This window comes from Arthrobacter globiformis (assembly GCF_046536215.2).
Classification (GTDB): domain Bacteria; phylum Actinomycetota; class Actinomycetes; order Actinomycetales; family Micrococcaceae; genus Arthrobacter; species Arthrobacter globiformis_E.
In genome coordinates this window covers 1,147,163-1,204,833 of the sequence record NZ_CM143421.1, presented here as the reverse complement: position 1 = coordinate 1,204,833, position 57,671 = coordinate 1,147,163, and the positions used below count along the sequence as shown (strand labels likewise).

Genomic DNA, 57,671 nt, shown 5'->3' with positions numbered 1-57,671 from the left:
GCCGTCCACCCTGCCCACATAGGCGGCGTGTGCCGCAGCTGCAACGGGCTCGTCCTCGACGACGAGGACTCGGATGTCTGTCACGTGTGCTCCTCCGGGAGACTCGATGGGGCCGTTCCCGGCGGGAATGTGCCGGACGGCGATGTACTGAACGGCGGTATATCTAACGGCGGTGGGCTTTGCGGAAAGGTGTCTGCGGGCGATGAGTTGGAAGCCATGCCGGGCGGGAGTGCGATGTGGAAGCGTGCTCCGCCGGTGCTGGAGTTGCTGATGGTCATGGTACCGGCCAGGCGCTGGACGGCCTGTTTCACCAGGGCGAGGCCAAGTCCCCGCCCGAAGGGCCCGGCCGTCTTGGTGCTGAAACCGTAGCGGAACACGTCGTCCACGGCTGACGGGTCGATGCCCTTGCCCGAGTCCTGCACTGTGATGTCCAGGGCGCCGCGCGCTGTGTCCACCAGCAGCTCCACCCGTCTGGGGGCGGGGGCGTCGGCGGCGGCGTCGATGGCATTGTCCAGCAGGTTGCCCAGGACTGTGACGAGGTCCTGCACGGCCAGCTCCCCGCCGAGAGCCGGCCCGGACGCCGAGACCACCAGCTCCACGCCGCGCTCATGGGCCTCGGCCGCCTTGCCCATGACGAGGGCGCTCAGCACCGGTTCATGGACCGAACCGATCACGTCGTCCGTCAGCTGCTGGCTCAGCTCCAGGTCCTTCGTGGCAAAGTCCAGGGCCTCATCAGTCCGGCCCAGCTCCATCAGGGACACGATGGTGTGCAGCCGGTTGGCATGCTCGTGGGTCTGTGCGCGGAGGGCGTCGGAAAGCGTCCGCATGCTCTCCAGCTCAGTGCCCAGGGATTCAATCTCTGTACGGTCGCGGATGGTGGCAACGGTGCCGAACAAGGGTCCGCGGGGCCGTTCGGTGGAAGAGCCCGGCCCCACCGCCGGGCGCTGGTTAACCACCAGCACCCCGTCACGGGTGAGGTGGATTTCGTCGTGGGCGGTGCGCCCCGATTCAAACAGCTCCTTCAGGCTGGGCGCCAGGGGCAGGTCTGCGAGCAGCGGCGTGGCAGCGTGGTCGTCCTCCGCTTCCCGCGGCTCCAGCCCCAGCAGCTCCGCCGCCTGGTCGTTGTAGATGACCACCCTCCCGGCCGGGTCAATGAGGACAACCCCTTCCCGGACCGAGTGGAGCACCGACTCGTAGTAGGCGAAGAGCTGGGCCAGCTGCTCAGGACCCCACCCCCTGGTCACCCGCCGCAGGTAGCGGCCCAGAAACCATGACGCAAGGGACCCGCCCGCCAGCAGGGACCCGGAGACGGCCAGCAGCGCCGGCAGCCTGCCGGACACGGCCACGTCCACGGTATTGACGGTCACGCCGGCCGCCACCAGTGCGCGGACCCCACCGCGGGCATCCTTCACCGGGGCAATCGTCCGCACCGACGGTCCCAGCGTTCCGGCGGTGATTTCGGTGAACACGTGGCCACGAAGTGCCTCATCGATTGAACCGATGTAGGGGCGGCCCAGCTCCTGGTCCAGCGGGTGCGTCCACCGCGTCCGGTCCGGCGCCATGATGGTGATGAAGTCGGCTCCGGAGTCGGCCATGACCTTCAGTGCGTAGGGCTGGAGCTGCGCTGACGGGTTCGCGCTGCCGGCTGCCTGCAGAACCAGGGGATTATCGGCGATGGATGTCGCCAGGGCACCCATCCGGCGGCCGGCCTCCTCGTAGGCGTGGTCCCGGGCGTCCACGAAGACGGCCGTCCCGACGATGGCCGTGAGGGCCAGCATGAACAGCACGTTCGCGACGAACAGCCGCCTCGCGATGCTCCAGCGGTGGATCATCAACACCTCCCATGACCAATATGAACGCAACGGTGAGCCAAGTCACTCCGTGGCCAATGATGGAAGTCACAAAGGACCGACGCGCGGAGCCCAGAGATTGTGCCGAAGCGTCTTCCAGATTATCCATAAGGAGAGACAACATGGCTTCTCAACGAGGAGAGTCGGCAGCGCCGGCTAAAGCCGAGCGTAAGGGACTCGACAAGTCGCATTACCTGTACATCGCGGTTATCGCCGCGGTCATTCTCGGCGCTCTGGTGGGGCTGCTGTTCCCCGAGGTCGGAAAATCACTCAAGCCCCTCGGCGACGGCTTCATCAAGCTGATCAAGATGATGATCGCCCCGGTCATTTTCTGCACCATCGTCCTGGGCATCGGCTCCATCGCCAAGGCCGCCACCGTCGGCAAGGTTGGCGGTCTGGCCCTGGGCTACTTCGTCGTGATGTCCACCTTCGCCCTGGCTATCGGCCTCGTCGTCGGCAACATCATCCACCCGGGTGAGGGGCTGCAGCTCACGCCGTACGACCCCAACAAGAAGGCCGCCACGGACAGCACCGTTGACTTCCTGCTGGGCATTATTCCCGGGGACATTCCGGTGCTTCCCACCCTGCTCGCTGCCATCCTTGTCGGCTTCGCGCTGCAGAAGATGGGCCCGCAGGGCGCACCGATCCTGAAGGCGATCGGCCACGGCCAGGCTCTGGTCTTCCGCATCCTGATCATGATCATGTGGCTTGCTCCGCTGGGTGCCTTCGGTGCCATCGCCGCCGTAGTTGGCGCCACCGGCTTCCAGGCCATCGTGAGCATGTTCACCCTGATGATCGCCTTCTACATCACCTGTGCGCTGTTCATCGTCGTCATCCTCGGCGGCCTGCTGCAGGTCGTCACCGGCGTGAACATCTTCAAGCTGATGAAGTACCTGGCCCGCGAATACCTGCTGATCTTCTCGACCTCCTCCTCCGAAGCCGCCCTGCCGCGCCTCATCGCCAAGATGGAGCACCTGGGTGTCTCCAAGCCCGTTGTCGGCGTAACCGTCCCCACCGGCTACTCCTTCAACCTGGACGGCACGGCCATCTACCTGACCATGGCATCGCTGTTCGTGGCCAACGCCATGGGCACGCCGCTGGACCTCGGCGCGCAGATCTCCCTGCTGGTCTTTATGATCATCGCCTCCAAGGGCGCGGCAGGCGTCACCGGCGCCGGCCTGGCCACGCTGGCTGCCGGCCTGCAGGCCCACCGGCCTGAACTCCTGGGCGGCGTCGGCATGATCGTGGGCATCGACCGCTTCATGTCCGAGGCCCGCGCACTGACCAACTTCACCGGCAACGCCGTCGCCACCCTGCTGGTCGGCACCTGGGTCAAGGAGGTCGACGGCGAACAGGTCAACCGGGTGCTGTCCGGCCAGGAGCCGTTCGACGAGAGCACCATGGTGGCCCACCACCGCGGCCTGGGCGATACCGCCGAGCCCGCCGTTCCGGCGAAGGCCTAAGGGCTAAGCCCCCGGCGCCAGTACAACTACGGCGAAACCGCCCGCACAGGCCCAACCTGTGCGGGCGGTTTTCCTGCTGCCGGGCGGTTTCGTTGCGGCCGGGCCCGGAGAACCTTCGACCTCAGGTACAAGGTAAAGGCTCAAACGCCATCAAAAGTCAAGGTCCACGGAATGCCGTGTCGGGCGCTGTAACCTTGGGGTGGAAGAAGCAGGGGCGCTGGCAGACAGCGGCAGAAAATCACCGTCATCGAAAGTGTGGATTGATACGTGAGCAGCGAACAGGGTTCAGCAACTCTGGAAGGCACGGAACTCGACCTGGAAGACGCCGTCATGGGTCCCACAGGCCGCCCCCACCGCGATTTTCCGGAGCCCGCGCCGCTGTCCTCCCATGGACCGGCCCGCGTCATAGCCATGGTTAACCAGAAGGGCGGGGTGGGTAAGACCACCTCCACCATCAACCTGGCCGCAGCACTCGCCGAGTACGGCCGCCGCGTGCTCTTGGTGGACTTCGACCCGCAGGGCGCACTGTCCGCCGGGCTCGGCGTCAACCCCCACGAACTCGATCTGACCGTCTACAACGTCCTGATGGACCGCAAGATCGACATCCGCGAAGCCATCCACCAGACCGGCGTGGAAAACGTGGACCTGCTGCCCGCCAACATCGACCTCTCCGCGGCCGAAGTCCAACTGGTCAACGAGGTAGCCCGCGAGCAGGTCCTGGACCGTGCGCTGAAGAAGGTCGAGGACGAATACGACGTCGTGCTCATCGACTGCCAGCCTTCCCTTGGCCTGCTCACCGTCAACGCCCTGACCGCGGCCCACGGCGTCATCATCCCGCTGATCTGCGAATTCTTTGCCCTGCGGGCGGTGGCCCTGCTGGTCGAAACCATCGACAAGGTCCAGGACCGCCTCAACCCGCGCCTGCAGGTGGACGGCGTGCTGGCCACGATGTACGACGCCCGCACGCTGCACAGCCGCGAAGTCATCAGCCGCCTCGTGGAAGCTTTCGGCGACAAAGTCTTCGAAACCGTCATCAAGCGTTCCATCAAGTTCGCCGACGCCACCGTGGCCGCCGAGCCCATCACGAGCTACGCCGGAAACCACGTGGGTGCCGACGCCTACCGCCGCCTGGCCAAGGAACTCATTTCGCGCGGCGGCGCGCCCTAGCCCGGATGACTGCAGAGCCGGCATCGCCCCCCGCCGAGGCCAGGCGGTCCGGCTTCGAAGTACGCCTGGCTAACTTCAGCGGACCCTTCGACCTCCTGCTGGGGCTGATCACCAAACACCAGCTGGACATCACCGAGGTGGCGCTTGCCACGGTCACCGACGAGTTCATCCGTTACATCCGGAACCTCCAGGAACTGGGGGAGGAGTGGGCACTTGACGAGGCCAGTGAGTTCCTCGTCATCGCGGCCACGCTGCTCGACCTGAAGGCAGCGCGCCTGCTGCCCGCAGGCGAGGTGGAGGACGACGACGACATCGCCCTCCTCGAGGCACGTGACCTTCTCTTTGCCCGGCTGCTGCAGTATAAAGCCTTCAAGCAGGTCGCCGCGCTGATGGACGCCACACTGGAACTGGAGGCCCGGCGGTATCCGCGGCAGGTCGCCCTCGAGGAACACTTTGCCGCCATGCTGCCGGAGCTCGTCTGGAAGCACAGCCCCGCACAGTTCGCCGCGCTGGCCGAGGCCGCGCTCAAGCCCAAGGACCCACCACCGACGGAGGTGGGTGTGGCCCACCTGCACGGGAGCGCGGTAAGCGTCCGCGAGCAGGCGGAGCTGATCGGCCTGCGGCTGCAGGCCGGCCGGCCCCTGACGTTCCGTGCCCTCATAGCCGACGCCGAATCCACCCTCGTTGTGGTGGCGCGATTCCTGGCTCTGCTGGAGCTGTTCAGGGACCAGGTGGTTGCCTTCGACCAGGTGGCGCCGCTGGGAGACCTGACAGTGCGATGGACCGCGGCCGGCACAGGCTGGACCGCGGAGCACCTGAGCGAGGAATACGAGGAGCAGAAATGACGGATCCAATGGCGGGCCGGGAACGCGCCGCGCTGGAGGCGGTGCTGATGGTGCTGGATGAGCCCGCCTCTGCCACCGACCTCGCCGCCGGACTCAACCTGACGGTGGCCGCCGTCGAGGCGCTATTGCTGGACCTGCAGCGCGACTATGACGGCTATACTGTTAAAGCCCCGGATATGGAAACTGGCAGTAATGGACCTAAGCCTGATGCCGCTTCCAGCCCCCGGGGTTTTGAATTGCGGAATGTCGCCGGCGGCTGGCGCATCTACTCGCGGGCTGAATTCGCCGACGTCGTCGGCGGTTTCGTCCTGGAGGGGCAGACAGCCAGACTGACCCAGGCGGCGCTTGAGACACTCGCCGTCATCGCGTACCGGCAGCCGGTATCCCGGGCAAGGGTGTCTGCAATTCGTGGAGTCAATGTTGACTCGGTTGTGCGGACGCTGACCCAGCGGGGACTGATCGAGGACGCCGGAACGGATCCGGAGTCGGGCGCTGTCCTGTACCGCACGACGTCGTATTTCCTTGAACGCATGGGAATCGGCTCGGTGGCTGAGTTGCCTCAACTTTCACCGCACCTTCCGGGGCTTGAAGGAATTGAAGAGTTCTACGACGCCGGAAGAATGTAGGCGGCATGCCTGCGACGCAGTTTTTACCAGGGCAGATTTAATCTGCACGGCTGGCTAGTGTTGTCTTTGGACAACCTTTGCCGGTCAAAATCACAGAGGACGGGTCATGACACAGGCGGGACGCCAGGGTTCACCACGTAACAGCTCCGGACGCAAGGGTCCGGACCGCAGCGCCGCGCGCGGCGCGGCACAAGGCCGCGGGGCAGTACAGGGCCGCGGCGCAGGCGCAGGGAAGCGGGACTTCCCCAAGGGCGGCGGCGACCGCACCTACAAGGCCAAGCCCCGCGAGGAGCGCTTCGTCGATCCCGACGAGGCTCCTGCCGGCCGCCGGCCTGCAGGCGACTGGAAGCCGGGCGCCAAGGCTCCCGCGCCCAGGACGGGTGCTCCCAAGGCCGGCGCACGCAACGCGGCCGCTGCCCGGAAGCCCGGTGCCAACAGGGCCCCCGGCACTCCGGGCGCGCTGAAGCCCAAGTCGGGCGCCCCTAAGGCAGCGGGTTCGCGCGCCTTCGGCAGCGAACGCTTCGGCCAGAACCTGGGGCCGGTCCGCCGGCCCTCCCGCACACGCGGTCCCCGCGCCGAGGTGCCGCAGTCCGAAGTCCACGACGCCGACGGCGTCCGCCTGCAGAAGGTTATGGCTTCCGCCGGCGTCGCTTCGCGCCGCGTCTGCGAAGAGATGATCGCCGAGGGCCGCGTGGAGGTCGACGGCAAGGTCGTCACTGAGCTCGGCGTCCGCGTCGATCCCAAGACCGCCGTCATCCACGTGGACGGCCTGCGCATCCAGCTCGACGACACGCTCGTCTACATGGTGTTCAACAAGCCCAAGGGCGTGGTGTCCACCATGGAGGACCCCGAGGGCCGGCCGTGCATCAGCGACTACATCCGCAACAACCAGGGTGAACGGCTCTTCCACGTCGGCCGCCTTGACGTCGCCACCGAAGGCCTGCTGCTGCTGACCAACGACGGCGAGCTGGCCAACCGGCTGACCCACCCGTCCTACGAGGTCCCCAAGACCTACCTGGTCCAGGTCCGCGGGCCTTTCCCGCAGGGCATCGGCACGCAGCTAAAAGATGGCATTGAACTCGAGGACGGCTTCGCGTCCGTCGACTCCTTCCGCCTGGTCGACTCAACCCCGGGTCACGTGCTGATCGAAGTGGTGCTGCATTCCGGCAAGAACCGCATCGTCCGGCGACTGTTCGACGCCGTCGGTTTCCCGGTGCTGCGCCTGGTGCGCGTCAAGGTCGGCCCCATCGGCCTGGGCGACCAGCGCCAGGGAAGCATCCGCAACCTCGGCAAGCAGGAAGTCGGCCACCTGCTGGCATCCGTGGGGCTGTAGGGGATGTCGGCTTTCCGAACGCACGGCCGCGGACACCTGAACGGGCCGGTCGTTGTTATTGGCACCGGCCTGCTCGGCACCAGCATCGGCCTCGGCCTGCGCGGCCGGGGCGTTGCCGTCTACCTGTCGGATCCCTCGCCCACCAACCAGGCAGTCGCCGTCGACATCGGCGCCGGCCTTCCGTTGGCGGCCATGGGGGACGAAAGTCCTGAACTGGTGGTGGTCGCATCGCCGCCGGACGTGACGGCGGATGTTGTGGAGCGGGCGCTGGCAGACTACCCGGACGCCACGGTCGTCGACATCGCCAGCGTCAAGGCTGCGATCCTGCAAGAACTGCGAAGCCGCGGTGCGGACCTCAGCCGCTACGTCGGCACCCACCCCATGGCAGGGCGCGAGAAGTCCGGCCCGGTTGCCGCCCGCGGCGAGCTGTTCACCTCCATGCCCTGGGTCGTGTGCCCCACTGAGGAAGCCTCGGCCGGAGCCGTCCAGGCGGCGCGGGCGCTGGCCACCGACCTCGGTGCCCTCGTTTCGCAGTTCACGGCCGACGAGCATGACGGGGCCGTGGCCCTGGTCTCGCACCTGCCGCAGGTGATGTCCTCGCTGCTGGCGAGCCGTCTGCAGGACACCCCAATGCATGCGCTTTCCCTCGCGGGAAACGGGCTGCGCGACACGACCCGCATCGCCGCCAGCGACCCCACGTTGTGGGTCCAGATCCTGGGCGCGAATGCCGGCAAGGTGGTAGAGATCCTTTACGGTGTTCGTGATGACCTGAACCGGCTGATCGGAACCCTGGAAGACCCCGCCGCCGCCGGAGCCCGCCTTGACCTGGCGCAGCTGATGAGCGAAGGCAACGCCGGGCAGGCCCGGATTCCGGGCAAGCACGGCGGACCGCCGCAGGCGTATTCCTGGCTCACGGTGCTCGTGGACGACCGGCCGGGCCAGATCGCCAGGCTCCTGACCGAGATCGGCGAGATTGGCGTCAACCTCGAGGATCTCCGCCTGGACCACTCTTCAGGGCAGAATGTGGGCATGGTGGAGATCTCCGTGCTGCCGAGCGCGCATGACCTCCTTGTAGAAGCACTAAGCGACCGTGGATGGCGGGTACTCCAGTAATGACACAGGAACTGACCGAAACTTTGCCTGCCCTCCGGCTGGGCCGCCCGCTCGTGGTGGCCATCGACGGGCCGTCCGGCTCCGGAAAGTCCAGCGTCAGCAAGGAAGTGGCCCGCCGCCTCAGCCTTGCCTACCTGGACACCGGTGCCATGTACCGGGCCCTCACCTGGTACTGCCTCGACCGCGGAACGGACCTCGCCGACGCCTCGGCCGTCGAGCTAGCTGCCGAAGAACTGCCGCTGGACATCAGCACCAGCCCGCTCACGGAGTATGTGCGGGTCGACGGCACAGACGTGACCGACGCCATTCGGGAACCTGGCATCTCCTCGGCCGTCAGTGCCGTGGCCACCACGCTCGGTGCCAGGACGGAACTCATCCGCCGCCAGCGCGCGCTGATCGAAAAGCACAACCGCCGGATGGTGGTGGAGGGCCGGGACATCACCACCGTCGTCGCCCCGGCTGCCCAGGTCCGCATGCTCCTGACGGCCAGCGAGGAGGCGCGGCTCCGGCGCCGCGGCATCCAGCTCGGCGGAACGCAGAGCGCGGAGCAGTTGGCTGCCCAGGTGACCCAGCGGGACGCGAAGGACTCCACCGTGGTCAACTTCACCCAGGCTGCGGACGGCGTGGTGACACTGGATTCGTCCGAGCTGGATTTCGAGGAGACAGTGTCCGCGGCGCTGCGCATCGTCACCAAGGTCATCAACCATGAGTGATTCCGCCCGGAAGCCGGGCATCCGGAAACCTGGCGCCCGGGTTCCGGGGACGGCTCTGCCCGGTGCGTGGACCATGGCGTGGAGCCGGCCCGTCGGACGGTTCCTGAACAGCGGCGTCTACCGCACCTCCGTCACCGGCCGCTCCAACGTTCCGGCCGCGGGCCCGGTGATCTTCGCAGGTAACCACATCAGTTTCCTCGACGGGCCCGTCATGTTCGGCGCCTCGCCCCGGCCCATGCACATCCTCGTTAAGCAGGAGATGTTCAAGGGTTTCCTCGGCCGCGTGCTGAGGGCGTCGGGCCAGCTTCCGGTTGATCGGGCGGGGGACCGCTCGGTCCTGCAGCTCAGCAAGGATGTGCTGGACGCCGGCCGGTGCATCGGCATCCTGCCCGAGGGAACCCGGGGGAGCGGCACCGCGGCCGGCATCAGCAACGGGGTGGCATGGCTCGCCCTGAACTCGGACGCCGTCGTGGTGCCGGTGGCCATCCTGGGCACACGGCAGGGCGGCGAACACCTGGACAGCATCCCGAAACCCGGCCGCCGGCTGCACGTCAGCTTCGGCCAACCCCTTTCGCTCCGCCGGAATCCGGGTGAAACCGGGCGTGCTTCAATGGACAGGGCGGCCACGGAAATCCGTGACACCCTGGCCGGGCACGTCCGGAACACTGTCCGGCTCAGCGGGCTGTCTTTGCCCTCCGCGGATCATCCGCACCAACGTTCCACCGCAGTAGCCGGACAGCCGGCAGACCACCATTAAGGAAAGTGCAATGAGCGATACGACTCAAACTTCCGGCCACTCCGGCGCCGGCGAAGACGAATACACGCCCACCGGCACCGACCAGGTGGCTGAACATCTGGCGGCCATGGACGACGACGAGGCGGAGCTCCGCGCCGCGTCGCTCCGGGCCGGACTGGACGACTACGAACTCGATGAGGAAGACGCCGCGCTCCTCAGCGGCCTGCACGACGAGGACGAGCTCGAGGGCCCGCTCAAGCTGGACCCCGTGCTTGCCATCATCGGCCGCCCGAACGTCGGCAAGTCCACCCTCGTCAACCGCATCCTCGGCCGCCGCGAGGCTGTCGTGGAGGACACCCCCGGCGTGACCCGCGACCGCGTGATGTACTCGGCGAACTGGAACGGCCGGAACTTCACCCTGGTGGACACCGGCGGCTGGGAGCACGATGCCCGCGGCATCCACGCCCGGGTGGCGGAACAGGCCGAAATGGCCGTGGAACTGGCTGACGCCGTGCTGTTCGTCGTCGACTCGGCCGTCGGGGCAACCGCCACTGACGAGGCCGTCATGAAGATGCTCCGCCGGAGCAAGAAGCCGGTCATCCTCGTCGCCAACAAGGTGGACGACTTCGCCCAGGAAGCCGACTCCGCAGTCCTCTGGGGCCTGGGCTTCGGCGAGCCGTACCCCGTCTCCGCGCTGCACGGCCGCGGCGTGGCCGACCTCCTGGACCACGTCATGGACACCCTGCCGGAGTTCTCCACCGTCGAGGGCGTCGAACGCTCCGGCGGCCCGCGCCGGATCGCGCTGATCGGACGCCCGAACGTCGGCAAGTCCTCGCTGCTGAACAAGCTGGCCGGCTCCGAGCGCGTGGTGGTGGACAACACCGCCGGCACCACCCGCGATCCGGTGGACGAGTTCATCGAGCTCGGCGGCCAGACCTGGCGCTTCGTGGACACCGCCGGCATCCGCCGGCGCCAGCACATGGCGCAGGGCGCCGATTTCTATGCCTCCCTGCGGACCCAGAGCGCGCTGGAAAAGGCGGAGGTCGCCGTCGTTCTTCTTGCTGTTGACGAGGTGCTCAGCGAGCAGGACGTCCGCATCCTGCAGCTGGCCATCGAATCGGGACGCGCCCTGGTGCTCGCGTTCAACAAATGGGACCTTCTCGACGACGAACGCCGCCGGTACCTGGAACGCGAAATCGAGCAGGACCTCGCGCACGTGGAGTGGGCGCCGCGCGTCAACATCTCCGCCAAGACCGGCTGGCACAAGGACCGCCTGGTCCCGGCGCTGGAGCTTGCGCTGGAAAACTGGGACCGGCGCATTCCCACCGGCCGGCTCAACGCCTTCCTGGGCGAGCTGGTGGCGGCGCACCCGCACCCGGTCCGCGGCGGCAAGCAGCCCCGCATCCTCTTCGGCACGCAGGCCTCCAGCCGGCCGCCGAAATTCGTCCTGTTCACCACCGGATTCCTGGATCCGGGCTACCGCCGGTTCATCACCCGCCGCCTGCGGGAAACCTTTGGCTTCGAGGGAACACCCATCGAGGTCAGCATGCGTGTGCGTGAAAAGCGCGGCAAGAAGCGTTAATTACGACACACCGGGCTCCGAATGCCGGAAAGTGTCACTGGCACCCTCCGGAATCGTGTAAGCTCTTCTAGGTGGTTCGGCCGGACTGCTTAGGTGAAATTCTTCGGAACATCATCTGGCGGAGAACGGCGGAACTGACGGGCTGTAGCGCAGCTTGGTAGCGCACTTGACTGGGGGTCAAGGGGTCGCAGGTTCAAATCCTGTCAGCCCGACCGCAACAAAACCCCGCCAACCCGACAGGGTTGGCGGGGTTTTTTGTTGCCCGCACGACGGCGTTGTTGCCCGGACGACGGCGGCACGCGCCTTTCCGGGGCAGGCGCCGCTGAGGCGGCGGCGTGCTACTTGAGGAAGCGGGATGTCCTGCGGTCGGCCAGGATCTTGCCGTTGGTCTGGCAGGTGGGGCAGTACTGCAAGGCAGTGTCCGCGAAGGACACCTCCCGGACGGTGTCCCCGCAGACCGGGCACAACTCACCGGCGCGGCCATGCACATTCATGCCGCTCCGTTTCGCATCCTTCAAATCGGCGGGCGCCTTTCCCGCGGCCTGGGCCACTGCGGCTCCGAGAACGGTGTGGATGGCGTCGTAGAGGATCCCGACTTTCACCGGGTCCAGCGAATTGGCCATGGCGAACGGGGAGATTTTCGCTGCGTGCAGGATTTCGTCGCTGTAGGCGTTACCAATGCCCGCGATGACGCTCTGGCTGCGCAGCACGCCCTTGATCTGGTGCGCGTGCCCGGCCAGGATCTCGGCGAACATCTCGCGGCTGAACGCGGGGATCAGCGGATCCGGACCGAGCTCGGCGATGCCGTGGACGTCATCGGGCTTGCGGACCACGTAGATTGCCAGGCCCTTCTTGGTGCCGGCCTCGGTCAGGTCGATGCCCATCTTCCCGCCGTCCGCCCCGGCAAGATGCAGGCGGGCCGCAATCGGACCGTTCCCGGGCCGGAGCGGATCGGGCGAGGGTTTTTCGGTGTAACGGACCCAGCCCGCCCTGGCGAGGTGGAAGACGAAATACAGGCCGCCGGCGTCGATGCTGACGAACTTCCCGAACCGCTCCACGCCGGTGACCGTCCGGCCCGCAAGGACCGTGTAGGGCGGGTCGGCCGTCTTGAGCACGGCCACAGACAGGACCTGCAGCTTCTCCAGCACTGCGCCGCGCAGCCGCGTGTCGAGGAACGTGCTCAGTGCGGCCACCTCGGGTAGTTCCGGCATGGCACCACTTTGCCACACGGGGTGCCGGATTGGGCGGTTCCCGCGGGGCATAATGGCACATCCGGCGGCCAGGGACTTGTGCATATACTTTCAACCGGTGGCTGTTCCCTACGCCTCCGTTGACATTGGTGATTGACCCGATGAAAGGCCCCTGATGAGCAACATTCCCTCTGATCTGTCCTACACCGCCGAACACGAATGGGTGACCGCACCGAATGCCGATGGTGTTGTCCGCGTGGGGATCACCGACTTCGCCCAGGACGCGCTCGGGGATGTCGTGTACGCCCAGATGCCCGAAGTTGGCACCACTGTTAAGGCAAACGACGTCGTCGGTGAGGTTGAATCCACCAAGAGCGTAAGCGACATCTACGCGCCTGTTTCCGGCGAGATCGTGGCCCGCAACGAGGCACTGGACAGCGATTCCGCACTCATCAACTCCGATCCCTACGGCGACGGCTGGCTTATCGAGGTCAAGCTCGCCGAACCTGATGCAGTGGATTCCCTGCTCAGTGCATCGGAGTACGAACAACAGGTAGGCTAAAGCTAACCGGTCCCGCTGCCCGGCCCAGGAGTCCAGCAATGGAGTCCAACGGCCGGACGGCGGGCGGCATATCGGAGCTGCCAGGCAGTTCCGGACGGTACGCGTTGATTGCAGGGGGACATCTGCAACGAAGGAGGAGGAATCCATGGTTGGCGGCGAACAGAACCACACCCACGGCGATTACGGCACAGGTGCGGGCGGGGCCTCGGAAACCACCTCGATTAACCTCACTCCGGTTCATGAAGAGCCCACGATCGTACCCAAGCTCTCCCCGGAGGAACGCTCTGCTGTTGAGGCGCTGCCCTCCGGCTCCGCCCTGCTCGTGGCCCACAGCGGGCCGAACTCGGGTGCCCGCTTCCTCCTTGACTCCGATGTCACCACGGCCGGGCGGCACCCGGACGCTGATATCTTCCTCGACGACGTGACGGTCTCCCGCCGCCACGTCGAGTTCCGCCGCACGCCGCGGAGCTTCGAGGTGGTGGACACCGGAAGCCTGAACGGCACCTACGTCAACCATGACCGCGTGGACAGCGTGGAACTGAGGTCCGGAAACGAAGTCCAGATTGGCAAGTTCCGCCTCACCTTCTACCTGAGCCCTGCCCGCGCAGCAGGACGCGTCTGATTCGGAGCGGCTGCCTGTGGCAATGGCACAACCGGAGCGCCGGGGACCGCTGGTCCTGAACATCGGGGAAGTGCTCGCTCAGCTGAGCGATGACTTTCCGAGCATGACGGCGTCGAAAATCAGATTCCTTGAGGAAAAGGGGCTCATCAATCCCCGGCGCACGCCCGCGGGCTACCGGCAGTACTCCGACAGCGACGTCGAACGGCTGCGCTTTGTCCTGTCGCTGCAGCGCGACCAGTACCTGCCGCTGAAGGTCATCAAGGACTACCTCGACGCCATCGACCGGGGCGAACGGCCCGAGAACCTTCCGCCCGGGGTTACCGTCTCCCCGCGGATCGTCTCGGACGAGCTCGCTTCGGAGCTGCAGAACAAGGCACGCAGGCTCAGTGAGGAGCAGCTGCGCGCGGAGTCGGGCGCCAGCGTGCCGCTCCTGCAGTCCCTGCTCAGCTTCGGCCTCATCGGGCACACCGACGGCAAGTTCGACGAGCACGCGCTCCAGGTGGCCCGTGCCTGTGTCCAGCTGGAGAGCCACGGCCTGGAGCCCCGGCACCTCCGGCCCTTCCAGGCGGCGGCGGAGCGCGAGTTCGGACTCGTGGAACGCGCCGTAGCCACCCTCACCTCGCGCAGGGACGCGGCGTCGCAGGCCCGCGCGGCGGAAGCCGCCCGGGAAATCAGCGACCTTTGCCTCACCCTGCACCGGGCGCTTGTCCAGGACCGTATCTCGCGGATGGAAATCTGATGATCGAAGTCGAGATTGTGGGCGTCCGCATCGAACTGCCCTCCAACCAGCCCCTGGTCCTGCTCCGCGAGATGCACGGGGAACGCCACGTTCCCATCTGGATCGGGACGCCCGAGGCAAGCGCCATTGCGCTGGCCCAGCAGGGCGTCGTGCCGCCGCGGCCCATGACGCACGACCTCCTGGTTGACGTCGTGGAGACCCTCGGCCATTCCGTGGTCAGCGTGAACATCGTGGCCGTGGAGGACAACATCTTCTACGGCCAGCTGCAGTTCGACAACGGGGCCACGGTGAGCTCCAGGGCATCGGACGCCCTCGCGATCGCGCTGCGTGCCAAGTGCCGGATCTGGTGCGCCGACTCTGTCATGGACGAGGCCGGCGTGCGCATCACCGAACACGACGAGGGCGAGGACACGGAGCCCGGTCCCACCGTGGAGGAAGAGCGCGAGCTGCGCAGGTTCCGAGAGTTCCTGGACGACGTCGAGCCCGAGGACTTCGACGGCTAAGGTCACGTTAAGGTTAAAGTTAAGCCTGAAACTTTCGACACGCCCCACTAATGATGCGAACGTCTTTGACCTTGGGCCGTGGCAGGCCTAACGTCGAAGGTACCAAGTTCCCATTGCATACGACAGCGGCGCAAGTCACACTGGAAAGTGCTACTCCGGCCGAATTACAAGCATGAATTTCATCCGGACTTCGTGCGTGTAGCAGCTGTTGCGGCAACTTCCCCAGGGGAGCTCATGACAAGGAGGATCCACGTGAGTCCGAAAGGCGAAGCAGGCGAGCTGAAGCAACCCTCGACGGCCGGCGTTGCCGTGCCCGCAAGCGGTGCTCAGGGCCTTCTCTTCACTGAGGATCTCCCGGTTCTGGACGAGGACGCCGGCTACCGCGGGCCCACCGCCTGCAAGGCCGCCGGCATCACCTACCGGCAGCTCGACTACTGGGCCCGTACCGGCCTGGTGGAGCCCGCAGTCCGCGGCGCAGCGGGCTCCGGTTCGCAGCGGCTCTACGGTTTCCGCGACATTCTGGTCCTGAAAGTGGTCAAGCGCCTGCTGGACACCGGCGTATCGCTGCAGCAGATCCGCAGTGCGGTGGAGCACCTCCGTGAACGCGGTGTTGAGGACCTGGCCCAGATCACCCTCATGAGCGACGGCGCCAGTGTTTACGAATGTACGTCTGCGGATGAGGTCATCGACCTCGTGCAGGGCGGCCAGGGCGTGTTCGGCATCGCCGTCGGCCGTGTGTGGCGCGAAGTCGAGGGGAGCCTGGCCTCGCTGCCCAGCGAGCATGCCGGCGAACAGACGTTCCCGGACGATGAACTCAGCAAGCGCCGCGCAGCGCGCAAGATCGGCTAGCGGAATCAAACAAAAGGCCGCCTCCCGTCGGGGAGGCGGCCTTTTGCTGTCTCAACACACTTAGGTGAGATCCGGCGTCGAAAACTCCTGTGCGCGCGGTTAGCGGGCCACCCTGCTGCGGCTGGTCTTGTTGGTGGCCATGAGATTCTCCAGCAGCGTGTCGTACAGCCCGGCCGCGGTTTTGGCGGAGTCGCCGGGCCAATGGTGGACGGAATGCGCCGCGCCCTGGATCTGCTGCCAGTTGGCCTGCTCCGGGATATGCGGAGCCAGCAGGAGGTCGCCAAACATCGCCTGCATCTCGGCAAGCCGGAACGCGTGCTCGGAAGAACCGGAGCGCACCCGGTTGGCCACAATGCCGGCGGGGGAGAGATTCGGCGCGAATTCCTGCCTGAACAGCTGGATGGCCCGCATGGTGCGTTCCGTGCCGGCCACGGAGAAGAGCCCGGGCTCAGCCACCAGGGCCACCTTGTTGCTCGCCGACCAGGCCATGCGGGTGAGGCCGTTCAGCGACGGCGGGCAGTCCACCAGGATGAGTTCGTAAGCAGTGGCGCCGGCGAGCACCGCGGCGAGCCTGCGCAGATCGCGCTTGCCAAGGTCGGGCCGGTCGTAGATGCCGGTGTAAGCGGAGCCGACGGCGACATCAAGCACCGCCGGTCCGGAACCGTTGACGGCTACCCGGCTGATCCAGCCGCTGGGCACCACGTTCCCGGCGATGTTGGCCTTGCGCGGATTCTTCAGCATCCTGCCGATGTCCAGCTTGTCGCTGGGCTGCACCCCGAGGGCGGTGGTGGCGTCGGCATGGGGATCGAGGTCAACTACGAGGGTTGGGATGCCTGCGGCCAGTGCCGCAGACGCCAGTCCGGTGGTAACGGATGTCTTGCCGACACCGCCCTTGAGGCTGCTGATGCTGACTACTTGCACTTGTTAAACCAATACCTAACGCCGGTTGCCGTGTTGGGGTACGTTCCGTTCCGGTGCTCCCGGATGGTGCTGCAGGAACAGGGGCAGGCTTCCGCCGCCCCATTCATCATATGTTGACCTCGGCCGGAATCCCTTCTTATCGGGATCCGGGCATGCCTCCCCGGCCGGCCGGCCCGCCGTCGTTGTTCATCAGCACTGGAAGCGGCAGCCCAAGGGCGGCAAATCGTGGCGGCAAGAGCGGTGCCAATTACGGGACGACGGTGAATATGGTTCGGACATGACGGATAATTCTGTGATGGTAGACACAATGATTTGTGTTTCGTCCGGCCCGTCTTACACACTGTGACCACTCACCGATACACCCGCAATGATGCAGGAGAAGTATGTTTTCCAAGATTCTGGTGGCCAACCGCGGAGAAATCGCAATCCGTGCTTTCCGCGCCGGCTACGAACTGGGCGCCAAGACAGTCGCCGTGTTCCCCAACGAGGACCGTAACTCGATCCACCGCCAGAAGGCCGATGAGGCGTATCTGATTGGCGAAGAGGGACACCCCGTCCGCGCCTACCTGGACGTTGACGAGGTGGTGCGGGTTGCGAAGGAGTCCGGTGCGGACGCCATCTACCCCGGCTACGGCTTCCTCTCCGAGAACCCGGACCTGGCGAATGCAGCCAAGGCCGCGGGCATCACCTTCGTGGGTCCGCCCGCGGAGGTCCTTGAGCTCGCGGGCAACAAGGTGGCCGCACTGGAGGCCGCCCGCAAGGCCGGCGTCCCCGTGCTGAAGTCCAGCGCGCCGTCAAAGGACCTCGACGAGCTTCTCGCTGCTGCGGACGAAATCGGTTTCCCCATCTTCGCCAAGGCCGTGGCAGGCGGCGGCGGGCGCGGCATGCGCCGCGTCGACACCCGCGAGGCCCTGCCCGAGGCGCTGCAGTCCGCCATGCGCGAAGCTGACGCGGCCTTCGGCGACCCCACCATGTTCCTCGAACAGGCCGTGCTCCGCCCGCGCCACATCGAGGTCCAGATCCTGGCCGACGCCGAGGGCAACGTCATGCACCTCTTCGAGCGTGACTGTTCCATCCAGCGCCGCCACCAGAAGGTCATTGAGATTGCCCCGGCCCCGAACCTGGACGAAGGCATCCGCCAGGCCCTCTACCGGGACGCCGTGAAGTTCGCCAAGGCCCTGAACTACGTCAACGCCGGAACGGTCGAGTTCCTCGTGGACACCGTGGGCGAACGCGCCGGCCAGCACGTCTTCATCGAAATGAACCCCCGCATCCAGGTGGAGCACACCGTCACGGAAGAGGTCACCGACGTTGACCTCGTCCAGGCGCAGATGCGCATCGCCGCCGGCGAAACCCTTGCCGACCTGGGCCTGTCCCAGGAGACCGTCTTCCTCAAGGGCGCCGCGCTGCAGAGCCGCATCACCACCGAGGACCCGGCCAACGGCTTCCGGCCCGACGTCGGAAAGATCACCGGTTACCGCTCCGCCGGCGGCGCGGGTGTAAGGCTCGACGGCGGCACCGTCTACTCGGGTGCCGAGATCAGCCCCCACTTCGACTCCATGCTGGTGAAGCTCACCTGCCGCGGCCGGGACTACCCCGCAGCTGTCGCCCGGGCGCGCCGGGCGCTGGCGGAGTTCCGTATCCGCGGTGTCTCCACCAACATTTCCTTCCTGCAGGCCGTCCTGGACGACGCCGACTTCATCGCCGGCAACGTGGCCACCTCCTTCATCGACGAGCGGCCCGAACTGCTGAAGGCGCGCGTCTCCGCCGACCGCGGCACCAAGCTGCTGACCTGGCTCGCCGAGGTCACCGTGAACAAGCCGAACGGCGAACTTCCGGTCCGCACCGACCCCGCGGACAAGCTCCCGGCCGTCGCCGGCGCCGAGGCCCGCCCCGGCTCCCGCCAGCGGCTGCTGGAACTCGGCCCGGAGGGGTTCGCCAAGGCCCTGCGCGAGCAGAAGGCCGTCGCCGTCACCGACACCACGTTCCGCGACGCGCACCAGTCCCTGCTGGCCACCCGCGTCCGCACCAGGGATCTGCTGGCCGCCGCACCTGCGGTGTCCACCCTCCTGCCGGAACTGCTGTCCGTTGAGGCCTGGGGCGGCGCCACCTACGACGTTGCCCTGCGGTTCCTCGGCGAGGACCCCTGGGACCGGCTCGCCGCGCTGCGCAAAGCCCTGCCGAACGTCTGCCTGCAGATGCTGCTCCGCGGCCGGAACACCGTGGGCTACACCCCGTACCCCGAGGAAGTGACCGAGGCCTTCGTCAACGAGGCAGCGGCCACGGGCATCGACATCTTCCGGATCTTCGATGCACTGAACGACGTCAGCCAGATGGCACCTGCCATCCGCGCTGTCCGCGCCACCGGAACCGCCGTCGCCGAGGTGGCACTGTGCTACACGGGCGACATGCTGGACCCGAACGAGAAGCTCTACACGCTGGACTACTACCTGGGCCTGGCGGACAAAATCGTCGAAGCGGGAGCCCACATCCTCGCCATCAAGGACATGGCAGGCCTGCTGCGTCCGGCTGCCGCCGCGAAACTCGTCTCGGCGCTGCGGGAACGCTTCGACCTCCCGGTCCACCTGCACACCCACGACACCGCCGGCGGCCAGCTCGCCACGCTGCTCTCGGCAGTTGACGCGGGCGTGGACGCCGTGGATGTCGCCTCGGCATCCCTGGCCGGCACCACGAGCCAGCCGTCGGCGTCGGCCCTGGTTGCCGCCCTGGCCCACACGGAACGCGACACGGGCCTCAGCCTGGCCGCCGTCAGCTCCCTCGAGCCGTACTGGGAGGCCGTCCGCAGGGTCTATGCTCCCTTCGAGTCGGGACTGCCGGGTCCTACCGGCCGCGTCTACCAGCACGAAATCCCGGGCGGGCAGTTGTCCAACCTCCGTCAGCAGGCCATTGCGCTGGGCCTGGGCGAGCGCTTCGAGGCGATCGAGGACATGTACACGGCTGCCGACCGGATCCTGGGCCACCTGGTCAAGGTGACACCGTCGTCCAAGGTGGTGGGCGACCTCGCACTGCACCTGGTGGGCCTGAACGCAGACCCGGCCGACTTCAACGAGAACCCGCAGAACTACGACATCCCGGACTCCGTCATCGGGTTCCTCTCCGGCGAACTGGGCGATCCTCCCGGAGGCTGGCCGGAACCGTTCCGCACCAAGGCCCTCCAGGGCCGCAGCGTGAAGGTGCGCGACGCCGAACTGAGCGCCGAGGACAGTGCGGCTCTCCGCAGCGACTCCAAGACCCGCCAGCAGACGCTGAACCGGCTGCTCTTCGCCGGTCCCACCAAGGACTACCTCAAGAGCAGGGAGACGTACGGCAACGTTTCGGTCCTGGATACCCGCGACTACCTCTACGGCCTGCAGCGCGGCGAGGAGCACGTGATCCAGCTCGAAAAGGGTGTGCGCCTCATCGCGTCCCTCGAAGCTGTGTCGGAGCCGGACGAGAAGGGCATGCGCACGGTCATGTGCACGCTCAACGGCCAATCCCGCCCGGTCTCGGTGCGCGACAAGTCCGTGGTCAGCAATGTGAAGACGGCCGAGAAGGCTGACCCGTCCGTTCCGGGCCACGTCGCAGCTCCCTTCGCGGGCGCCGTGACGGTCACCGTCAAGGCCGGCGACACCGTCAACGCCGGCGACACCATCGCCACCATCGAGGCGATGAAGATGGAGGCCTCCATCACGACGCCGGTGGGCGGCAAGGTGACGCGGCTGGCCATTTCCGCTGTGGAACAGGTCCAGGGCGGTGACCTGCTGATCGTTGTCGAATAAACGACAGTAGATTACCGCTGAACTGCCTGCAGGACGGCCGGTGGCCGCCCTGCAGGTAGGGTGGAAAACAGAAAAAGGTTGTGGGGACGGCGCCAAGCCGCCCCCACAGCCGTTTCCGAACCACACCGGCAGCCGGAACCCGACCGGCGGCCAGCACAAGACAGAGCGGAAGCCATGACGCAGACCAACACGCCCAAGCCCGGCCCGCGCCCCGACCGGAGCCCCACCATCTCCCAGGACAGCGTTGCCAGCACTGCGGACGAGGCGGGCAGCGTGTCTCCGGCGGACGTTACCCTGGCGGACGCTGCGGACGTGCCGCAGTCAGAAGCTGAGGCTGTCCCGCCAACGGACGCCGCCGATCTGTCAGACGCCGCTGATCTGTCACCGTCAGACGCTGCCGGCGGGGCGCCGGCCGGGGACTTCAGCGTGGTGACTGTTTCCGACGCCCAGGACCGCACCTCCGCCGGCTCGCTCTCGGCAGTCAGCGGTGCGGTTCAGCACGGGCCGGCAACAGCCGCCATGCCCGTGGTGACCGCAGGACCCGGCACCGTCAGCCCTGGTGAAGCAGGCGCTGCAGCCGTGGATACTGAGGCAGCCGGCGGACAGCCGGCAAATGCGCCAGCCTCAGCCGAACCTGCCAGTCCAGCCGCTCCGGGTGGAGGGTCGCCCGCCGAGGAGACAAAGGAGCTTCCCGGCCGCCGGGAAAAACTCGAGGGGCCGGAGCCCGCTTCCGCGCTGACCGCCGACCGTCTCCTCACCAGGACCGCAGCAGCTCCTGTTTCGGGCTGGCGCCGTTGGCTCTACCAGGCGACCTTCGGCTACGTGAACCTGGGCGATTCGGACCAGGTCCGTATCCAGCGGGCCATGGAGCACCGCATCGCCATGCGGCTGGGGGAGCGGACCCGCTACGTGCCCGTGCTCTCGCGCAAGGGCGGAGTGGGCAAGACCACCGTCACCACGCTCCTCGGCATGGTGCTGGCGGAGCTGCGCGAGGACCGGGTCATCGCGATGGATGCGAATCCGGACCGGGGCACGCTCTCGGACCGCTCGCCCGGAAGGGCCGACTTCACCGCCCGGCAGCTGGTGAAGGACAGGTTCACGGTGGACTCGTTCGCGCAGCTGTCCAACTACACGGCACGGGACGGTTCACGCCTCGATGTGCTCGCCTCGGACACCGATCCCATGGTGGCACACGCATTCGACGACGCCGACTACCGCGCCGTCACAGACATCCTGGGCCGGTACTACTCGATCGTGCTCACCGACTCAGGCACCGGCATGGTCCACTCGGTCATGAAGGGCACGCTGGAAAAGGCGGACGCCGTGGTGCTCGTCTCCGGCGGCAGCGTGGACGAGGCCCGGCTCGCGTCCGAGACACTGTTCTGGCTTGAAGCCCACGGCCGCCAGGACCTCGTCGCCAAGGCAACAGTGGTCATCAACATGGCCGCCGGCGACCGCACCCGGGTCAACATCGGCGAAATCGAGGAGCACTTCCTGTCCCGGGTCAAGAATGTGGTGCGGATTCCGCACGACCGGCACCTGGCGGAAGGCTCGCGGATCCGCCTCGGCCAGCTGAAGCCGGCTACCCGCGCCGCCGCCGTGGAGCTGGCCGCGCTGGTGGTGGACGAACTGCAGCAGGGGGACTAGGCGGATACTGCCCCGCCGTCGGGAGTTTTTGTCCACTTATTGGCCTCTGCAGGCCCCTGAAGTCGCGACAAGCGGACAAAAACTCCAGACTTTAGGCGCGGGTGGGCTTCGGGGACTTGTACATTTCGTCGATCACGCCCTCGAAGTCCTTCATGACCTGGGCACGCTTGACCTTCATGGATGGCGTCAGGTGGCCGGAGGCTTCGGTGAAGTCGCTTGGCACGATCCGGAAGGACTTGATGGCCTCAGCCTGTGACACCGACTGGTTGGCCTGGTTGATGAGCTCCTGCACGGCGGCCTTGACCTCGGCGTGGCCGGCGGCGTCGTTCACGGAAGTGTCCGCGGGCAGGCCATGGCGCTGCAGCCAGCCCGGAAGGGCTTCCTCATCGAGCGTCACGAGGGCGCCGATGAACGGGCGGTTGTCACCCACGACGAGTACCTGCGACACGAGCGCATCAGCCCGGATCTGGTCCTCGAGCAGCGCGGGAACCACATTCTTGCCGCCGGCGGTGACGATGATTTCCTTCTTCCGGCCGGTAATCAGCAGGTAGCCGTCGTCGTCGAGCTGGCCGATGTCACCGGTGCGGAACCAGCCGTCAGCGAATGACTCCGCGGTCAGGTCGGGGCGCTGGTAGTACCCGCGCATGACGCAGGCGCCCTTGACGAGGATCTCGCCGTCGTCGGCTATCCGGACGCTGTTGCCGGGAATCGGGGCACCGACGGTGCCGATCTTGATCCGTTCCGGCGTGTTGACGCTGACGGGTGCGGTGGTTTCGGTGAGCCCGTAGCCTTCCAGGATCTGCAGGCCGATGCCCTGGAAGAAGTGGCCCAGCCGCTCGCCCAGCGGGCCGCCGCCGGACACCGCGTGGGCAACCTCGCCGCCCATGGCGGCGCGGAGCTTGCCGTAGACGAGCTTGTCGAAGATGGCGTGCCTGAGCTTCAGGCCCAGGCCGGCGCCGCCTGTCTGACGTGCCCGCGAGTAGGCGATAGCGGTCTCGGCGGCCTTGTGGAAGATGGCTCCCTTGCCGCCGTCCTCGGCCTTGGTGAGGGCCGAGTTGTAGACCTTTTCGAATACGCGCGGAACAGCCAGGATGAACGTCGGCTTGTAGCTCTGCAGGTCGGGCAGGAGGTGCTTGATGTCGGGGGTGTGCGCCACCGTGACGCCCGCAGCCACGGCCAGGACCGAGATGAAGCGGGCGAAGACATGCGCCAGCGGCAGGAACATGATGGTCCGGGACTGCTGGTTGACAACACCGCTCAGCGAGGTGGCCAGCGCGTTCTCGGACAGCTCCACGAAGTTTCCATGCGTGAGTTCGCAGCCCTTGGGCCGGCCGGTGGTGCCGGAGGTGTAGATGATGGTGGCGAGGTCGCGCAGCCCGGCGGAGCGCCGCCGGACCTCGAGCTCCTCGTCGCTGACGGCGGCGCCGGCTGCACGCACGGAGTCGAGGCCGTCCCCCTCGAGCTGCCACACGTGGGTCAGTGCCTCGAGGCCCTCGGTGGCTGCGGCCTGCCGGATGATGTTTTCGTGGTGGTCCGATTCGCCGAATGCGGCGACGGCACCGGAATCGCCCAGGTTCCAGGCGACCTGGGAGGGCGACGACGTTTCATAGATGGGAACGGAAACGCCACCTGCGAACCAGATGGCGAAGTCGATGAGCGCCCACTCGTAGCGGGTCCGCGACATGATGCCCACGCGGTCGCCTGCACCGACGCCGCTGGCGATGAGCCCCTTGGCGAGGACAGATACGTCGGCCAGGAATTCCTTGGCGCGGATGTCCTGCCACTGGCCGGCGGAATCGAGGCGCGAAAACAGGGCAGGGTTGGACTCCTTCGCTGCTTGGCGCAGTACAAGGTCCGTGATGTTGCTGTCCAGAGGTACGTTCGCCAAGGGCGGAACGCTGAATTCGCGCACGTTAGCTCCTTTGATATCCGTTGGCCGCAGCGGGTAGTCCTAACCTTAGTACGTCACCCGCCGGCGGCCGGCAGATCCAGGTTACCCGTCGGTAACTTTACGGCGGCGGGACGCAAGCCGCCAAGTGTGCCCACGTGTCGCTTGTGTGTCGCGCCTGCGAAGACGCCCTGCCGTGACACCTAGAATGGGGGACTATGCAGCCCTCCCCGCCCAACGAGCAGCCAGCCCCATCCCCTGACTCGAACCGGGGCGGCCTGGCCAGGGGATGGGCGGCCCGGCGCGCGGCGTTGCAGCATTCAATGTCACCGCTTTCAAGGTCACAGCAATCAGTATCAAGGCGCCCGGTAACGGGGCACGAGGGACAGCTGGCCGGCCACCGTTTATTCCGGCAGCAGCTGCGGCTGGGCCGCCGGGGCCTTGCCATCGGCATCGACATTGGCGGCACCAAAGTTGCCGCTGGCGTGGTGGACGCGGAGGGCCGCATCCTGCGGGAGGCCCGGCGCTCAACGCCGGGAAGTGATCCGCGTGCCGTGGAGCGCGTCATCGTGGAACTGGTCGAGGAACTGAGCGCCGGTGCCCGGATCAGATCGGTGGGCATTGGCGCTGCCGGCTGGATGGACCTCGACGGCGGTACGGTGCTGTTCAGCCCGCACCTCGCCTGGCGGAACGAACCGCTCCGCGAAAACCTGCAGCACCTGCTGCGCCGCACCGTCATGCTCGTTAACGACGCCGACGCCGCGGCCTGGGCCGAGTGGCGCTTTGGCGCCGGGCAGGGGCAGGACCGGCTGGTCTGCATCACCCTCGGTACCGGCATCGGCGGAGCCATGGTGATGGACGGGCACGTTGAGCGCGGCAGGTTTGGCGTGGCGGGGGAGTTCGGCCACCAGATCATCATGCCGGGCGGCCACCGGTGCGAATGCGGCAACCGCGGCTGCTGGGAACAGTACGCCTCCGGCAACGCACTGGGCCGCGAGGCCCGGGAACTTGCCTTGGCGAACTCGCCGGTGGCCCAGGAACTCCTCAAGGCCGTGGACGGAAGCGCCGAGCGCATCACCGGAGCCACGGTGACCGAACTGGCCATTGCCGGCGACGCCGCCTCCCGGGAACTCCTTGAGGACGTTGGGAACTGGCTCGGACTGGGGCTGGCGAACCTTGCCGCCGCCCTCGATCCCGGGAAGTTCGTGATCGGCGGCGGGCTGTGCGCGGCCGGCGAACTGCTGGTGGCCCCCGCGCGCAAGGCCTTCGCCCGCAACCTCACCGGCCGCGGATTCCGTCCCGCAGCGGAAATCGACCTTGCCGCCCTGGGGCCCAACGCCGGCCTGATCGGCGCTGCCGACCTGTCCCGGGCCAGCAGCCGCACGCACCGCTGACCAAAAGCGTCAGACCCGGGCGCCGTCGTCGTTCTCGTCCTTCTCCTGCGGCAGCTTCATGATCAGATACACCACAGCCGCGATGAAGACAGCCACCATGCCCAGGATTGCCAGCAGCGGCGCGGAGCGCCAGAACATCGACGACAGCACCAGGGCGACCGGGGCACCCACGGCGCCCAGCCACGCCAGCATCGTCAGCGGGTCCGTGGCCGAGAGCTTGGGCGGCTCCTCCGGGACGAACTCGCCGTCGTCGTCGACGGTGTAGTCGCGCGGATCCCCGGCGCCGGCCGGAATGTCGCCCTGCCCGGGCCGGGCGGCCTTCTCCCGCTCAGCGGCTTTGGCCTGCTCGGCAGCCTGCTGCCGCTCGGCGGCGGACGGCTCGCGTGGCGCCCGGGGCGCCAGGCCCAGGGGATCGAAGTCGGTGAAGTGTTTCACAGCGCTCTCCGGGCTGGAGCCGGCGTCAGACTGTTCCGCCGGTGCCGGGCCGGCGCCCGCGTCGCCCGCTTCTTCGCCGGTCTCGACGTTGGCGGCAGCGCTGTGCCGGGGGCCGCCGTGATGGCGCGCAGACCCCGGTGTGGCGGATTCCCCGTCGCTGGGCACATCGGCTGCATCCGGAGCGGTCGTGTCACCCGTGAGCCGGGCAACCAGGTCCAGCCAGACGGCGTCGTCCTGGTTGGCACTCGGATCGGATGAATTCGAATCAGGCCTATTCATCGGTGGCGCCCTTCTGGCTGGCTGTCGCGGAGTCGGCGGATGCCCGGCGGATGTCCGCCACTACGGAGCGGATGAAGTCCACCGAGCCGCTGAAGATCTGGTCGGCGTCATGGTCCAGCGTGGCCACGTGGTAACTGTTGCTGAGCCGCGTGAGCTGCAGCGGGGCGTGGGTGAGCCCGCGCTGCAGGGCCACGATGCTGGAATCCGACACCACATGGTCAACCGTGGAGCGGAACACGCGCACCGGTGCCGTGATGCGTGGCAGCAGCCGGACCGTGTCCTTAAACATCTTATTGAGTTCGTGGGCCGCTGCCACAGGGGTCCGCGAATATGCGCCCTCGTCGACGCCCTGCTTGCGGATGTCGTTGGCGATGGCCGGCGTGCTCTTGAGGACCAGTTTCAGGATGCCGGCCAGCGGGGCCCGGCGGTCATCGATGACGAGCCCGGGGTTGACCACGATGGCACCGGCCACGGGCCTGGTCGCGGCCAGGCGCAGTGCCAGGGCTCCGCCCATGGAGAGGCCGGCGGCGAAGACGAGGTCGCACTCGGACTCGAGTTCCAGGTAGGCGGCGTCCATCGCCTCGTGCCACTGCATCCAGCGGCTGCGGGAAAGCTCCTGCCAGGTGGTCCCGTGGCCCGGCAGCAGTGGCATCCTGACGGCAAAGCCGGCGTCTGCAAAGGCCTGGGCCCACGAACGCAGGCTGTGCGGGCTGCCGGTGAAGCCATGGGAAAGGGCGACGCCGATGGATGGCCCCTCGCCGGAGAAGGCGCTGCTGAACGGGCTGTGATCGGGAACTGTGGTCATGACTTCTCCGACGGTATGTGGCTTCGGGAATGCAGCTGGAAAAACCGCGCCGAGGACTCGAAAATTTCCTGGGCGTCCGTGTCCAGCGTAGCCACATGGCCGCTGTTCGGAAGCGGCACCACGTCCAGGGCTGCCGAGGTGAGCCGCTTCCGGATCAGGCTCAGCGAGCTCGGGGGTACCACCGCGTCATTGTCCGACTTGAAGACCAGCACCGGGGCGGTGATCCGCGGCAGCCCGCGGGCGGCGGCAGCGAACAGCCGCTTCAGCTGGTGAACCGCCGCCAGCGGCGTCAGGGAGTAGTCGCCGTCGTCAGTGTGGGGTGCCGTCGGATTTTCCTCGGCTATGGGCACGGTGGTTCGTTGGACGTACTTCAGCAGGCCGATGATCCGGACACGTTGGTCATAGAAGCTGAGGCCGGGATTGACGACGGCGACGCCCGCCACGGCGTGGCGGGATGCGGTGAGCAGGGCGATTGCACCGCCCATCGAGAGGCCGGCCACGTAGCATTCGTCGGTCCTCGCGGCCAGGTCCAGATATGCCCGTTCGAAGGCGCCGTGCCACTCCCGCCATCCGGTCCCGGCCAGATCCTGCCAGCTGGTCCCGTGCCCGGGGAGCAGCGGAACGGAGACGGCGAAGCCGCGTGCCGCCAGGTATTCGGCCCACGGCAGGATGCTGAGGGGGCTGCCGGTGAAGCCGTGCGAAATCGCGATTCCGATCCGTGCGTTGGCTCCGTGTCCCGCGTAGCTGAAAGCGGCGGGCCTTGTGCGGTCGCTGCTTTCTGTCATGAAACCATCGTGTCACTGTTCCGGACAATTCTCACTAGAGTAGGGTTGCATTGCAGTGCCGCCGGGCCCTGTGAACGCCCCGGCGGCAGCCTTCCGGAGAGGTAAGACACGTGTTCTATTGGGTCATGAAGCGGATCTTCCTGGGGCCGGTGGTCCGCACTCTTTTCCGGCCGTGGGTCAAAGGGCTGGACAACATTCCGTCCGAAGGTGCGGCCATCATCGCCTCCAACCACCTCTCATTTTCGGATTCGATCTTCATGCCGCTGATGGTGCCGCGGCCCGTCATTTTCCTGGCCAAGTCCGAGTACTTCACGGGCACCGGCCTCAAGGGCCGGCTGACCGCCATGTTCTTCCGGCTGACCAACCAGCTCCCCATGGACCGTTCCGGCGGGGCGGCCTCGGCTGCCTCCCTCGAGGCGGGCATGGACGTGCTGACGCACGGCGGGCTGCTGGGCATCTACCCCGAGGGAACGCGCAGCCCCGACTCTCGGCTGTACCGCGGGAAGGTAGGGGTGGCGCGGTTGGCGCTCCAGGCCGGTGTCCCGGTCATCCCGGTGGCGATGATCGGAACGGACAAGGTCCAGCCCATCGGCAAGCGGCTGCCGAACATCCGCCGCATCGGAATGATCTTCGGTAAACCGCTGGACTTCAGCCGGTATGCGGGCCTGGCTGATGACCGGCTGATCCAGCGGTCCGTCACGGACGAGGTCATGTACGAGCTCATGCGGCTCTCCGGGCAGGAGTACGTGGACGAGTACGCCTCCGTGGTCAAGCTCAGGCTGGCGGGGAAGTCGGAGGAAGAACCCGGGGACGCCGGCACGTCCCGGTCAGCATAGGTGCATGTGCCGGCCCGCATCTGCGAAGGCGCTGCATCTGTGACGGCGCTGCCGGGCGGATGACAGTCCGGGTGTCCCGAAGCCCGTCCGGCCATCTACTCTTAGTAGTGTGACTGAGCTATCTGCAAAACCTGCCTCTTCCCTGACCAGCACTTCGCAGAGCGGTGCTGCCAACTATCCGGGACTCGACAACTGGCGGGACCTTCCCATCTCGCAGCAGCCGAGCTGGCAGGACTCCGAGGTCTTCAAGGCATCCGTCAAGGAACTGTCGGCCCTCCCGCCACTCGTTTTCGCGGGTGAGGTGGACATCCTGCGCGAGCGTCTCGCCGCCGCAGCCCAGGGCAAGGCCTTCCTGCTCCAGGGCGGTGACTGCGCCGAGACCTTTGAGGGTGCCACGGCGGACAAGATCAGCGCCCGCGTGAAGACGATCCTGCAGATGGCGGTGGTCCTGACCTACGGCGCGGCGATGCCCGTCATCAAGATGGGGCGCATGGCCGGCCAGTTCGCCAAGCCGCGCTCCTCCAACGACGAGACCCGTGACGGCGTCACGCTGCCGGCATATCGCGGCGACATCGTCAACGGCTACGACTTCACCCCCGAGTCGCGGGCCCACGATGCCAGCCGCATGCTGCGCGCCTACCACACCTCTGCTTCCACGCTGAACCTCATCCGGGCCTTCACCCAGGGCGGTTTCGCGGACCTCCGCCTGGTCCACACCTGGAACAAGGGCTTCACCGAGAACCCCGCCCACGCCCGCTACGAGTCCCTCGCGCGCGACATCGACCGCGCCATCAAGTTCATGGCCTCCTGCGGCGCCGACTTCGAAGCCCTCAAGCGGGTTGAATTCTTCGCCAGCCACGAGGCCCTGCTGCTCGACTACGAGCGTGCCCTGACCCGCATCGACTCCCGCACCGGCCTGCCCTACGGCACCTCCGGCCACTTCCTGTGGATCGGCGAGCGTACCCGCGAGCTGGACCACGCCCACGTGGACTACCTGTCCCGGGTCCGCAACCCGATCGGCGTCAAGCTGGGCCCGTCCACGTCCGGCGACGACGCCCTGCGCCTCATCGACAAGCTGGACCCCAACCGCGAGCCCGGCCGGCTCACCTTCATCACCCGCATGGGTGCAGGCAACATCCGCGAAAAGCTCCCGGCCCTCGTGGAGAAGGTCACCGCCTCCGGAGCCCAGGTCCTGTGGGTCACCGACCCGATGCACGGGAACACCGTCACCTCGCCGAACGGCTACAAGACCCGGAATTTCGACGACGTCATTGACGAGGTGCGCGGGTTCTTCGAAGTGCACCATGCCTTGGGCACGGTTCCGGGCGGCCTGCACGTCGAGATGACCGGCGACGACGTGGCAGAGTGCCTCGGCGGCGCCGACCCCATCGACCAGGAAGCGTTCCTCGACCGCTACGAGTCGGTCTGCGACCCCCGCCTGAACCACATGCAGTCGCTGGAAATGGCATTCCTCGTGGCGGGTGCGCTCACCCGCCGGTAGGCCGCGTTGCTGCTTGCCTAACTCCGCACACAAAGACCGGCGCCAGGGATTCCCCGGCGCCGGTCTTTTTGGCCGCTGGCCCGGCTAGACCACGGTGAGAGTAATGACGGAGCCTTCGGGCACCTCGGTATCCACGGGATCCTGGTCCCGCACCGTGCCGAAGAAGCCGCCGAGGATCTCGTTGACGCGGACCTGGAACCCGCGCTTCTCGAGGGCTTCGCGGGCCTCGCGGGCCTGCTTGCCGATGTAGTTGGGCACCTTCACGAGCTTGGGTCCCTCGGAAATCGTCAGGGTGACGGTCTGGCCCCGTGTCAGGGTTCCCGTAGCAGGCTCCTGGCTGACCACGGCGCCCTTCGGAACGTCCTTGTCGTGCACCGTTTCGTCGGCGAACACGGCTTTCAGCCCGGCGGCTTCGATGGCACGGAAGGCCGCGTCCTGGTCCTGTCCGCGCACGTCCGGCACCGGAATGGGTTGCGGGCCCTTCGAGACCGTGAGGCTCACCGGTGTCCCATGCCGCACGGCGGTTCCAGGGGCCGGAGCCTGGCCAAGCACCGTGCCGGCCGGGACTTCCTCGTCGAACTTTTCGGTGACCTTGCCCAGCGCCATCTCGGCGCCGTTGAGTGCTTGCTTGGACGCATCGAGCGTCTTGCCCTTCAGCTGCGGCAGCGGAAACAGCTGCGGCCCCTTGGACACGAACAGCGAGACTTGCTGGAATTTGCGGATTTCCGTTCCGGCGTCCGGCTCTGATCCCACCACAAGCCCGGCCTTGACGTCGTCGTCGAACACGTCCTGGGTGCTGGATTGGAAACCTGCGTCCCGGAGCAGCTGCTGGGCCTCGGCCACGGTCCTGTTCGCCACGGCCGGCACGGTGCCGGGGGAGCCCGGTCCCATGCCGAAAAACCACCCCGCGCCGGTGGCCAGCAGGGCCAGGATCACCAGGACCACAATCCAGAGCGCGCCCCTGCGCCGGGGATTCCCCTCCCGGAGCGTGCGGACGGGAGTGGCCGCGGCACGCGACCGTTCCTTTTCCTCGTGGCGGTCCAGCTTCCGCTGTTCCCGCTTGCTAAGGGGGAGCGGGGCAGCCTCCCGATTGTCGTCGTCATCGAACCCGTAGGGCGGCAGGACCGGCCTGCGGTTCGATGCGGCGGGGTTCGATGCGGCGGGGTTCGATGCGGCGGGGTTCGATGCGGCGGGGTCGGAAAACACAGTGGTCGGGTTGCTGGTGCGCGAAATGACTTCGGTCGGGCGGGCCGGGCCGGCATTATCGCCGTGAATGGGCGCCAACAGCTCGGTGTGCTTTGCCTGGACTCCCTGGCCAGGCGGGCTTGCCGGCATGCGGGACGGCATCCGGGCGGGGGCCGGGGGCGCAGTCATGGCGTGGGGACCGGCGTCGGCGGCCGTGCCTGCCGCCGCGGCCGCCTGAACTGCTGCCGGGGGCTGCAGATCCAGTTCGGCGTCGGTAAGGTTGGTCCGGATATGGCGGAGTTCCGCCAGCAGGGCGTTGCCGTCCACCGGCCGTTGCTCGGGGTCGCTGGCGGTGCACCACTGCACGAGTTCGTCCACTTCCCCCGCGAGGCCCGGAACCAGCCCTGACGGAGCACCCACGGCCGAGTTCACGTGCTGATAGGCCACCTGGATGGGGACCTCACCGTCAAACGGCTGGCGTCCGGTGAGCATCTCGAACAGCATGATGCCTGTGGAGTAGATGTCGCTTCGCGCGTCGGCCGGCTTGCCGAGGACCAGTTCGGGGGAGAGGTACGCGACGGTGCCGATCAGGGCGCCTGTACTGGTTGACGTGGTCACGGCGCGGGCGAGGCCGAAGTCGCCGATCTTGATCCTGCCGTCGTCGGCGATCAGGACGTTCTCCGGCTTGACGTCGCGATGGATCAGGCCGGCGGCGTGGGCAGCCCCCAGGCCTTCGACTACCGGATCGATGAGTGCCAGGGCGAGCCGGGGGGACAAGGCGCCCTTGTTGTTGATGACGTCACGGAGGGTATGACCTTTGATGTACTCCATCACGAGGTAGGCGGTGTCGCCGTCGTGCCCCTGGTCGAGGACGCCCACCACATGCGGGTGTGAGAGCTTCGCGGCTGCCCGTGCTTCGCGGGCCAGGCGGTCGAGGAAATTGCCGTCGTTGACCAGGTGCGGATGCAGGACCTTCAGGGCAACATCACGGTCCAGCCGCTGGTCTGTAGCCACGTAAACGGTGGACATCCCGCCCCGCGCCAACCTGGACTTCACCTGGTAGCGGTTATCCACCAGCGACCCGACGAGACTGCCTAAAGCGTTTTCCTGCACTCTTCGATACTAAGTGCTGCACGGAAACGGGTCCGAATCAACATGCGATCCGGACCCGTATCGTTATGCTCCCGCGGTTCCGGGAATCCCGGCCCTGAGGTCAGTTGAGGAGCTCAGCTGAAGGTCTTGCGGTGTGCCTTGATGGCTGCGACGTAGTGCTTGGTGTCGGTGTACATGCCGTGCTTGTTGACCGAGTACTGGCCCTGGTAGTAGCCGGCGATGGCGTAGTCCAGGCTCTTGCTGGTCCGGATCAGCTGGCGGATGATCGCGATTCCCGCCGTGGCGTTATCGTACGGGTCGAGCAGGTTCAGCTTCCGGCCCACGAGGTCGGAGGCCCATTCGCCGGAGGACGGGATGACCTGCATGGTGCCGATGGCGTTGGCCGGTGACACTGCACGCTGGTTGAACCCGGATTCCTGGTACGCGAAGGCCTGCGCCAGCGCCGGATCGACGCCCATTCGCCGTGCCGTGTCGGCCACGATGGACTGCATCTGGGCCAGTGAGGGAACCGGCGAGGCGTTGAGCAGGGCCTTGTTCTTGTTCGCCGAGCTGACCACGGCCGCCGGGTAGGTGTAGCCGAGGAAGGAACTGGGCACGAGCGGCGTCACGCTGGATGCCGGCTGGACAGCACTGGCCTTCCCGGGAATGACGAGCTTCTGGCCCGGGTAGATGGTGCTGGTGACCTTCAGTCGGTTCGCCGACAGGATGTCCGCGAGCTTGACGCCGTGCCTGGCTGCGATGCCGGACAGCGTGTCGCCGGACTTGATGACGTAGGACGCTGAGCGGGTGGCTGCAGGTGCTGCCGCCCTGGCCGGGGCCGCCGCAACCGCGGTGCCGGCACCAAGCCGGATCTTCTGGCCCGGGTAGATGATCGAAGTCACCTTGAGACCGTTCCAGCTGAGTACCTGGGAGAGCCTGACGCCATGCCGGCCGGCGATGCCGCCCAGCGTGTCGCCGGACTTGACCGTGTACGTCCGTGCAGCGGTGGTGGCCGGCGCCGCAGCCGGCCGGGCTGCCGGAGCCGCGGCGGTCTTCAGCTTGATCCGCTGCCCCGGGTAGATCACCGAGTTCGCCTTCAGGTTGTTGAGCTTCAGCACGGCCGTGGTGCTGAGGCCGTACCGGCCGGCGATGCCGCTGACCGTGTCGCCGCGGACCACAGTGTGGGCCGTCGGGGTGACGCGGGTGGGCTGAAGGCCGGACGGGATCGCGGCCGGCACGGATGCCGCCGGGATGATGCCCGCCTTGACGGCTGCTGCCTGGGCCTCGATGGCGGCGGCGAGGGTCGCGGGTACGGTTTTGGGCCGGGCATCGGCCTCGGCAGGCTGGGCGACCGCAAGGGAGGAAAGCATGACGGCGGGGAGCGTGGCCGTCGTGGCCGCGATCAGGGGCAGGCCCGGCCGGGGTGACTGCTTGGTGGAGCGGGTCGTCGTCATGGGAAAGATCCTCTTCTCAGCGGCGAATGCTGTCGGTCATGCCTGTTGCTCGTGATACCAATGTTACTGATGTTAATTGTGTTGCGAATGTTATCTATGTGAATCTCTCACGATTTCTCGGTTAGCACAAGAATTGGATTTGAGCCGGAAAATCTGACCGGCTGGGAGTGTCGCGCGCAAAAACGGAGCGGGCGCACGCGTGCGCAGTTTCGACTAGGCTTGCGGGCTCCCGCCGTGGCAACCTTGACCCGTGAGTACTGTAGAAACCCTTGTAGGCGACTGGCTGCCCCTGCCCGACGTCGCCCAGTTGCTGGATGTGTCCATTACCAAAGTCCACGGGCTCCTTGACGAGCGCGCGCTGGCGGCCCTGCGGATCGGCGAACGCCGGATCCGTTCGGTGCCCGCTGACTTCCTCCAGGACGGCCACGTCGTGGACAGCCTCAAGGGCACAATTGTGGTGCTGGCAGACGCGGGCTTCTCGGACGAGGAGCTGATCGTCTGGCTCTTCACCCCTGACGAGTCGCTGCGCGGGCGGCCCATCGATGCGCTCCGCGAGGGCCGCAAGACCGAAATCCGCCGCCGGGCGCAGCTGTTGGCCTGGTAAATAAAAACCCAGGTAAATAAAAACGCAGGCCGGCAGCTAGCCACGTCTGACAAACGGGCCGGGCCAGCCGATTAGGCGGCCCGGCTCACGGTCGCCTCAGCCAGCCGCCGAAGCGCGGTCTTGGGGAGGTCCTCCAGCGGCAGCAGCTCGAGTGCCGCGTATGCCGCTTCACCGAACTCCTCGATCAGCACTTCCGTGGCCTGCAGGGCGCCGCAGTCCGCGATGATCCGGCGGATCTCGGCCACGTCGTCCTCGCTCAGCTCGGGGCTGCCAAGCTTTGAGTCGATGAACGCGGACTCCTCGGGCGTGGCCATGTCCAGGGCGAAGGCCACGAGCACGGTCCGCTTGCCTTCCCGGAGATCGTCTCCCGCGGGCTTGCCCGTGGTGACCGGGTCCCCGAAAACGCCCAGGACGTCGTCGCGAAGCTGGAACGCCTCGCCCAGGGGGAGTGCGAAGGCAGAGTAACCCCGGAGCAGTTCGTCGGAGGCCCCCCCGAGCGCACCGCCCAGGGCGAGCGGATGCTCCGTCGAGTACTTGGCCGACTTGAAGCGGATGATCGACTGCGCGCGGCTGACGGCCCCGGCGCGGTCCCGCACCGGCCCGGCCACCTCCTCGAGGATGTCCAGGTACTGGCCGGCCATGACCTCCGAGCGCATCAGGTTGAAGATCAGCCGTGCCCTGCTTCCGGAGGCCGCCGTTTCGCCGATGTCGGTGAAGGCTTCCTCGCTGAAGGACAGGCAGAGGTCGCCGGCCAGAATGGCAGCGGCGTGGCCGAAGCGTTCGCTGTCGAGTGCCCAGCCCTGGGACTCGTGGAGCTGGCTGAAGCGGCGGTGCACGCTGGGTCCGCCGCGGCGCGTGTCAGACCGGTCGATGATGTCGTCGTGGATCAGCGCGGCGGCCTGGAACAGCTCAAGCGCGGCGCCTGCCGTGATGATGTCCTCGGCGGAGGCAGGGCCCCCTGCTCCGCGCCATCCCCAGTAGCACATCAGTGCGCGCAGCCGCTTTCCGCCGGTGACCAGGTTGGAGATGGACCCCATGATGGGATCGATGTCGGGCGAGATGGCCGTCATGATCGACTGCCGGGTGGTCAGGAAGTCTGTGAGCTTACCCGCCACGGCGGCCACGAAGTCCGCCTGCTCCACGCGAAGCTGCTCGGCCACCATCACTTGACCGACTCGGGCGTCACGTTGGCGCCGATGGTGAAGGTGGATACTCCGCCGGTTGCGGGGACTGCGATGTTAACTGTCTCGCTTCCCGCCCGCACGAAGTCCTTGGACGCCACGCTGCCCACCGCGTTGCCGGGAACGGCCTTGAAGCCCTGGGCCTCCAGGGCCTTGGTGTAATAGGCGACGACGGCGGCCGGCTTTGCGGCAGTTGAGCCCACCAGGGCGGCGGTGGCCGGGGTTGTGGACTTGTCGAAGCTGCTGGCTACCACCTTCGCCCCTGGCATTACGGGAAGAAGCTTTGACGGGAAGCCGGCGACGAGCGCGCCCACCGTGGCTGACGTGCCGGGAGTTGCGCTCGGACTGGCGGTTGCGGCCACGGACGCCGTGGCAGCCGCCGTGCTGGTTGCCTCAGCAGCGGCGGAGGCGGGTGCCGTCGTCGCGGGCGTTGCGGAACCGGGTGCCTGTGCCGTGCACGCTGACGCCGCCGCCACTATGGCCGCTCCAGCGGCGAGCAGCCCAATGCGGGCAGGCATGAGCGTTCCAATGACCTTCACAGGTGCGGTCCTCCTGGGTGTTGATGCCGGATTCAGCCTCCAGTTTAGTCAGGTGCAGGGCATAGGATTGCAGATGTGGGGCCGGACGAAGACAGAGAGCAGACGGAAGCGCGGCTGCGGGACCTTCGGCGGGCAAGCATCATGCACGTCGACATGGACGCGTTTTTTGTCTCGGTTGAACTCCGAGCCCGCCCTGACCTGCGCGGCCGGCCGGTTATCGTGGGCTTCCCGGCGGAGCGCTCCGTGGTGCTCTCCGCCTCGTACGAGGCCCGCAAGTTCGGCGTGAAATCCGCGATGCCCATGGCCGTGGCCCACCGCCTGTGCCCGCAGGCCATCATCATCGAGCCCAGGCACAAGCTGTACTACGAAGTTTCAGGCCAGCTGATGGCCATCTTCGAGTCCATCACGGAACTCGTTGAGCCGCTTAGTGTTGACGAGGCATTCCTGGACGTCGGGGGCGCGATCCGCAGGCTGGGTCCGCCGCTGGAAATCGGGCAGCTGATCCGGCGGAGGGTCGCCAGCGAACTGGGCATCACGGCTTCCGTGGGAATCGCCGCCAGCAAGTTCGTGGCCAAAATCGCCTCCACGCGCTGCAAACCGGACGGCCTGCTGCTCATCCGGCCCGAGGAGACCGTGCCGTATCTGCACAGCCTCCCGGTCAACGCCCTGTGGGGTGTTGGCGGAAAGACGGCGGAGGTGCTGGCCCGCATGGGAATCCGCACCGTGGCCGATGTCGCCGCGACGCCGGCCTCCTTCCTCAAAAAGGTGCTGGGTGCCACCGGTGAGCACGTCCACCGGCTCTCCTGGGGTATCGACAGCCGGGCGGTCACGCCCGTGCGGGTTGAGAAAAGCATCGGAGCAGAGGAAACGTTCGCCGCGGACACAGCGGACGAGGCGCTGCTGCACCGGGAGCTGCTGCGGCTCTCCCACCGGACCGCCGAGCGGCTCCGCGCGTCCGGTCTGGTGGCCCGGACGGTGGCGCTCAAGCTGCGGTACGCCGATTTCTCCACCGTGACCCGAAGCCGCACGGTCCACACGCCGCTGGACAGCGCACAGCTCATTTATGCCGTGGCCACCCAGCTGCTGGAGTCACTGGGCAGCCGGCCCCTGGCGGTCCGGCTGGTGGGTGTCCGTGCGGAGCAGCTGGAAGCGGCCGCCCAGACCTCGCTCCAGCTGAGCCTGGACAGGCGCGACGACAACTGGCGGGCCGCTGAACAGGCCCTGGACAAGGTGGCGGAGAAATTCGGCAGCAAGTCCGTGCTTCCGGCCCGGCTGCTTGAGCCGGGAAGCGGCAACCCCTGACGCGATTCAGCCTGACGTGATTCCGGCGACACCGGCCTGCGCGGGAAAACGTGTTCATGGCCGCAGATCCCTGCCAGTTCAAGGCCCGGGCACTGTTGCCGCCCGTGAACAGCGTCTTTCAGAACAGCGCCCAACAAACTATCCTTATAGATACAAAGATTTCGAACGTCTGGACATGTGTGGATCACCTGACCCGCCGCGTCAGTATGCTTGAATTCCCGGATTTGCCGAGGTTGGCAGGCCGGGAACCTGGATGGCATGCCGGTCGTTGACGAGGCAGGAACAACCGGTTCCGACCTGTCTGGACGTTGGCCTACTTAAGGAGGTCGTGATGCCGCTCTCGGAGCACGAACAGAAGCTGCTCGAGCAACTCGAGAGGCAACTGCATGAGGACGATCCCAAGTTCGCCAATTCCATGGGCTCGGATCCCGGCCGCAGCTGGTCCACCCGGCACATCGTGATTGGCGTACTGGCCACACTGGCCGGGGTGCTGCTCCTCCTGGTGGGGGTCTCCCTGCAGAACATTTTCGTAGGGGTTCTCGGGTTCGTCGTCATGGGTGCCGGTGTTTACTTTGCCACGATGCGCAGCGTTGCCGCCGGCAAAGCAAAGGCTGGCGGGCATGGCCGCAAGTCGAAGGGCAAGAGCTCCTTTATGAATAGCCTCGAAGAGCGATGGGACGAAAGGCGCCGCGGGGAGTCCTGAGCCCGCGCTCCACTTTCCACCACCCCACTTCGTACCACCCTCCACATTGCACCACCGGGGATATCCCGGCTGGGCGCCAATAGTCCAGGAATGACCCGCTGCGGCGGGTCATTCCGCTTTTAAGCCGCGATTTCCGGCCGTGGAACCCCCTGAAGTCCGGTGGCGCACGCCCCGGGAAGCCGGCGGCGCGGCAGTCAATTCCCTCCACTTTCCACCGCCGGGCAAAATCCCCGCCAGTCCGCGGAAAAATGTTTGTCCAAGCTGCGGAGAAATGCCCGCGCCGCGTTGACTGTGGGGAGAAGTGGAGTAAAGTGGAGCGCGTAAGAGGGTAGTGGCAGCGCGGGGGTTGTTCGGCTTCTGACGGCAGACGGGCGGTGGGACGTGTTCCTTGGGACACACTCGCCGCGTCTTGACGAAAAGGGCAGGATCATTCTTCCCGCCAAGTTCCGTGAGGAGCTTGCCGGCGGACTTGTTCTCACGCGAGGCCAGGAGCGCTGCATCTACGTCTTCAGCGAGCAGGAATTCGCGAGGGTACACGAGCAGATCCGGGAGGCTCCGATCTCCAACAAGCAGGCTCGTGACTACATCCGGGTTTTTCTCTCTGGAGCCTCAGACGAGGTACCTGACAAGCAGGGGCGCGTGACCATACCTCCCGCGCTCCGGGAGTACGCAGGGCTCGGCAGGGAGCTGGCCGTCATCGGCGCCGGCACCCGAGCGGAGATCTGGGACGCCGAAGCTTGGAATGCGTACCTGGCGGAGAAGGAAACCTCCTTCTCCGAAACCGACAACCCCATCGCCGGCATCCTTTAGGTCGGCCCGAATCCACAGCGTTTCTTGGTCGAGATCTCCAGCCGCCCATCCCCGCCGACTACCTGGCTCACTTCCCCGGAGCCAGGCAGCCCAGGGGGATAGGCGCGGATGGGGATCTGGCCCAAGAAACCACCACCAAGGAAACACACCAGGCGCTCAAGGAAGGACGAAGGCGTGACAGAACCCGACCAGCCGAAGCCAACGTCCGAACGCCATGTACCGGTCCTGAAGGACCGGTGCATCAATCTTTTGGCGCCCGGATTCGAGGCGGCACGCCAGCGCGGGGAGACCCCGGTGGCCATCGACGCCACGCTGGGCATGGGCGGGCACTCCGAAGCCATGCTCCAGCGCTTTCCGGACCTGCACCTCGTGGGCATCGACCGCGACGAGGAGGCCCTGGCGCTGGCAGGCGAGCGGCTGCAGCCCTTCGCGGACCGCGCCGACCTGGTCCACGCTGTCTACGACGAGATCGCCGAGGTTCTTGAGGACCTGGGCGTTCCCGAGGTCCACGGCATCCTGATGGACCTTGGGGTCTCGTCCCTGCAGCTTGACGAACGCGAACGCGGGTTCGCCTACTCGTTTGACGCGCCCCTGGACATGCGGATGGACACCAGCCGCGGCCAGACGGCGGCAGACATCGTTAACACGTACAGCGAAGAGGACCTGGTCAGGATCATCCGCAAGTGGGGAGAGGAAAAGTTCGCGGGCCGCATTGCCAACAGGATCGTCGCCGCCCGGGCGACCAAGCCTTTCACCACTACGGGGGAACTCGTCGAACAGATCCGGGCGGTGGTTCCGGCCGCCGCTGCCAAGTCCGGCGGACACCCGGCCAAGCGCACCTTCCAGGCGCTGCGAATCGAAGTCAATGAGGAACTCGAGGTCCTCGAGCGTGCGGTTCCGGCGGCGGTGGACGCCATCGCGCTCGGCGGCCGGATCGTCGTGATGTCCTACCACTCCCTGGAAGACAAGATCGTCAAGGGCGTCTTCCAGGCCCGCTCCAAATCGTCAGCTCCGCTCGGATTCCCGGTGGAGCTTGAAGAACACAAGGCCGAACTCAAAACCCTGACCAAAGGCACCGAGGTGCCTACCGCCGTCGAGATCGCAGAGAATTCGCGTGCAGCATCAGCCCGGCTGCGCGCAGTGGAACGCATCAGAGCCAGGAGAGCAACATGAGCGCAGCAGCTGCCAAGAACCTCGCCCTTCCGTCCGGCCCGAGCGTCCAGGACATAGAGGCTGGACTTCCAGGTTCGGCGCGCAAGGCGCGCACTCCGCTGTCCCTGGTCCGGTCCGCACCGAGGAAGCGCCGCGCGCCCTTTGTTGTTCTCTGCTTCGGCATGCTGGCGGCCGCGCTGATCGCGGTGCTGGTGCTCAACATCTCTGTATCCACGGCCCAGTACCAGCTGGTCAAGCTCCGTGCCGAGCAGACTGCCCTCACCAAGCAGAACCAGGATCTGACACAGCAGGTGCAAAACTTCGAGGCTCCGCAGAATCTGGCTGCCAAGGCCGCAGAATTGGGAATGGTTGCTTCCACCGGCAAGGGACAGATCGATCTTTCCACGCTGACCGTCAGCGGGGATGCCAAGCCGGCGGTCAAAGCGGGCTCGGCTGGTGCGGTGATCGCTGCCCCTGCCGTCCCTGGCCAGCTCAATGTGGTCCCGCCCGCCAGCTCGGGCGAACCGCTGGCGGGCAGGGCGCCCGCTGCCGGTGATAAAGCTGCCGGTGAAACGGCTGCTGCCCAGCCGGAGACCCCGGCAGCCGCGAAGCCCGCCGCGCCGGCGGCTGCCGCCAAACCGGCCGCCCTTAACGGGGGCACCATTCCGGCACCGGAGCAGAGGACGCCGGGGCAGTAAGGCAGGAACAGGCGGCCGATGGCCCGCATGGCAAGCAGTAGGGGATGAGCGTGGCGCAAGGCAAGAGCAAGGCAAGCAAGAAGAAGGCCGCAAACGCCACAAAGAGGCTCCGCCTCGGACTCAGCATCATGCTTGCACTGCTGGTGGTCGTGGGCGGCAAGCTCTTTCTGGTGCAGGGACTGGACGTCGGCGGCATGGCCGAGGCTGCACTGGACAACCGGCTGCGCCCCACCGTGCTCCCGGCCGAACGCGGCAGCATACTGGACGCCAACGGAACCGTGCTGGCCAACAGCGTCATCCGTTACAACATCACCGTTGACCAGTCTGTAAACACCAAGACCGAATCCTTCAAACGGCTTGAAAACGTCGACGGCAAGGACGAGCTGGTCACCGTGTCCCGCGACCAGGGGATCTCCGAACTGGCCGCCGTCCTGGGCATGGACGTCGAGGACGTGCGTAAATCCGTCACCGGAACCAGGACCTACTACATCGTGGCCAAGGACCTCCGGCCGGACGTCGAAAACCGGGTCTCGGAACTGCAGATCCCGGGTATCTTCTCCGAGGGCACCAGCAAGCGCGTCTACCCGAACGGCTCGGTGGCCGGCGGCATTGTGGGCTTCCTCGAGAACGGAACCACCGGCCAGGCCGGGCTCGAACAGACCCAGGACGCGATACTGCGCGGCACCGCCGGCAAGCGCGTGTTCGAGATCGGCGCCGACGGCCTCCGCATTCCCGTGGGCATTGACGAACTGACGCCCGCGCAGGACGGCAAGGACGTCAAACTCACGCTGAACTCCGACCTGCAGTACTTCGCGCAGCAGGCCATCCAGACCCAGGCGGACAAGCTCAGCGCCGAGTGGGGTGTCATCATCGTCTCGGACGTGAAGACCGGGAACATCATCGCCATGGCCGACACCAACACGCCTGACCCCAACGACCCAGGGAAGGTGGCGGCCAAGGACCGCGGCGTCCGCTCAGTGACCGCCGCCTATGAGCCCGGTTCCGTGGAAAAGCCACTGACGGCTGCCGCGCTGATCCAGGAAGGCAAGTCCAGCCCGCTGGACAGGTTTACTATCCCGCCGTCCCTGGTGATTGACGGACAGCAGTTCGACGACGCGTTTTCGCATGGAACAGAGGAACGGACCCTGGCCGGCATCATCGGCTACTCCATGAACACCGGGACCGTGATGGCGGGCAGTCGCCTGACCAGGGACCAGAGACATGACTGGCTGCAGAAGTTCGGCATCGGGGAGGCTCCGGACATCGGCCTGCCGGCGGAAGCCAAAGGCATCCTGACCCCCGCTGCGCAGTGGGATGACCGGCAGCAGTACACGGTCCTCTTCGGCCAGGGCGTATCCCAGTCAACCCTGCAGACCGTGCGCGCATACCAAACGATCGCCAACGACGGCGTCATGCTGCAGCCCCGCCTGATCGACAGCTACATCAGCCCCGACGGCACCGAGGAGAAAGTGCCGGCCAAACCGTCCCGGCAGGTCATCTCGAAGGACACCGCGAAGCAGGTCAGGGACATGCTCGAAAGCGCCGTCACTGAGGGCGAAATCAAGGAAGCCGCCATCGACGGCTACCGCGTGGGGGCGAAGACCGGAACGTCCGAATCGCCGTGTGATGACGGCACAGCCGGCTTCTGCGGCTACACCGCTTCGATCCTGGGAATGGCGCCGATGGACGATCCGCGGTTTATTGTGGAGGTGGTCCTGCAGCGTCCCAAGGGGTCCATTTACGGCATCACCAACGGGCCCGTGTTCCGCTCGGTCATGGGACAGGCACTGCGGACGTACAACGTTCCGCCGTCCAAGGGTACGCCCGTCAGGCTGCCCCAGTACGCCAAGTAACGCCCGCCAAGAAAGACCGCGGTACACCTGAACAAACAGTTCTGTCGTGTCCGTTGGTCCCCTAGCACCAACGGAGATTCAGTTGTCACAGCACCATGACCCCGGCACTGCCGATGCCCCGGAGGGGCAGGCATCCAAGAGCGGCTTCCGGCCCACCGCCGTTGCCGCCGTCGAACTGGGTGTCATCGGCCGGTCAGTGGGCGTTGCGGTGCCCGGCGCCTCCGAGTCCGTCCAGGTCACCGGCATTTCGCTCGACTCCCGGTCCGTGGAGCGCGGGGATCTGTATGTTGCATTGCCGGGCGCGGCCCGCCACGGAGCGGACTTTGCGAAGACGGCGATTGAGTTCGGCGCAGTGGCAGTGCTGACGGACGACGCCGGCGGGAAGCTGCTGGCTCTGGGGTCCGACATCGCCGTGCCCGTGCTGGTGGTGGCGGAGCCGCGCAGCGTGGTGGGCCGCCTGTCCAGTCTGATCTACCGGAGCCAGGACTCCGAGCTGCCGGGCCCCGCCATGTTCGGCGTGACGGGCACGAACGGGAAAACCACCACCACGTACTTCATCAACGCCCTGCTGCAGGCGATGGGCAAGAAGACAGGACTCATCGGCACCATCGAGATCCTGGCCGGCGGGGACCCGATCCCCAGCCTCCTGACCACGCCGGAATCCACCGATGTCCACGCCCTGCTCGCCCTCATGCGGGAGCGTGGGCTGGATGCCGCTTCCATGGAAGTCTCCTCGCACGCGGTGTCCTTCCGCCGGGTGGACGGGGTGGTGTTCGACGTCGTCGGTTTCACCAACCTCACCCAGGACCACCTGGACCTGCACGGCACCATGGACGAGTACTTCCGGACCAAGGCGGAGCTGTTCACTGCCGAACGCGCCCGTGCCGCCGTCGTGACGGTCGACGACGAATGGGGACGGCGGCTTGCCGCCCAGACTGAGTTGCCGGTCACCACGCTCGCAACCCTCCCGCCCGGCGCCGGGCCAGAAGCGGGCCCGGTGCCTGACTGGACGGTCACGAACCCCACGCCCCGCGGCCTCGGCACCGAATTCACCCTCCGCGGCCGGGACGGCACGGAACTCTGCGTGCACACCGGGCTGCCCGGGGCGTTCAACGTCTCCAACGCTGCCTTGGCCCTGGCCATGGTGCTCGCCGGTGGCGCAGACCCCGCCGAGGTCCAGGCAGCGCTCGATGCCAGGGATCCCTTCACGGTGGCAGTGCCCGGGCGCATGCAGCTGGTCGCCACCCGGCCGGCAGCCGTCGTCGACTTCGCGCACAACACGGACGCGCTGGCACGCGCCCTGGAAGCAGTCCGCTCCCCGGAGCCCGCGTCCAGGGTGATCGTGGTTTTCGGTGCCACGGGCCAGCGCGACCAGGGCAAGCGCCCAGCCATGGGCGCCACCGCCGCCCGGCTTGCCGACGTCGTGATCGTCAGCGATGACGACCCCCACGACGAGGACGCCGCGGCGATCCGCGCGGAGGTGCTGGTAGGCGCCACCGACGCCAAGGAAAACGAGCAGCTCGACTGCAGGATCATGGAAATTTTCCCGCGCGATGCCGCCATCCGTGAAGCCGTCAACCTGGCGGCTCCGGAGGACACCATCCTGGTTGCGGGACGCGGACACGAAGTGTGGCAGGAGGTCAAGGGAGTGAACCTTGCCCTCGACGACAGGGTGGAACTACGGAACGCCTTGACGGCACGAGGATTCACCGTTCTCCAAGACGACGGGATAGAGTCCTAGACCGACATGATTGAACTAACTGCGGCGGAAATCGCCGAAATCACCAACGGCCGGCTGCTTGCCGACCCCGACGTCACCCCGGAATCCGTGGTGACCGACTCGCGGGAGGCCGTTGCCGGCTCCCTCTATGTCGCCAAACCGGGCGAGAGCGCAGACGGGCACAGCTACGTTGGCGCGGCCTTTGGCCGCGGCGCGGTGCTGGCCCTTACCGAACGCGAAATCAAGGACGACGCCGGCCGGACCTATCCGTCTGTTGTCGTCGAGGATGCGGTGCTGGCCATGGGCGCCCTGGCGGCAGAGGCCGTGCGGCGGATCCGCCACCACCGTGAGGCGGCCGGTGAGCAGCTGACAGTCATCGGCATCACCGGTTCCGCCGGCAAGACCACGACGAAGGACCTGCTCGCGGGCATCCTCTCGGCTGAAGCGCCTACGGTTGCACCTCAGGGCTCCTACAACGGCGAAGTCGGCGTGCCCCTGACGGTGTTCCAGGCCGGCTTTGACACACGGTTCCTGGTCATCGAGATGGGCGCCACCGGCATCGGACACATCCGCTACCTGGCCGACATGGTCCGGCCCGAGATCGGCGTGGTGCTCGGCGTGGGAACAGCGCATGCCGGGGAATTCGGCGGCGTGGAAAACATCGCGGCCGCCAAGGGCGAACTCGCCGAGGCGCTGCCCGCAGACGGAACCGCCGTGCTGAACCTTGACGACTTCCGTGTAGCTCCGATGGCCGGTCGGACCCAGGCTACTGTCCTGGGCTTCTCCTCCCGGGATGCCGAGCCGGACGCTCCTGCCGTCCGCGCCGCCAACCTGGACACCAACGCCTCCGGCAACCCGGAGTTCGACCTTGAAGTGCCGGGTCAGCCCACCGTGAGGGTTACGAGCAAACTCATCGGCGAACATCATGTGGCGAACCTCCTCGCCGCCGCGGCGGCCGCGCACGCGGCGGGCATTCCGGCCGACCGGATCGGCGCCTCGCTGAGCTCCCAGTCCGCGGCCAGCCGCTGGCGCATGGAGCGGACCGAACGGCCCGACGGCATCACGGTCATCAACGACGCGTACAACGCCAACCCGGAATCCATGCGGGCTGCCCTTCGCACGCTGGCCGACCTCGGCCGCGGCCGCCGCACCTGGGCCGTGCTCGGCGCCATGCTGGAACTCGGCGACGATTCCATCCGCGAGCACACCGCCGTCGGAACCCAGGTGGTGCGGCTGAACATCTCCCGCCTCCTGGTGGTGGGACGGGAAGCGCGTTCGCTGTACGTTTCCGCCGTGCAGGAAGGGTCCTGGGGGGATGAATGCCTCTTCGCGGAGACCGTTGACGAAGCCTACGAACTCCTCCAGGAGCAGCTCGAACCCGGCGATCTGGTGCTCTTCAAGTCCTCCAACAGCGTGGGACTGCGCCACTTGGGCGATCGGATAGCATTACCCCCACATGCCACCCCCACAACTGCCAATGAAGGGAGCGAGCTGCTGTGATTGCACTTCTGATCGGCGCTGGCCTGGCCCTGCTGCTGGCACTGGTGGGCACGCCGCTGTTCATCCGCCTGCTGGTCCACAAGAGCTACGGCCAGTTCATCCGCGATGACGGACCGACCTCGCACCACACCAAGCGCGGCACGCCCACCATGGGCGGCACTGTGGTGGTGGGCGCCGTCCTGCTGAGCTATGGACTGACGCACCTCATCATGTGGCTGATGAACCCCCGGTCAGCGGGCCCGTCGGCCTCCGCGCTCCTTCTGCTGTTCCTGATGGTGGGCATGGGCCTGGTGGGCTTCCTCGATGACTTCATCAAGATTTCCCGGCAGCGCAGCCTTGGCCTGAACGCCAAGGCCAAGCTGATCCTCCAGGCGGCGGTGGGGATCATCTTCGCCGTGATGGCGCTCTACTTCCCGGACGCTGACGGCCTCACCCCGGCGTCCACCAAGATCTCGCTGGTCCGCGACATCCCGTGGCTGGACCTTGCGTTCGGCGGCACCGTGCTCGGTGCGATTCTCTTTGTGGTGTGGTCAAACCTGATCGTCACCGCCGCCACCAACGGCGTCAACCTTACTGACGGCCTGGACGGGCTGGCAGCCGGCGCCGCGATCATGGTGTTTGGCGCCTACACACTCATGGGCATCTGGCAGAGCAACCAGGCCTGCGGCTCGCCGCGCCAGGCCGGCAGCGGCTGCTACTCCGTAAGGGACCCGCTGGACCTTGCCCTTCTTGCGGCCATCATGAGCGCCGCCCTGGTGGGCTTCCTGTGGTGGAACACCTCACCGGCCAAGATCTTCATGGGTGACACCGGCTCCCTCGCGATCGGCGGCGCCATTGCTGGGTTCGCCATCCTTTCCCGCACTGAACTGCTGCTGGCTTTCATCGGCGGCCTGTTCGTCCTGATCACGCTCTCGGTCATCATCCAGGTGGGTTACTTCAAGGTGACCAAGGGCAAGCGCTTCTTCAAGATGGCGCCGCTGCAGCACCACTTCGAACTCAAGGGCTGGGCGGAAGTCACCGTGGTTGTCCGGTTCTGGATCCTCGCCGGCCTGTTCGTCGCCGCGGGTCTTGGCATCTTCTACGCGGAATGGGTGGTCCTGCTGTGAACGGCTCCGAATCGCAGAACGAAGCTACCGGTCCGGCCGCAACCGGCCCGGCTGCAACCGGTCCGGCCGCAACTGGCCCGGCTGCAACCGGTCCGGCCAGGCTCAAAGACCTGGTCAGTTGGGATTCCGACTGGGCCGGGCTGCGCGTCGTGGTCACCGGGATCGGCGTCTCGGGCTTCGCCGCCGCGGACACCCTGATCGAACTCGGCGCCCGCGTGGTGGTGGTCGACGGAGCCACCTCGGAAACGGCGCAGGCCAAGGCGGACACGCTGCGGATCGTGGGCGCTGTGGACGTCCTCCTGGGGGAGGATGCCGTCCGGACGCTGCCAAAGATCGACGGCGTGAAGCCGGACCTCGTGGTCACCTCACCCGGCTGGCGGCCCGACCAGGCCCTGCTCGCGGCTGCCGCCCGCGCCCACATCCCGGTCTGGGGCGACGTGGAACTCGCCTGGCGCCTGCGTGTCCGCGAGGGCCGCAAAACGGCCGACTGGCTCACCATCACCGGCACGAACGGCAAAACGACGACGGTCGGCCTGACCGAGTCCATGCTGCGGGCCGCCGGGCTGAAGGCGATCGCGGTAGGCAATGTGGGCAGGCCCATCCTCGATGCCCTCCGTGACCCGGTGGAGTACGACGTCTTCGCCGTCGAGCTCTCCAGCTTCCAGCTGCACTGGTCCGACTCCGTCTCGGCCGTTGCCAGCGTGTGCCTCAATGTTGCCGAGGACCACGTGGACTGGCACGGCTCCTACGAGTCCTACCTCGCCGACAAGGCCAAGATCTACGAACACACGCAGAAGGCCTGCATCTACAACGACGAGCAGATCGAAACCGAACGCATGGTGGAGGACGCGGACGTGGTGGAGGGCTGCCGCGCCGTGGCCTTCACCACCCTCACGCCGGCCATCAGCATGCTCGGCGTGGTGGAGGGCCTGCTCGTGGACCGTGCCTTCATCGCCGAACGGAAGGACAGCGCCGCGGAACTGGCGTCCATGTCCGACCTCGGACCGGTGGCGCCCCGCCACATGGTGGCCAACGCCCTGGCCGCCGCAGGTCTGGTCCGTGCCTACGGCGTCAGCCCGGAGCACGTGCGCGAAGGGCTGCAGGCGTACATCCCCGGCAGCCACCGCATCCAGCCGGTCGCCAAACAGCACGGCGTTCTCTGGATCAACGACTCCAAAGCCACCAACCCGCACGCAGCCTCCGCCTCCCTGGCAGCCTTTGACCCGGTGGTCTGGATCGCCGGCGGCCTGTCCAAGGGCGTCAGCTACGACGACCTGGTCCGTGACCATGCCCGCCGCCTGAAGGCTGTGGTGCTGATCGGCAAGGACACGGCATCACTGGAAGAGTCCCTCCAGCGACACGCGCCGGATGTCCCCGTCATCAGGCAGGCGGCAGGCCACACTGAAATTGTGCAGTCAGCCGGAACCGGACATGACGCCGCACCGGGTTCAGCCGAAACCGGGGAGGCAGTGATGGCACGGGCCGTCGCATCGGCGGCACAGCTCGCCGCCTCGGGTGACACTGTGCTGATGGCCCCGGCTGCTGCATCCATGGATCAGTTCTCTTCCTATGCTCACCGTGGCGACGCATTCATTGCAGCGGTCCGCGAGCTCGTGGAAGGGGAGGCCCGGACCGGCAAGGAGTAAGTATGGTCAGCACACCCACACGTCCCGCGGCCGCCCGGCAGCGGGCGGGGGAGAAGACCGGACCGGGTGCTGCACCAAATACTCCCGCCGCCAGGATTCCGGCCGCCAGGATTCCCGCGGGCGGCCGGCTGCGTCGGTGGTACCGTCGCTTCTGGTCCGCCCTCGAGGGCAACGGCAAGTCGCGCAACGGCTCCACCTACTACCTCATCCTCGGCACCACGCTGGCCCTGACCGCCATCGGCATCATGATGGTGCTCTCGGCGTCCAGCGTTGAGGCCATCGCGGCGGGCGAGTCGCCCTACACCGCGGCGCTCAAACAGGGACTGTTCGCCGGAATCGGCACCTTTGGCATGTTCATGCTGTCCCGGATCAATGTCGTGTGGCTGAAAAGGCTCGCGTGGCCGGGCATCATCGTTGCCTATGCCCTGCTGGGGCTCGTCCTGGTCATCGGCACCAGCGTCAACGGCAACAAGAACTGGATCGACATCGGCGGGTTCTTCACCCTGCAGCCGTCCGAGGCGGCCAAGCTGGCGCTGGCCCTGTGGATGGCCACGGTCCTGGCGAAGAAGGCGTCCCTGCTGCACCAGTGGGGACACGCCGTGGTCCCGGTGGTGCCCATCGCCGGCGGGATCATCGGGCTCGTCCTGGTCGGAAACGACCTCGGCACCGGCATGCTCATCATGCTCATCACGGCCGCCGCCCTCTTCTTCGCCGGGGTGCGTCTTTACCTGTTCGGGTTCGCGGCCGTGGGCCTGGGGGCCGTCATAGCGTTCATGGCCATGACCAGCTCCAACCGGGTCTGCCGCATCACCTCCTGGTGGACCGGCCAGAGCTGCGGCGACGGCATCGACGCCAACTACCAGTCCACCAACGGCCTCTACGGGCTGGCGTCGGGCGGATGGTTCGGCGTCGGGCTCGGGCAAAGCCGGCAAAAGTACAGCTGGATCCCGGAAGCCCACAACGACTTCATTTTCGCCATCATCGGTGAGGAACTCGGCCTGGTGGGAACCGTCGTCGTACTCATCCTGTTCGCCATCCTGGGCGCCGCCATCTACCGCGTAGTGGTGGCACAGGAGGACCTGTTCCACCGGGTCCTTGCCGGAACCATCATGGTGTGGCTGCTGGGGCAGGCAACGGTCAACATGGCCGTGGTCACCGGCCTGATGCCGGTGATCGGCGTTCCGCTGCCGTTCATTTCCTACGGCGGCTCGGCGCTGCTGATGTCGCTCTGCGCGATCGGCGTAGTGTTGTCACTGGCCCGCGAACAGATGGCGCCCAACATCCGGCCCCGTAAACTGCTCGGCCCGTGGCGGCTGCCCGGGCGCAAGAAATCCCGTACGAAAGCGTAACCAGCACCTGATGAAATCCGAGTCCTTGTCCGTGGTCCTTGCCGGCGGCGGAACAGCAGGCCATATCAACCCGCTGCTGGCGATCGCGGCTGCCATCCGCGATGCCCGCCCCGACGCCCGGCTGCTCGCGGTCGGAACGGCCGCCGGCATGGAAACCAGGCTGGTCCCGGCCGCCGGGCTGGAACTGGCCACCATCGACCGTGTCCCGTTCCCGCGCAAGCCCTCCGCAGACCTGCTCCGCCTTCCCGGACGCCTCGCCGGCGCGGTGCGGCAGGCAGGGCGCATCCTCGACGACGCCGGCGCGGACGTCCTGGTGGGCGTGGGCGGCTACGTCTGCACGCCCATGTACCTCGCTGCCTGGCGGCGGAAGATCCCCATCGTCATCCACGAAGCCAACACCCGGCCGGGCCTGGCCAACCGGGTGGGGGCGCGGCTGAGCCGGCACGTGGCCGTGGCCTTCGCCGGCACCCCGCTGCGAAACGCCCGCCACGTGGGCATGCCCATGCGCCGCGAAGTCTCGGCCATGGTCAGGGCGACGGCGCGGAACGGTGCCCTCCGGAGCCTGGAGCTGCAGCCGGAGAAGCCGGTGCTCATTGTCACCGGAGGCTCGTCCGGGGCGCAGAGCATTAACCGCACCGTGGCTGCCTCGCTCGACGCGCTGTCCCGGGCCGGCGTCCAGACCATCCACATCACCGGCCGCGGCAAGTCCGTGGAGGATTCCGACGGCAACGTGCTGAGCGCCGACGGCTACCGTCAGCTTGAGTATGTGGACGGCATGGAGACCGTCTACGCCGCCGCCGACCTCCTGCTCGCCCGTTCCGGCGCGGCCACCGTAAGCGAGGTGGCCGCCGTCGGTGTTCCCGCGGTCTTCGTGCCCCTGCCGATCGGCAACGGCGAGCAGGCACTGAACGCGCGCGGACTTGTGGCGGCCGGCGGCGCCCTGCTGGTGGCGGACCGGGACTTCACCCCCGAATGGGTCCGCACCAGCCTCATCCCGCTGCTGACCGACCGTTCGCGGCTCGCCGCGATGGCGGCGAACGCGGAGAACCTTGGCATCCGAAATGCCGACCAGCTCATGGCCGACCTCGTACTGGAAGCGGTATCCAAATGACCACCAACGCAGCAGCCAGCCAGGAAGCCCTGGGCCGCGTGCACTTCATCGGAATCGGCGGCGTGGGCATGTCCGCCGTCGCCAGGATCATGGTGGCGCGCGGGATCCCCGTCAGCGGAACGGACGCGAAGGACCTCCCGGTCATGGCGGAGCTCGCCGCCGCCGGCGCCCGGGTCTGCGTGGGCTACGAGGCCGCCAACCTGGGTGACGCCCAGACCGTCGTGGCAGGATCGGCCATCCGCGCCGACAACCCGGAACTCGAGGCCGCACGTGCCGCCGGCCTGCCCGTGCTGCACCGCTCCGAAGCCCTCGCCGCCACCATGGGCAACGACCTCGTGGTGACCGTCGCCGGCACCCACGGCAAGTCCACCACAACCTCCATGATCACCGTGCTGCTGCAGGGCGCAGGCCTGGACCCGTCGTTCGCGATCGGGGCCAATGTTCCGGCGCTCGGCGTCAACGCGGCAAACGGCAGCTCCCAGGTGTTCGTCGCCGAGGCGGATGAATCGGACGGTTCGTTCCTGAACTACCGGCCGCAGATCGCCGTCGTCACCAACGTGGAACCCGACCACCTAGACCACTACGGCACGGCCGAAGCCGTCTACGAATCCTTCGACCGGTTCACGGCACTGCTGCCCGCGGACGGCGTGCTGGTGGCCTGCGCGGACGACCCCGGCGCGCACGCGCTGGCGCTGCGCACCCGCGAGCGGGGCAACGCCCGCGTTGTCCTGTACGGCACCTCCGAGGCCGCCGACCTCCGGCTCGACGACGGCGGACCCGGCAGGGTGGCCATCACGACGGCGGGCGGCCGGTTCCCGCTGGCACTGCAGGTCCCCGGCCGGCACAACGCGCTGAACGCTGCCGCCGCTATGGCGGTGGCGCTTGAACTTGGCGTGGATGCCCAGGCCGCGGCCTCCGCCCTGGCGGGCTTCTCGGGTGCATCCCGGCGGTTCGAATACAAGGGAGAGGGCCGGGGTGTGCGGGTCTACGACGACTACGCCCACCACCCCACGGAGGTGCGGGCAGCCCTGGCTGCGGCCCGGTCCGTGGCCGGCGAGCACAAGGTGCACGTCCTGTTCCAGCCCCACCTGTTCTCCCGGACCCGGGAGTTTGCCGCAGAGTTCGCCGACGCGCTCAACGCAGCCGACACTGCGCTGGTGCTCGATATCTACCCCGCCCGTGAGGATCCCATCCCGGGCGTCACCAGCGCGCTCATCACCGGGCACCTCGGTCCTGGCGGCCGCCTGGTCGGCGCCGGAGACGAGGCCGTAGCGGCCCTGGCCGCAGCCGCGCAGCCGGGGGACATCATCCTCACTGCCGGCGCCGGGGACGTCACCGCCTACGGGCCTCTGATCGTGGAGTTCCTCGGTGGCTAGCACCCGCCGCCCCACCTACCGTCCGGCAAAGCCCCCTGTTCGGGAGACCGACGCCGGCCGGGACGCCGGCGCTGCCCGGGATGCTGGTGCTGTCCGGGCTGGCGGGTCCGACGGCGGCAAGCCCGCCGTGATCACCGCCTCCAAGGGCATCCCGGAGAGTGCTGCCCAGGAGAAGGCGCAGGGCATCAAGGCGCAGGGCGGCAAGGCGCAGAGCGGCGCGCCGAAGGACAAGACACCCAAGGCGAAGATGCAGCCGAAACCGGCCAAGGCGCCCTGGGCGCGGCTGAAAAGCCAGGACGCCACGAAGCCTGGCGCCGCAGCGGCCGGTGCCGCATCGCCGGACGGGACATCACCGGACAGGACGTCACCGGACAATGTGCTGGCCTTTCCCGAACCGCGGGGCCGGCGGATCAGGCGCAACATCATCGTGGCCGCGTGCATCACGGTTGCCCTCATGGCAGCGCTCATAGCCGCTGCCATCTACTCGCCGGTGCTGGCTGTGCACAGCGTCAGCGTCACCGGCACGAAGCTGCTCAAGCCGGCCCAGGTGCAGGCGGCGCTCAAGCCGCTGCTGGGCACGCCGCTGCCGCAGGTCAGCGACTCCGAGGTCGACTCGCTGCTGAAGCCGCTGGTCCAGATCAAATCGGTCACCACCCAGGCCCACCCGCCGTCCGTCCTGGTGGTGCACGTCCAGGAACGCGTCCCCGTTGCCCTCGTCAAGCGGGGCAACGAGTACCTGCTCGTGGACGTCGACGGCGTGAAGCTTGGCACCACGGCCGACCCCACCTCCGTGAAGCTGCCGGTTATTGACGGCGGCGCGGGCACCATCGGCAAGGACCTGTTCCAGGCCACGGCGGAGGTTCTCGGCGCGCTTCCGGCCAACGTGCTCGCCAAGCTCTCCAACGCGTCCGCCAAGTCCGTGGACGCGGTGGAACTGAAGCTGCTGGACGGCCAGACCGTCGTCTGGGGCAACGCGGGGGAGAAGGAACTCAAGGCGCGGGTGCTGGAGGCGCTGCTCAAGGTGCCTGCCGATCCCGCCAACCCGGTCAACACCTACGATGTGAGCGCGCCGCGTCATCCGGTGACGCGGTGAGCCGCTGTATTTCACGGGGATTAGGACGACACGCGGTGGCGGTTATTGAATGTAGCCAGCATAGGAAATAGCGTCACAGACGTGAGTTACTTGACATAACTATAACCTTCAACTGGAAGGTTAAGGTTCAGGGCTTCAAGCTCGACTCCATCAGTTTTCGCAATAGGACACTAACAAGGGACACGTAACGTGGCAGCTCCGCAGAATTACTTGGCCGTCATCAAGGTCGTCGGCATCGGCGGCGGTGGCGTGAACGCAGTCAACCGCATGATCGAGGTGGGTCTCCGCGGTGTCGAATTCATAGCTATTAACACCGATGCCCAGGCGCTGCTGATGAGTGATGCCGACGTTAAGCTCGACGTCGGACGCGAACTGACGCGCGGGCTGGGTGCCGGGGCCAACCCGGAGGTCGGCAAGCAGGCTGCCGAGGACCACGCCGACGAGATCGAGGAAGTTCTCCGCGGTGCCGACATGGTCTTCGTGACCGCAGGTGAAGGCGGCGGCACCGGAACCGGCGGCGCCCCGGTCGTTGCCCGCATTGCGCGCTCCCTTGGCGCCCTGACCATCGGTGTTGTCACGCGTCCGTTCACCTTCGAAGGACGGCGCCGCGCAGGCTCCGCCGAGGCTGGCATCGACGCCCTCCGCGACGAGGTCGACACGCTGATCGTGATCCCGAACGACCGCCTGCTCTCCATCAGCGACCGGAACGTCTCCGTCCTGGACGCCTTCCGCTCCGCTGACCAGGTCCTGCTGTCCGGTGTCCAGGGCATCACGGACCTCATCACCACGCCGGGCCTGATCAACCTCGACTTCGCCGACGTGAAATCCGTCATGCAGGGCGCAGGCTCGGCCCTGATGGGCATCGGGTCCGCCCGCGGCGAGGACCGCGCGGTCAAGGCAGCCGAGCTCGCCATCGCCTCCCCGCTGCTGGAAGCCAGCATCGACGGCGCCCACGGTGTCCTGCTGTCCATCCAGGGCGGATCCGACCTTGGCCTGTTCGAGATCAACGAAGCCGCGCGCCTTGTGCAGGAAGTCGCCCACCCCGAGGCGAACATCATCTTCGGTGCTGTTATCGACGACGCCCTCGGCGATGAAGCCCGCGTCACCGTCATCGCGGCCGGCTTCGACGACGTCAAGGCCACCTCGCCGTCCATGGACCAGTCGCAGCCGCAGGCTGCGCCGCGGCGCCCCGCCGTGCCGGCGGCCGCCCCGCAGAGCCAGCCGTCCGCGGGCAGCCAGCAGGTCCACGTCCAGCCCGTGCACGCCGGCGTTGGGGCCTCAGGTCTGAGCAGCTGGGGACAGCAGCGCCCCACCGCCGTTCCCGCTGACTCGGGTTTCGACGTCGACCTTCCTTCGGTGGTTGAGCCCGACCTCACCGGCAGCCGGGCCGACGACCTGGATGTCCCGGACTTCCTGAAGTAGCCCGATTTCCCGAAGTAGCCTGATTCCCTGAAGCAGGAGGCAGCCGGGAGGACAACCCGCCCGGCCGCCGTCCCGTTTCCTGACCCTGAGTGCCGGAGTTTCGATTGTTTTTGTGGCGTGCTGAAGTGCAGCCTGGCGTGTCCGTGGCGTTCACCGACACGAATGCCGGCAACCTTGCCCTGCACGTGGGCGACGATCCCGGCGCGGTGCAGCGCCGCAGGGCCCGGCTGGAGCACGCCGCCGGCGTCGCGCCGCGCAGGTTCCAGTACATGAACCAGGTCCACGGCAACGACGTGTCCCTCGTTGTTGAATCCGGGACTGCTGCTGAATCAGGCGCTGTTGTTGAATCTGGCACTGCTGTTGAATCCGGCGCTGTTGTTGAATCCGGCGCAGTAACCGAACTTGCCCCGCAGGCTCCGACGGCGGACGCGCTGGTGTCCCTCGGCAAGCCGCTTGCGGTGATGGTGGCGGACTGCATCCCGCTGGTCCTGGTCGGTTCCGGGGCTTCCGGTCCCGTGCTGGCCGCCGTTCATGCCGGGCGTCCCGGCCTGTTCTCCGGAGTCATTCCGGCCGCGGTGGAGGAAATGCGGTCCTCCGGCGCCACGGAGATCCGGGCCTGGCTCGGCCCTTCCGTCTGCGGGAACTGCTACGAGGTGCCCGCCGAACTCCGCGACGAGGTCGCAGCCGTCCTGCCTTCCACCTGGTCCACCACATCCTGGGGAACACCGGCGCTCGACCTGCCCGCCGGTGCCGTTGGCCAGCTCGAGACCCTCGGTGTCCCGGTCGAATACCGGGGACCCTGCACGCTTGAAAACGAGTCCCTGTTCTCCTACCGCCGCGACTCCCGGTCCGGCCGATTCGCCGGACTGGTGTGGACTCATGACTGACAGCCAGGAACCGGGGGATGCCCGGACAGTGCAGCTGCAGGAGCGCCTGGACGCCGTCCGGCAGCGCATCGGCCGTGCGGCCGCGGCAGCCGGCCGGGAAGGGAACCCGCCACGCCTGATAGTGATCAGCAAGTTCCACCCCGCCGAGGATGTCCGCCGGCTCGCAGCACTTGGTGTCAGGGACTTCGGGGAGAACCGGGACCAGGAAGCGTCCGCGAAAGCCGAGGAGCTCCAGGCCCTGGACCTGACCTGGCATTTTGTGGGACAGCTGCAAAGCAAGAAGTCCAAGACGGTGGTCCGGTACGCGTCTGCCGTTCACTCGGTGGACCGCGCCCAGCTCGTGACGGCACTCGAACGGGCCATGGCCGCCCAGCGGGAGCTGAACGGCCGGGCCGACCTCGACTGTTTCATCCAAGTAAGCCTGGACGACGACGCCGGAGCCCACCGCGGGGGTGCGGCACCCGATGAGGTGCCGCAGCTGGCCCAACAGCTCGAAGCTGCGGACGGCCTTCGCCTGGCGGGTGTCATGGCGGTGGCGCCGCTCGGGGCGGATCCCGACAGGGCCTTTGAAAAACTGCTGGGCATTTCGACCGGCCTGCAGCGCGACTTCCCCGGCGCCACGGGGATTTCCGCCGGCATGAGCCAGGACCTCGAATCAGCTGTCCGATTCGGTGCGACACACCTCCGAATTGGCTCAGATATTCTCGGTTCGCGCCCGGCCGTGGGGTAGCGTCTGTCGTATTGGAAGTGAATGGCGGGGATTCCAATGCTGTCTTGACCTTTGGGCGGCCCGCTTCCGGACACGATTAGGAGTCGACCATGGCTGGCGCTCTGCGCAAGACAATGATCTATCTTGGGCTCGCCGACGGCGATGAACACTACGAGTCTGAGCTTTCCACCCAGCAAAAGGACGAGGACAACTCAATGGAGCATGACCGTGAAGAGCGCCGCGCGCCGGCGCCGCTCCGCGAGGTCACCCGTGAAGTGCCACCAGCTGCCGAAGAGGAATACCGCGCACCCGTGACACCCATCAAGCGTGCGGCATCAAGCCGCGAAGAGACCACCGGACTGCGGCAGATCACCACGATCCACCCGCGCTCCTACAACGACGCCAAGCTCATCGGCGAAAGCTTCCGTGACGGTATCCCCGTCATCATGAACGTGACGGACATGGGGGAGGCTGACGCCAAGCGGCTCGTCGACTTTTCCGCCGGCCTGGTCTTCGGTCTGCGCGGCAGCATTGAGCGCGTGACCAACAAGGTCTTCCTGCTGTCGCCGTCGTACGTTGAAGTCATCGGAGATGACAAGAAAGCCAGCGACGCCACCGCCAGTTTCTTCAACCAAAGCTAAAAAACGGCTCTCCGGATGCCAGGCAGGGACGCACCTGCCTGGCATCCGTGCTGAAATAGGGGAGCAGCAAAAACCGGCAGGAATCCCAGGGCACCGAAGTGCCCGCGATGAACATGGAGACAATGGGTTAGCTCATGGGAATACTATTCGGGCTCGTCTATATCGTCCTGCTGTTCATTTTCGTCGCTTTGATTGTCCGCCTTGTCTACGACTGGGTTCAGATGTTCGCGCGGGAATGGCGTCCCCGCGGGGTAGCATTGGTGGCGGCTCATGCGGTCTACTCGGTAACCGATCCGCCGCTGAAGGTTCTGCGGCGCCTCATCCCGCCGCTGCGGCTGGGGGGCGTCTCGCTGGATCTCGGTTTCCTGGTGCTGT

General features: G+C 67.0%; 51 protein-coding genes and 1 tRNA gene (2 of these 52 running past the window's edge). 40 read left to right on the top strand and 12 right to left on the bottom strand.

From position 1 onward, the window contains the following. Both R5O87_RS05450 and R5O87_RS05445 read right to left on the bottom strand, forming a co-directional pair. Positions 1-84 carry the 5' portion of a response regulator gene (locus R5O87_RS05450; protein ID WP_410556767.1) on the bottom strand. Its footprint begins 630 nt before the window's first position, so the window shows 84 of its 714 coding nt (coding positions 1-84); its start codon is at positions 82-84; its stop codon lies beyond the left edge, outside the window. Beyond that, positions 81-1,832 (bottom strand): sensor histidine kinase, encoded by a 1,752-nt coding sequence (locus tag R5O87_RS05445; RefSeq protein WP_410556765.1) that lies wholly within the window; start codon positions 1,830-1,832, stop codon positions 81-83. Before R5O87_RS05445 ends, R5O87_RS05450 begins: the two co-directional genes overlap by 4 nt. 140 nt (positions 1,833-1,972) lie before the next feature. Between R5O87_RS05445 and R5O87_RS05440 the strand changes: the two genes are divergently transcribed. From R5O87_RS05440 to R5O87_RS05395, 10 genes are all read left to right on the top strand, one after another. Next, positions 1,973-3,313, top strand: coding sequence for a cation:dicarboxylate symporter family transporter (locus R5O87_RS05440; RefSeq protein ID WP_410556764.1), 1,341 nt, complete (start codon positions 1,973-1,975; stop codon positions 3,311-3,313). A 267-nt stretch (positions 3,314-3,580) separates the two neighbouring features. Beyond that, a complete protein-coding gene (locus tag R5O87_RS05435) occupies positions 3,581-4,480 on the top strand; it encodes a ParA family protein (protein ID WP_003801831.1) in 900 nt (299 codons plus the stop codon). Positions 4,481-4,485: 5 nt separating this feature from the next. Next, positions 4,486-5,325, top strand: a complete 840-nt coding sequence (locus R5O87_RS05430; RefSeq protein WP_410556763.1) for a segregation and condensation protein A — start codon at positions 4,486-4,488, stop codon at positions 5,323-5,325. After that, the gene (gene scpB, locus R5O87_RS05425) at positions 5,322-5,951 is read left to right on the top strand and encodes an SMC-Scp complex subunit ScpB (RefSeq protein WP_410556762.1); all 630 of its coding nucleotides are present in this window, start codon (positions 5,322-5,324) and stop codon (positions 5,949-5,951) included. The genes R5O87_RS05430 and scpB overlap by 4 nt, the downstream gene beginning before the upstream one ends. Positions 5,952-6,057: 106 nt before the next feature. After that, positions 6,058-7,284, top strand: coding sequence for a pseudouridine synthase (locus R5O87_RS05420; RefSeq protein ID WP_410556761.1), 1,227 nt, complete (start codon positions 6,058-6,060; stop codon positions 7,282-7,284). Between the two features lie 3 nt (positions 7,285-7,287). Further along, on the top strand, positions 7,288-8,397 hold the full coding sequence (locus tag R5O87_RS05415) for a prephenate dehydrogenase (RefSeq protein ID WP_410556760.1): 1,110 nt from the start codon (positions 7,288-7,290) through the stop codon (positions 8,395-8,397). Further along, entirely contained in the window at positions 8,397-9,110 is a 714-nt protein-coding gene (gene cmk / locus R5O87_RS05410) for a (d)CMP kinase (protein ID WP_410556759.1), read from the top strand. Before R5O87_RS05415 ends, cmk begins: the two co-directional genes overlap by 1 nt. Before the next feature lie 73 nt (positions 9,111-9,183). Next, positions 9,184-9,867 (top strand): lysophospholipid acyltransferase family protein, encoded by a 684-nt coding sequence (locus R5O87_RS05405; RefSeq protein WP_410556793.1) that lies wholly within the window; start codon positions 9,184-9,186, stop codon positions 9,865-9,867. A 10-nt stretch (positions 9,868-9,877) separates the two neighbouring features. Continuing rightward, the gene (gene der / locus R5O87_RS05400; RefSeq protein WP_387100910.1) at positions 9,878-11,428 is read left to right on the top strand and encodes a ribosome biogenesis GTPase Der; all 1,551 of its coding nucleotides are present in this window, start codon (positions 9,878-9,880) and stop codon (positions 11,426-11,428) included. 138 nt (positions 11,429-11,566) lie between these two features. Continuing rightward, a tRNA-Pro gene (locus tag R5O87_RS05395) sits at positions 11,567-11,640 on the top strand. Between the two features lie 126 nt (positions 11,641-11,766). Here the strand turns inward: R5O87_RS05395 and R5O87_RS05390 are convergent. Beyond that, positions 11,767-12,639 (bottom strand): DNA-formamidopyrimidine glycosylase family protein, encoded by an 873-nt coding sequence (locus R5O87_RS05390; protein WP_410556758.1) that lies wholly within the window; start codon positions 12,637-12,639, stop codon positions 11,767-11,769. Positions 12,640-12,793: 154 nt separating this feature from the next. Between R5O87_RS05390 and gcvH the strand changes: the two genes are divergently transcribed. The 5 genes from gcvH (at position 12,794) to R5O87_RS05365 (ending at position 15,893) form a co-directional block, all read left to right on the top strand. Then, positions 12,794-13,180 (top strand): glycine cleavage system protein GcvH, encoded by a 387-nt coding sequence (gene gcvH, locus R5O87_RS05385; RefSeq protein WP_003801813.1) that lies wholly within the window; start codon positions 12,794-12,796, stop codon positions 13,178-13,180. Between the two features lie 145 nt (positions 13,181-13,325). Next, on the top strand, positions 13,326-13,802 hold the full coding sequence (locus tag R5O87_RS05380; RefSeq protein ID WP_410556757.1) for an FHA domain-containing protein: 477 nt from the start codon (positions 13,326-13,328) through the stop codon (positions 13,800-13,802). A 22-nt stretch (positions 13,803-13,824) separates the two neighbouring features. Beyond that, positions 13,825-14,541 (top strand): transcriptional regulator FtsR, encoded by a 717-nt coding sequence (ftsR, locus tag R5O87_RS05375; protein ID WP_410556792.1) that lies wholly within the window; start codon positions 13,825-13,827, stop codon positions 14,539-14,541. Beyond that, a complete protein-coding gene (locus R5O87_RS05370; protein ID WP_076798054.1) occupies positions 14,541-15,044 on the top strand; it encodes a bifunctional nuclease family protein in 504 nt (167 codons plus the stop codon). Before ftsR ends, R5O87_RS05370 begins: the two co-directional genes overlap by 1 nt. A 252-nt stretch (positions 15,045-15,296) precedes the next feature. Further along, a complete protein-coding gene (locus R5O87_RS05365; RefSeq protein ID WP_003801807.1) occupies positions 15,297-15,893 on the top strand; it encodes a MerR family transcriptional regulator in 597 nt (198 codons plus the stop codon). A 99-nt stretch (positions 15,894-15,992) separates the two neighbouring features. On the opposite strand, the gene R5O87_RS05360 is transcribed toward R5O87_RS05365, so the two are convergent. Beyond that, positions 15,993-16,814: a ParA family protein gene (locus R5O87_RS05360; RefSeq protein ID WP_410556756.1), complete on the bottom strand. Its 822-nt coding sequence runs from the start codon at positions 16,812-16,814 to the stop codon at positions 15,993-15,995. Positions 16,815-17,197: 383 nt separating this feature from the next. On the opposite strand from R5O87_RS05360, the gene R5O87_RS05355 reads away from it, so the two are divergent. After that, positions 17,198-20,593: a pyruvate carboxylase gene (locus R5O87_RS05355; RefSeq protein WP_410556755.1), complete on the top strand. Its 3,396-nt coding sequence runs from the start codon at positions 17,198-17,200 to the stop codon at positions 20,591-20,593. A 174-nt stretch (positions 20,594-20,767) separates the two neighbouring features. Then, the gene (locus tag R5O87_RS05350) at positions 20,768-22,240 is read left to right on the top strand and encodes a nucleotide-binding protein (RefSeq protein WP_410556754.1); all 1,473 of its coding nucleotides are present in this window, start codon (positions 20,768-20,770) and stop codon (positions 22,238-22,240) included. Between the two features lie 91 nt (positions 22,241-22,331). On the opposite strand, the gene R5O87_RS05345 is transcribed toward R5O87_RS05350, so the two are convergent. Then, positions 22,332-24,152 carry an AMP-dependent synthetase/ligase gene (locus R5O87_RS05345; RefSeq protein WP_410556752.1) on the bottom strand — a complete coding sequence of 607 codons (1,821 nt, stop codon included), beginning with the start codon at positions 24,150-24,152 and terminating at the stop codon, positions 22,332-22,334. Positions 24,153-24,451: 299 nt separating this feature from the next. Between R5O87_RS05345 and R5O87_RS05340 the strand changes: the two genes are divergently transcribed. Further along, positions 24,452-25,522: an ROK family glucokinase gene (locus R5O87_RS05340; RefSeq protein ID WP_410556751.1), complete on the top strand. Its 1,071-nt coding sequence runs from the start codon at positions 24,452-24,454 to the stop codon at positions 25,520-25,522. 9 nt (positions 25,523-25,531) lie between these two features. Here the strand turns inward: R5O87_RS05340 and R5O87_RS05335 are convergent, their stop codons facing one another. The 3 genes from R5O87_RS05335 to R5O87_RS05325 are packed head-to-tail and all read right to left on the bottom strand — an operon-like array spanning position 25,532 to position 27,826. Next, positions 25,532-26,236 (bottom strand): hypothetical protein, encoded by a 705-nt coding sequence (locus R5O87_RS05335; RefSeq protein WP_410556750.1) that lies wholly within the window; start codon positions 26,234-26,236, stop codon positions 25,532-25,534. Beyond that, complete coding sequence (locus R5O87_RS05330) at positions 26,229-27,041, bottom strand: alpha/beta hydrolase (protein ID WP_410556748.1); 813 nt, start codon at positions 27,039-27,041, stop codon at positions 26,229-26,231. The genes R5O87_RS05335 and R5O87_RS05330 overlap by 8 nt, the downstream gene beginning before the upstream one ends. Further along, complete coding sequence (locus R5O87_RS05325) at positions 27,038-27,826, bottom strand: alpha/beta hydrolase (protein ID WP_410556747.1); 789 nt, start codon at positions 27,824-27,826, stop codon at positions 27,038-27,040. The genes R5O87_RS05330 and R5O87_RS05325 overlap by 4 nt, the downstream gene beginning before the upstream one ends. Positions 27,827-27,936: 110 nt before the next feature. Here R5O87_RS05325 and R5O87_RS05320 point away from each other — a divergent pair, with 110 nt between their 5' ends. Then, positions 27,937-28,662 (top strand): lysophospholipid acyltransferase family protein, encoded by a 726-nt coding sequence (locus R5O87_RS05320; RefSeq protein ID WP_410556746.1) that lies wholly within the window; start codon positions 27,937-27,939, stop codon positions 28,660-28,662. Positions 28,663-28,771: 109 nt separating this feature from the next. Next, entirely contained in the window at positions 28,772-30,163 is a 1,392-nt protein-coding gene (locus tag R5O87_RS05315) for a class II 3-deoxy-7-phosphoheptulonate synthase (protein ID WP_410556745.1), read from the top strand. An 84-nt stretch (positions 30,164-30,247) separates the two neighbouring features. On the opposite strand, the gene R5O87_RS05310 is transcribed toward R5O87_RS05315, so the two are convergent. Then, a complete protein-coding gene (locus R5O87_RS05310) occupies positions 30,248-32,461 on the bottom strand; it encodes a PASTA domain-containing protein (RefSeq protein WP_410556744.1) in 2,214 nt (737 codons plus the stop codon). Positions 32,462-32,574: 113 nt separating this feature from the next. Next, positions 32,575-33,894, bottom strand: coding sequence for a LysM peptidoglycan-binding domain-containing protein (locus R5O87_RS05305; RefSeq protein WP_410556743.1), 1,320 nt, complete (start codon positions 33,892-33,894; stop codon positions 32,575-32,577). Positions 33,895-34,144: 250 nt separating this feature from the next. On the opposite strand from R5O87_RS05305, the gene R5O87_RS05300 reads away from it, so the two are divergent. After that, on the top strand, positions 34,145-34,498 hold the full coding sequence (locus tag R5O87_RS05300) for an Rv2175c family DNA-binding protein (RefSeq protein WP_387100881.1): 354 nt from the start codon (positions 34,145-34,147) through the stop codon (positions 34,496-34,498). A gap of 71 nt (positions 34,499-34,569) precedes the next feature. Here R5O87_RS05300 and R5O87_RS05295 read toward each other — a convergent pair whose 3' ends face one another. Together R5O87_RS05295 and R5O87_RS05290 are read right to left on the bottom strand one after the other, a co-directional pair. Then, positions 34,570-35,664, bottom strand: a complete 1,095-nt coding sequence (locus R5O87_RS05295; protein ID WP_410556742.1) for a polyprenyl synthetase family protein — start codon at positions 35,662-35,664, stop codon at positions 34,570-34,572. Next, the gene (locus R5O87_RS05290) at positions 35,661-36,197 is read right to left on the bottom strand and encodes a hypothetical protein (RefSeq protein ID WP_410556741.1); all 537 of its coding nucleotides are present in this window, start codon (positions 36,195-36,197) and stop codon (positions 35,661-35,663) included. Before R5O87_RS05290 ends, R5O87_RS05295 begins: the two co-directional genes overlap by 4 nt. Positions 36,198-36,359: 162 nt before the next feature. Between R5O87_RS05290 and dinB the strand changes: the two genes are divergently transcribed. The 19 genes from dinB to R5O87_RS05195 form a co-directional block, all read left to right on the top strand. Beyond that, complete coding sequence (gene dinB, locus R5O87_RS05285) at positions 36,360-37,520, top strand: DNA polymerase IV (protein ID WP_410556791.1); 1,161 nt, start codon at positions 36,360-36,362, stop codon at positions 37,518-37,520. A 331-nt stretch (positions 37,521-37,851) separates the two neighbouring features. Beyond that, positions 37,852-38,223: a DUF3040 domain-containing protein gene (locus R5O87_RS05280; RefSeq protein WP_410556740.1), complete on the top strand. Its 372-nt coding sequence runs from the start codon at positions 37,852-37,854 to the stop codon at positions 38,221-38,223. 381 nt (positions 38,224-38,604) lie between these two features. Next, positions 38,605-39,033, top strand: a complete 429-nt coding sequence (mraZ, locus tag R5O87_RS05275) for a division/cell wall cluster transcriptional repressor MraZ (protein ID WP_400480720.1) — start codon at positions 38,605-38,607, stop codon at positions 39,031-39,033. 174 nt (positions 39,034-39,207) lie between these two features. Beyond that, a complete protein-coding gene (rsmH, locus tag R5O87_RS05270; RefSeq protein WP_410556739.1) occupies positions 39,208-40,206 on the top strand; it encodes a 16S rRNA (cytosine(1402)-N(4))-methyltransferase RsmH in 999 nt (332 codons plus the stop codon). After that, the gene (ftsL, locus tag R5O87_RS05265) at positions 40,203-40,883 is read left to right on the top strand and encodes a cell division protein FtsL (protein ID WP_410556738.1); all 681 of its coding nucleotides are present in this window, start codon (positions 40,203-40,205) and stop codon (positions 40,881-40,883) included. The genes rsmH and ftsL overlap by 4 nt, the downstream gene beginning before the upstream one ends. Positions 40,884-40,927: 44 nt before the next feature. Beyond that, complete coding sequence (locus R5O87_RS05260; protein ID WP_410556737.1) at positions 40,928-42,736, top strand: peptidoglycan D,D-transpeptidase FtsI family protein; 1,809 nt, start codon at positions 40,928-40,930, stop codon at positions 42,734-42,736. A gap of 82 nt (positions 42,737-42,818) precedes the next feature. Beyond that, complete coding sequence (locus R5O87_RS05255; RefSeq protein ID WP_410556735.1) at positions 42,819-44,477, top strand: UDP-N-acetylmuramoyl-L-alanyl-D-glutamate--2,6-diaminopimelate ligase; 1,659 nt, start codon at positions 42,819-42,821, stop codon at positions 44,475-44,477. Positions 44,478-44,483: 6 nt separating this feature from the next. Further along, complete coding sequence (locus R5O87_RS05250; RefSeq protein ID WP_410556734.1) at positions 44,484-45,956, top strand: UDP-N-acetylmuramoyl-tripeptide--D-alanyl-D-alanine ligase; 1,473 nt, start codon at positions 44,484-44,486, stop codon at positions 45,954-45,956. Next, on the top strand, positions 45,953-47,062 hold the full coding sequence (mraY, locus tag R5O87_RS05245; protein WP_410556733.1) for a phospho-N-acetylmuramoyl-pentapeptide-transferase: 1,110 nt from the start codon (positions 45,953-45,955) through the stop codon (positions 47,060-47,062). The genes R5O87_RS05250 and mraY overlap by 4 nt, the downstream gene beginning before the upstream one ends. A gap of 110 nt (positions 47,063-47,172) precedes the next feature. Further along, a complete protein-coding gene (gene murD / locus R5O87_RS05240) occupies positions 47,173-48,708 on the top strand; it encodes a UDP-N-acetylmuramoyl-L-alanine--D-glutamate ligase (RefSeq protein WP_410556790.1) in 1,536 nt (511 codons plus the stop codon). Positions 48,709-48,710: 2 nt separating this feature from the next. Continuing rightward, entirely contained in the window at positions 48,711-50,057 is a 1,347-nt protein-coding gene (gene ftsW, locus R5O87_RS05235; protein WP_410556731.1) for a putative lipid II flippase FtsW, read from the top strand. Positions 50,058-50,067: 10 nt separating this feature from the next. Then, positions 50,068-51,168, top strand: coding sequence for an undecaprenyldiphospho-muramoylpentapeptide beta-N-acetylglucosaminyltransferase (gene murG, locus R5O87_RS05230; protein WP_410556730.1), 1,101 nt, complete (start codon positions 50,068-50,070; stop codon positions 51,166-51,168). Continuing rightward, positions 51,165-52,544 (top strand): UDP-N-acetylmuramate--L-alanine ligase, encoded by a 1,380-nt coding sequence (gene murC, locus R5O87_RS05225; protein WP_410556729.1) that lies wholly within the window; start codon positions 51,165-51,167, stop codon positions 52,542-52,544. Before murG ends, murC begins: the two co-directional genes overlap by 4 nt. Continuing rightward, a complete protein-coding gene (locus tag R5O87_RS05220; protein WP_410556728.1) occupies positions 52,537-53,637 on the top strand; it encodes a cell division protein FtsQ/DivIB in 1,101 nt (366 codons plus the stop codon). The genes murC and R5O87_RS05220 overlap by 8 nt, the downstream gene beginning before the upstream one ends. A 189-nt stretch (positions 53,638-53,826) precedes the next feature. Then, a complete protein-coding gene (gene ftsZ, locus R5O87_RS05215; protein WP_410556727.1) occupies positions 53,827-55,059 on the top strand; it encodes a cell division protein FtsZ in 1,233 nt (410 codons plus the stop codon). A gap of 104 nt (positions 55,060-55,163) precedes the next feature. Further along, entirely contained in the window at positions 55,164-55,946 is a 783-nt protein-coding gene (locus R5O87_RS05210) for a purine nucleoside phosphorylase YfiH/LACC1 family protein (protein ID WP_410556726.1), read from the top strand. Continuing rightward, positions 55,939-56,676 carry a YggS family pyridoxal phosphate-dependent enzyme gene (locus tag R5O87_RS05205; protein WP_410556725.1) on the top strand — a complete coding sequence of 246 codons (738 nt, stop codon included), beginning with the start codon at positions 55,939-55,941 and terminating at the stop codon, positions 56,674-56,676. Before R5O87_RS05210 ends, R5O87_RS05205 begins: the two co-directional genes overlap by 8 nt. Positions 56,677-56,765: 89 nt before the next feature. Next, positions 56,766-57,296 carry a cell division protein SepF gene (locus R5O87_RS05200; protein WP_387100849.1) on the top strand — a complete coding sequence of 177 codons (531 nt, stop codon included), beginning with the start codon at positions 56,766-56,768 and terminating at the stop codon, positions 57,294-57,296. Positions 57,297-57,430: 134 nt separating this feature from the next. Then, positions 57,431-57,671, top strand: partial view of a YggT family protein gene (locus R5O87_RS05195; protein ID WP_003801741.1) — the 5' portion only. 47 nt of this gene lie beyond the right edge of the window; the window shows 241 of its 288 coding nt (coding positions 1-241); its start codon is at positions 57,431-57,433; its stop codon lies beyond the right edge, outside the window.

Coding starts and splice junctions, on each gene's coding strand:
- ftsW (WP_410556731.1), top strand. CDS start 48,711: ATGGTCAGCACACCCACACGTCCCGCGGCCGCCCGGCAGCGGGCGGGG.
- R5O87_RS05355 (WP_410556755.1), top strand. CDS start 17,198: ATGTTTTCCAAGATTCTGGTGGCCAACCGCGGAGAAATCGCAATCCGT.
- R5O87_RS05380 (WP_410556757.1), top strand. CDS start 13,326: ATGGTTGGCGGCGAACAGAACCACACCCACGGCGATTACGGCACAGGT.
- gcvH (WP_003801813.1), top strand. CDS start 12,794: ATGAGCAACATTCCCTCTGATCTGTCCTACACCGCCGAACACGAATGG.
- R5O87_RS05390 (WP_410556758.1), bottom strand. CDS start 12,639: ATGCCGGAACTACCCGAGGTGGCCGCACTGAGCACGTTCCTCGACACG.
- R5O87_RS05325 (WP_410556747.1), bottom strand. CDS start 27,826: ATGACAGAAAGCAGCGACCGCACAAGGCCCGCCGCTTTCAGCTACGCG.
- murG (WP_410556730.1), top strand. CDS start 50,068: ATGAAATCCGAGTCCTTGTCCGTGGTCCTTGCCGGCGGCGGAACAGCA.
- scpB (WP_410556762.1), top strand. CDS start 5,322: ATGACGGATCCAATGGCGGGCCGGGAACGCGCCGCGCTGGAGGCGGTG.
- cmk (WP_410556759.1), top strand. CDS start 8,397: ATGACACAGGAACTGACCGAAACTTTGCCTGCCCTCCGGCTGGGCCGC.
- ftsL (WP_410556738.1), top strand. CDS start 40,203: ATGAGCGCAGCAGCTGCCAAGAACCTCGCCCTTCCGTCCGGCCCGAGC.
- R5O87_RS05350 (WP_410556754.1), top strand. CDS start 20,768: ATGACGCAGACCAACACGCCCAAGCCCGGCCCGCGCCCCGACCGGAGC.
- murC (WP_410556729.1), top strand. CDS start 51,165: ATGACCACCAACGCAGCAGCCAGCCAGGAAGCCCTGGGCCGCGTGCAC.
- R5O87_RS05260 (WP_410556737.1), top strand. CDS start 40,928: ATGAGCGTGGCGCAAGGCAAGAGCAAGGCAAGCAAGAAGAAGGCCGCA.
- R5O87_RS05430 (WP_410556763.1), top strand. CDS start 4,486: ATGACTGCAGAGCCGGCATCGCCCCCCGCCGAGGCCAGGCGGTCCGGC.
- R5O87_RS05415 (WP_410556760.1), top strand. CDS start 7,288: ATGTCGGCTTTCCGAACGCACGGCCGCGGACACCTGAACGGGCCGGTC.
- R5O87_RS05205 (WP_410556725.1), top strand. CDS start 55,939: ATGACTGACAGCCAGGAACCGGGGGATGCCCGGACAGTGCAGCTGCAG.
- R5O87_RS05420 (WP_410556761.1), top strand. CDS start 6,058: ATGACACAGGCGGGACGCCAGGGTTCACCACGTAACAGCTCCGGACGC.
- R5O87_RS05250 (WP_410556734.1), top strand. CDS start 44,484: ATGATTGAACTAACTGCGGCGGAAATCGCCGAAATCACCAACGGCCGG.
- R5O87_RS05200 (WP_387100849.1), top strand. CDS start 56,766: ATGGCTGGCGCTCTGCGCAAGACAATGATCTATCTTGGGCTCGCCGAC.
- R5O87_RS05305 (WP_410556743.1), bottom strand. CDS start 33,894: ATGACGACGACCCGCTCCACCAAGCAGTCACCCCGGCCGGGCCTGCCC.
- der (WP_387100910.1), top strand. CDS start 9,878: ATGAGCGATACGACTCAAACTTCCGGCCACTCCGGCGCCGGCGAAGAC.
- R5O87_RS05405 (WP_410556793.1), top strand. CDS start 9,184: ATGGCGTGGAGCCGGCCCGTCGGACGGTTCCTGAACAGCGGCGTCTAC.
- R5O87_RS05445 (WP_410556765.1), bottom strand. CDS start 1,832: ATGATCCACCGCTGGAGCATCGCGAGGCGGCTGTTCGTCGCGAACGTG.
- R5O87_RS05280 (WP_410556740.1), top strand. CDS start 37,852: ATGCCGCTCTCGGAGCACGAACAGAAGCTGCTCGAGCAACTCGAGAGG.
- R5O87_RS05440 (WP_410556764.1), top strand. CDS start 1,973: ATGGCTTCTCAACGAGGAGAGTCGGCAGCGCCGGCTAAAGCCGAGCGT.
- dinB (WP_410556791.1), top strand. CDS start 36,360: ATGCACGTCGACATGGACGCGTTTTTTGTCTCGGTTGAACTCCGAGCC.
- R5O87_RS05290 (WP_410556741.1), bottom strand. CDS start 36,197: ATGCCTGCCCGCATTGGGCTGCTCGCCGCTGGAGCGGCCATAGTGGCG.
- R5O87_RS05330 (WP_410556748.1), bottom strand. CDS start 27,041: ATGACCACAGTTCCCGATCACAGCCCGTTCAGCAGCGCCTTCTCCGGC.
- R5O87_RS05340 (WP_410556751.1), top strand. CDS start 24,452: ATGTCACCGCTTTCAAGGTCACAGCAATCAGTATCAAGGCGCCCGGTA.
- ftsR (WP_410556792.1), top strand. CDS start 13,825: ATGGCACAACCGGAGCGCCGGGGACCGCTGGTCCTGAACATCGGGGAA.
- R5O87_RS05370 (WP_076798054.1), top strand. CDS start 14,541: ATGATCGAAGTCGAGATTGTGGGCGTCCGCATCGAACTGCCCTCCAAC.
- R5O87_RS05335 (WP_410556750.1), bottom strand. CDS start 26,236: ATGAATAGGCCTGATTCGAATTCATCCGATCCGAGTGCCAACCAGGAC.